The sequence below is a fragment of the Mesorhizobium sp. M1409 genome, from assembly GCF_040317535.1.
Classification (GTDB): Bacteria; Pseudomonadota; Alphaproteobacteria; order Rhizobiales; family Rhizobiaceae; genus Mesorhizobium.
Genome location: NZ_JAMYKV010000052.1, coordinates 1 through 42,301, shown reverse-complemented (window position 1 = coordinate 42,301; position 42,301 = coordinate 1). Strand labels below are relative to the sequence as shown.

Sequence of the window (42,301 nt, the reverse complement as noted above, 5' to 3'; positions counted from 1 at the left end):
GATGGTCACCAGCGAGGTCTCGCCGGCTTGCAGGGCGGCGTCGGCCACCACGATGGTTGCCGTCGGCCGCAGCGTGTCGATGGCGTAATTGTTGGAATCGGTGGTGCCGCTGTTGGTGTTGCCCGCCGCGTCGCTGACGCTGGCGTTGGCCAGCGTGATGAGGTTGGTCGTGTCCTGGATGTTGGCGGTCGGGGTGAAGATCGCCGTCCAGGTGACGCCGCCGTCGCCCGAAGCCACCGCCGACAGCGTGCCGTTCGCGATCGAGAGGTCGCCGTTGTCGAAGCCGCTCACCGCTTCCGAGAAGGTGATGGTCACCAGCGAGGTCTCGCCGGCTTGCAGGGCGGCGTCGGCCACCACGATGGTTGCCGTCGGCCGCAGCGTGTCGATGGCGACTGTATCGGAGCCCGTAGCGCCAGCGTTGCCGGCAGCGTCGGTGTAACCGCCGGCCGTTACCGAAACAGAGCCAAGACCACCAAAACCGTCTGCGGCCGTGAACTTTGCCGTATAATGAGAAGCATCGATCTTCACAAAATCAGTCAGCGTGCCATTCGTTGTCGTAACATCGGCAGAATCGAAGCCTGTCACCGGGCCAATAAAGGTGAACATCACGACCGAGTTGTTGTCACCATCATTTAAGGAAGAGTCGACAATATTTACGGAGACAGGAACATGTCCGTTGCTATCGAGAACGACAACCTGCTCGATCGCGGAAACCTTGAGGTTGATCGTGGTGAATGTGAATTCTGCTTGACCGGCTTGGCCGGTATTCGAGTTCGAGTTCGCACCAATGAAGGCACGAAACTGAGCAATTTCGGCGGTAAATGCCGCCATGAATGACGTATTGGCTAGTTGATCATTGCTTAGATAGATAGCGAGCGTATCGACCTCGGCAGTGCCTTTCGCAGCATTGCCGTTCCCGCCGTCGTAGACGTCGTAGCCGGAAAAGGTTGTTTGGCTGTCAATCTTGTACTGATTTTCCCAGGCTCGATAGATAAGCGTGTCCGCTCCCGATCCGCCCAGGACGGTATCGAAACCACTGCCTCCATCGAGCGTATCGGCGCCTGACCCACCATTAATATAGTCATTGCCGCCTCCGGCGACGATGACGTCGGTCCCGCTCCCGCCGATAAGAGAAGTAGCCATTTTCAACCCCCTTGTTTGTTTAAGAACAGACGCCCCAACATCTGTTTATTAACCGCCCTGAAAGACCAACTGCTCCTGTCGAAGCAGTCATTACGCGATCCGCACACAATTGGGGCGGAGGTGGATTGTCAGCGCATCACCCAAGAAGCCGCCACGCTACGAGCAGCCCGCTTAAACTGGCCGTTCGCAGGCAGGTGGTGGCTCGATGGTGATGGCTGCGACGACATTGGTCGTCGCGCTGCGTCTCCCCCACCCCAATTGCATCGTCTCAACTCGTTGGTTGCCGATCACGAGTTTTAGGTAATTCTTATATTAGGAGATTATTAACTCTAGCAGACCGGAAGCGTCAACGGGAAGTTTGCAAAGCAGTTAATAGTTGAAAATAAAGGAGCCACAGCCATGACAATGGCCTTTCGGTCAACCATATGGTGTGGCAGCCGAGCGGATAAGTTCATAGGCTGAACACCGCACCGCAGTCGCCCTGCACACATGCGCTGGCACAACGTCGACCTACAGCTATCCCTGGATAGTGTCTGCTTTTGGACGGAGGCCAAAATACTCGGAACGACTGAGATGCTGAAGGGTTGCGGGTGCCGTCAGGCGTACGAAAGTCTCTCATGCACGAACCCGCGGGCCGCACGCGGTGAGCTATGGGGATTTGTGTTTCGGGGTGTGCCAGCGCCTGTCGCGAACTTCCGCATAGGGTGCGAGGGACGTGTGGTGGAAGCGGCGTCCGGACCAAGTCGCGGCGCTCGTAGCGTTGATTCCCTGGAGTGCGTGACGACCGGCGCCACGGCAACGTGCACATGACATCCCGTTGATCGGCGCCACAGATCATGTCGCGGCTCGATGGCGCGGTCTCGGTGGCGGATGAGGTGCACGGCTTCAATTACTTCGATGACCGCAACCTGATCGGTTTTGTCGATGGGACCGAAAACCCGGTGGATCAAGACGCCGTCAAGGCCGCGATCGTCGGCAGAAGTATCTCATGGAACGCGCTCCCCATCGAGGAGCAGGAGGGAATTGTCGGCAGAAAGAAACTCTCCGATGTCGAGCTCGACGATGCCGTGAAACCGATCTCGGCGCACAATGCGCTGACCACGATCATCGAGGACGGAGAGCAGTTGCAGATTGTGCGCGACAACATGCCCTTCGGCGACGTCGGCAAGGGTGAGTTCGGCACGTACTTCATAGGCTACGCCCGATCGCCGCTTAGAATAGAGCAAATGCTGGAGAACATGTTCGTTGGCCGACCGCCAGGCAATTACGACCGATTGCTGGATTTTAGCCGCGCCATCACCGGCGCTTTATTCTTCGCGCCGTCGGCGACATTCCTCCAAAATATTGCGACGGAGTAAGTGGTCACCTCGACCACAGGCCCGTGCCCGTCGGGCGGACCTCATTCGGCATCTTCGTCATCTGGCCGGCGAGCTTGGCCTGCGCGAGATGACGGGCAGGGGAAGGTTTCGCGCCTGGGGGGTCGTGTGATCGAACGGACGGCGGGCTTCAGCCGAAAGGTTGGTCAGTCATAGACCTTGATAATCTTGCGAGTGCCCGGATCCACCAGAACTGTCCGGTTGTCGATCACGACATAGCGGTATTTGACGTCGGGCACTTCATGCAGCTCGACTGTCTCGGGCAGCGCTGTGCCGATATTGAGTTCCACGCCGGGAACCTTCACCGATGCCAAAGGCTGCTTCTTCACATACTCATGGATGACCGTATCCTGCTCAGGCGTGATGATCACGTCCTGAGCAGCGACCGCGCCGACACCAGCGAAGAGCGACAACGCCGCAACGGCGCCCGTAAGATGCATTCTCATGATTTTCTCCTCTTGCGGCCGGCGACCACGACATCGTCCAAGCCGACCGCCAAACCGAACTTGGGGCAACGTCAAACGTTCCGGGTTGAGGCTTCGGTCGGGCAGAGGGTAAGACTTAAGTCTGATCGTAAAACGCAATGGTCCTACCCACGATGTGGTGTGGAACAGCTTGCTTCCAAGGTTATTGTTTCTCCGGAAAGTTCGGAGAAATCAGATGGATAGAATGGTTAGCCAGGCTCGCTGGTTGCTCGCACCGCTTTTCGCGACCGCCGTCAGCTTTTTCGTGATCGGAATAGTGCTTGGCTGCCATATTTGCAGATCGGGCGCAGCTAGGTCCCTTCCTGTGCTGATAGGGTTCACGGGCCGCACCGCGGTTAGCGAATCCTCAATTTGGAACGGGCGCAAGGCCTGCCTTTTCCGGCCGCGCGCCTTAAGCGTTGGTACCATTAGAGTTGTGTAACACTGGGAGGCTTTCTATGGATCGGCGATCCTTCTTGAGAGCAATGTTTGGCATTGCAGGGGCAGCGGCCTTTGCAAGCGCGGTTCGGCCTATCGACGTAGTGGCAGGTGTTCCAGGGGCCAAAAGCGGCATTCTCGATGAACTCGACGCGCCAGACTCACCGACCTTCGATGACGAAGGTACTCAGGCGGAAGTGGAGCCGGTCTACCATCGGCGCTACCACGACCCTTATTACGACCCAGATTCAGATTACGACCCAGATTACGACCCAGATTACGGCCACTATCGCCGCCGCCACCACCGCCGGCGGGGCTGGAGAAGGGTCTGCCGTAGTTACTGGCGACATGGTCGCCGGCGCGTCCGGTGCTACCGCAGGCGGGCCGGGATCGTGTTTCGGTTCTAGTAGTCTACCCCGTGGATTCTGGCGATTGGGGCTCGACCCGACGGCATCTTCTCGAGGCTGCCGACCAGAGCTAGTTCCCAGGGGCGGGGCAGGGAACCGTCGTTTCGCAAATGGGGCGGCGGGCCTTCCATCGCAGGGTATGAACATTAGCATCTCTGAAAGTTTCTCGCTTGCGGCAGGGGATGCTCACCCATCTCTGCCGAACATCGGGATACGCACACCTGATCGGCGCGCGTTCTCCGCCAGAGGCGTGGGCTTTTGCGTGGTGGCTACCCTTCATCATAAGGCACGGGAGGGCCACGGCCCTTGGAGGCAATAGCCGCTGGCGCCGGCTACTTCCGCACGATCCACTCCAGCAACTCGGGATCAATGACGCTGCTGCCCGTAAAGTCGCGGATCAAAAGAGCGGCTTGTGTCCGCCATTGGTCTTCGGGAATGTTCGCTCGATGACGGATTTTACGAAGGTGCTACGCAGGATATCACAGTCAAAAGCAGATACCTGATTACCTGGCTGGTCCATGATGCCAACTCCCATCAAAGGGCGGGAGCACGACGAACTCTCAATCACCGTTGCCCACAACCTCAGTCGGTGACGGTAACGATTCATATCCCTATTGGTCTAGGGTTCAACGGGACTCGACTGTACGTTTTTAACCAAGGCGCAAGCAGCGGTTGTCAGCCTATTGCCGGGCTCTAGCTCTCGCAGGCGCCAATCCTCAAAGAGCCGCAATGGTCGGCGCGATTTTAGGCAATACTTTCACCGGCAACCGCGCTGGCCATTTGTTTCAAATATCTGCCTAGACCGAACGGCCGGCGCGCATCAGGGCCCGCGCAATTGCGAGGTGCGTTTCCGTCCTGGCATTCTCTTTCTGGGTCAATTGTCGGCGGCAATGAGCCGCTTCAGCGCCCGCAAGGTCTCGCTCCGCGTCCAGCCTACTTCCAACATGCAGTCGACCATCGCCTGAAAGCCTAGCAGTGGACCGGGTCAAGCCGGAAACGGCTTGGCTGGTTGGCCCAGGCCGTACAGATGGCTTCGTAGGGTGTAAGACCGCGAAGGTCTCTCGCCGCCTGGCCAAGTTGTAGCCGTCGAGAAAGGCGGCAGGTGATTTTCGAGGTGACGGTGGGTCTCGTAGTGATATCGCCGGACGGTTGCCTCCTTCAGCGTTCGGTTCATCCATTCGACCTGACCGTTGGTCCAGGGGTTGTTAGGCTTGGTGACGCAGTGCTCGATGCCATAAGCGCCGCATGCCCGATCGAAAGGATGGCCGCGCGCCAGCTTGCGGTTGGGCCGTCCCGGTTCTTGGGCAGTCGGCGAACTGGATGCCATTGTCGGTAAGCACGGTGTGGATCTTGTTGGGGACGGCTTCGACCAACTCCTCGAGGAAAGTCCTGGCGGTGACGTTGTCGCCTTCTGCATTAGCCGAGCGAAGGCGAACTTCGAGGTCCGGTCCACCGCCCCGAAGAGGTGGAGCTTGCCCTCCTCTGTTCGGACCTCGGCGATGTCGATGTGGAAGTAGCCGATCGGGTAACACTTGAAGGGCCGCTTGGCGGCGACCTCGGGCAGGCGGCTGACCCCGTGGCGCTGAAAGCAATGGGGCAAGGACGACCGCGTCAGGTGCGTCGCCTGCAGCGCATAGAGACAATCATCCAGAGGCAACAGCGTATGCTTGCGAAAGGGCGACGACCATCGCCTCTTCCTCGGCCGTCAGTACGGTCGAGCGCACGGTCTTCCCTGCCCAACAATGCAGCGTCGATTTCGCGCCACTACACCCTTTGATTAACCCGCTGCCGGAGCGGCAATCGCTGCTCGCTGAAACGATGTGTTGCTCTCAGGAACGGTGCCTGCGGATGACTGAAATGGGGCCGGTAAGCAGAAAGTCAACTTCTGGGAATACCGGGCTAGAACGCTGAACTTTGGCCCGCGGGCTTGCTCGAGGCGCGGATCTGACTCTCAGTGATCGATGTGCCGCGTTATCCGCTCGGCTTGCGCTTGGCCCTTCGATCAAGGATCTGATTTCGGAAGCAGTTCTGCATTTCTTTGAAAGACCTGAAGCCAAGGCGCGGAGCGAGGCGAGATAAAGTTGTTGTCGACACGTTGCACCTGCGAGCGATGCAGGCAGAATTCTCGAAGGCGACGTAATCCGGCTCTGCAAACATCACGCGGGCAACAGTTTCTAGCTTCGCCGAAAGGATGAGTTCCCTCTTGGCAATCAGCGTTTTGATTTCATCGAGCGTTGGCGCCTTTGTGTTGCGGACTACGACTTGTCTGACACCCGCTCGTGAGGGATCGGGTCCCCCCGCACGCATGGTTATCACCTTTTGGCTGCTTGCATGAAGCTATCGAAGTCAGCGTCCCCAATCGGAACTGTGTGCTCGTAACCGGGGTACCGCCCGGAATCGACGTCGGCTTTGTATTCCCTGAAAGCCGCCACGCGCTCGTCCTGGATCTTCTGCAGCTCAGGGCCGAGGTTCCGGTAAACCTTTCCGTGCCGCGGCTTATGGTTCTTGCCATAGCCGCAGACATCCTCTGTGAAGAGGTATTGCGCATCTGCATGCTCGCCGGCGCCCATGCCAAGCATGACCAGCGACGAGTTTTCGGTCAGGAATTTCGCCACCCGGTCGGGCACGACTTCCAGTTCCGCCCCGAAGACACCGATCTCCTCGAGTTTCTGGGTGTGCCGCCAGAGGCGTATCGCTTCTTCCGCGCTCTTTCCAACTGCGCGCCAACCGGTCCAGGTGATGTACGAAGGGATCAGGCCGATATGCCCGACGACAGGGAGGTGGTTGTCGCAGAGCGCCTTCTGGATGTCGTAGGACGCGGAGCAGTAGAAGGCGTCGCCACCAATGCCAGCAAAGTGGAAAGCCGCACGCAGATAGTCCTCTGCCGTAGCCAGCGGACGGCCAGCAAAGCTGCCCCAGCCGCCGTAAGGCAGACCGACCTGAACGAAACAGTCGCCGGCTGCCTGTCGCATTTCCTGGTCAAAGTATCGGCCCTCGATGGAGAGCATGTGAATGCCTGCCGCGGCAGCGGCGGCTGCCTCGTCGGGCGTGCTGACGAAGAGCATGGATATCTTCTGTCCATTCCTCTTCATCTTTCGGATATCCTCGACATGAGGACGGTTGTGATACATGGCCATAATTAGCCTCCACTGCAGGTCAGATGAACTTGAAAGGAATCTGCGAGCAGCGCTCGATCGGAAAGCATGGTCGGACAGGGCCGCCCTTGATTATGACGCCCGCCCCGCATCGCGCCAATGAGCATCCCCGCATGGCTCACACCGTAAAAGCCCGCCGGAAAGCGACCAGCGCTGCCTCCGGATCGTTTTGGGCAAAGGCTTCCAGACCCACCGGCCCGGCGATACCCCATGTCGAACAGAGCTCTCGCGATGTAGGGCCAGTTCATCTCGCCTGTTCCCGGCTCGCAACGACCCGGATTGTCGGCCACCTGCACCTCGCCGATGAAGGGCAGGCATTTCTGACACCAGCGCACGATATCGCCCTCGCCGATCTGAGTGTGATAAAGGTCGAGATTGATCCGCAGTTGGGTGTCTATTGATCGATGACACCAATGCCAGCACCGCTGCCGTCGAGCCGAAGGGGCAGCCCGGGTGGTCAAGCAGGTTCAGGTTTTCAAGCGTGAAGACGACATCTTCGGCCTCGGCCATGTCGCAGATGCGGTTCAAGGTGTCCCGCGCCTTCAGCCACATGGGGCCGGTCTCGACTTCGGACTTCACAATAGGAATACCGCCGTCGCCGAGCCCGGTGCCGTGCAGGTTGAGCCTGGCAATCCCGAGGCGCGTTCCGACTCTTGCGGTCTCCAGGGCGGACTTCAAGAGCATGTCGGCGCCCTCGTCGTCGGCGAGCCTTCCTTCGAGGTAGCCGTTCATGATCGTGAAAGTCGCCCCCGACTTCTCGAGCGCTGCGAGGTCATGGTCCGGCCAATTCCACAATCCGACGCCGAAACCCATCTCATGCAGACGTGCGACGCGCCAAGCCATCGGACGATCAAGCCAAAGCATCTCGGCGCAGGCGGCCAACTGGAGGGGTTCGCTCATGACGGCTCAAACCTCGACCATGACGCGGCCGTTCTCGACCTTCGTCTTGTAAGTCTTGAGGTTCTCGCAAGCCGGGGGCGTCTCTACTTCGCCGGTCGTGAAGTCGAAAACGGAAGCGTGCTTGGGGCACTCAACCGTATTACCCATGACGAGACCGTCCGCCAGGTGGATCTTCTCATGCGTGCACAGCCCGTCTGTACAATAGTATTCATCCGCGTCGTTGCGGAAGATCGCGAAGGTACGGCCGCCATTCTCGAAGCGCTTGGCTTCCTCGGCTTCGATTTCGTCAGCGGCACAAGCGTCAACCCAGGGCATTGAGTCTCTCCTCAGATATCTTGCGGTTTGAAGTCTGCGGAAGCTGACGGCATCACGCTCTGGAGGAGCGCGACGGATTTTTCGAGCCCCTCCAGCGAGTTCAGAAGTACGTCCTCGTGCTCGATGGAAAGCCAGCCGTCGTAGCCAGCCATCTTGAGCCGATAACAGAATTGCCGCCACCACTCCTCACCATGGCCGAACCCAAGAGTGATGTAGCTCCACGAGCGGGCCGGAATATCCATCAGGTTGCCATTCTCAAGCAGCGAGGTCGTTGCCTGGACTGGCGGGTTCAGCATCGTGTCCTTGGCATGGACATGATAAATGGCCGCCCCCAGCGCTTCGGCGGCAACGAGCGGGTCAGCGCCCATCCAGAACAGGTGCGAGGGATCCAGATTGGCGCCCACGACAGGTCCTACCGCGTCTCGCAGCTTCAGCAGCGAAGGCACGTTGTAGACGCACTGATTGCCATGCAGCTCGAGCGCAATGCGCTCGACGCCGTTTTCCTTCGCCAGCGCCACGATCTCGGTCCAGAACGGGATCAGCTTTTCTTCCCATTGATATTTAAGGATGGTCTGCGTTTCCGGCGGCCAGGACGAGACGACCCAGTTCGGCATGCTGTCGCCAGCGCTGCCAGCCGGCAGACCGCTCATGGTGCAGACGGTGCGAATGCCCATCTCGCCGGCGACGCGGATCGTGTCTTTCAACCCTTGGCCTTGGGCCGGATCGGTTGGGTGCAGCGGATTGCCGTTGGCGTTGAGGCTTATGATCTCCAGGCCGCGTTCCACGAAAGCTGCAGCAATCCGCTTCTGCGCTTCCCTGTTACCCAGCATGGACGAAAGCCGGAAATGCGGGGCGGTCGACCAGCCGCAGGTGTTCACCTCGATGCCGGATACCCCCATGCGCTGGGCATGAATAAGCACCGCCTCGAACGGCAGATTGCCGAGACTGTCTGAAACGAAACCCAGCTTCACGCGTAGAACTCCGGCTTTGCAATCATCTGGACAGGCGTACGACGGGCTTCCTTCAGCGCTACCACGCCGGCCTCGGCAACGACGGCGGCGCAGTAGCCGTCCCAGCAATCCGAGGCGGTCGCGGGGAACTCACCGGTCATGACAAAGCGAAGGAAGTCGCGGTTCTGGCGGCGATAGGCATCGTAGTACCGGGTCCGCCAGTCGGCGTCGTAGCTTGTGCTTTGGGCAAGCGCCGACTCCCTGCGGGTGTAGGCAATGTTCTTCGTCGCCACCGCTCCGCGCTCGCCGATCAGTTCGGCGCGGACGTCATAGCCGTAGGCGGCGTTGTTGTTGATCTCGATATTGACGAGCTGCCCGTCGACGGTTTCCAACACCATGACGACAGGTGCCACACGCGCGTCCGAGCGGCTTGGCTGGAATGCAGAGATGGCAGCATATTCGGTGCCGAGCACATATCGCACCACATCGAATTCGTGCGGGGCCGAATTGGTGATAGCCATCGCGCCGGTAAAGTCGGCCGCAGGCGTTTCAACATTGCGGTGAAAATTGTGCATCATCAGCGCCCGGCCGAGATGACCATTATCGAGCGCTTGCTTCATTTCCTGATAGGATCGGTCGTAACGCCGCATGAAGCCGAGCTGGACGAATTTCGCCCCCGCTTTCCGTTCGGCTTCCATCACCGCGATGCAGTCAGCTGATGCTTGTGACAGCGGTTTTTCGCATAGGACGCGCTTGCCGGCGGCAATGCAGGCCATCGAAAGCGGCGCATGCGTGAAATCGGGACTCGCAATAATCACGGCGTCCACGTCTTGTCGCGCGATGGCGCCCTTGGGGTCGGTGGCAATGTCGAAGGCACCACTTTCATCGGCGACCAGACGAGCGCGCTGCTCATCCATGTCGCAGACCAATTGGAGCTTTGCGCCGGGAAGCTCCTCGGCAACTATCTTGGCATGGTCCGCGCCCATCAAGCCGGCGCCGATCACCGCAATGCGGATTGTCATCTCAGTCCTATTCTTTGTGTTTCGAATTTACGGGCAGCGGCGCGCCGTGATGCGCAGCCGACTTGCTGGGCCTCCAGGGAAGCGTCTACTGAGCGGCTGGGCCCCCCACCACCTGGAGGGACGGCGGATGCCCCTCATGCGTTTCCATGTAACCCTCGACCTGGGCTTCGAGGTCGGCCATGGTCTCGCCGCCAGCCATCAGATCTGTGATCTCCTCGCGTGACTTGTCGCCCTTGTGGAAATCCGCGGCGATGGCACCGCGGATCAGCACCGCGAAATGATCGCCGACGGCCATTGCGTGCATGACCTGGTGGGTAATGAAGACGACGGCCAGGCCGCGCCTCTTCGCCTCATTGACGATACGCAGCACATGCGAAGCCTGCTTGACGCCGAGCGCCGCGGTCGGCTCGTCCAGGATCAGCAAGCGCGCTCCAAAATACACAGCACGAGCAATGGCGAGCGACTGGCGCTCGCCGCCGGACAGCCCCCCAACCAGGCGGTCACCATCATCGATGCGTGTGATTCCGAAGTCGCGTACCGCTTTCACCGCGATCTCGTTGGCGCGCTTGCGGTCGTACACCTTGAACGGTCCCCAGCCTTTGGTCGGCTCTACGCCGACAAAGAAGGACCGCCCGATGCTCATCAGCGGGAAGGTGCCGCCGAACTGGTGCACTGTGGCGATTCCTTGTGCCTGGGCCTCCCGAGGTCCAGAGAAGGTAACCGGCTGACCGTCCATCAGTATCTGGCCGCTGGTGGGTTTGTGGACTCCGGCGAGCGTTTTGATGAGGGTCGACTTGCCGGCGCCGTTGTCACCGAGCAGACAAAGCACTTCGCCGGCGCGCACCGTCAGCGAAATGTCATGCAGGACGTCGATTGGTCCGAAGGACTTGTTGATGTTTCTCAGTTCGAGAATGGCAGGTTTATCGTTCATGGCGGGCTCATCTCCCATCTGCGATCCGGCTGGCCTGACACTGTTGATAGGCGAGGAAATTGAAGGTCGATGCTCGTTGATCGATGCGAGCCCATTGCTTGGCTGCTGTAGCAGATCATTTTTCATGGGTTTGCTGGCTCCCGCGGCACGCTTCGCTCGCGCCGCGGCCTGAAATACAGAGCCAGGTCGCGGAAGGACTGGTTCATCATCACCGCCACCAGAAGCATCACGCCGATGATCAGGTTCGACCAGTTCCGGTCAATCTGGGTGAAGTAGATGCCCTGGCTGACGATGGCGAAGGTGACGGTGCCGACGAAGATACCAATAACCGAACCGAAACCGCCGGTAAGCAGCACACCGCCCACCACCACGGAGACGATGGCATTGAAGATGAAGCTCATGCCGCCGGAGACCTGGGCGGAATTGAACAGGACCGCCTGACAGATCCCGACGAAGGTGGCGCTGACTGCGGACAACACAAACAGCGCAATGGTCACGCGGTCTGTCGGAATGCCGGCGTTGCGGGCGCTGACGCGGTCGCCGCCCATTGCAAACAGCCAGTTTCCGTAACGGGTCTTGTGCAGAACGAAGCCTGTGACAGCGGCGAATGCGATCCACCAGACGATGATGACCTGGTGGCTACCACCGATCAACTGTCCGAACAGGAATTTCGCCCAGTCCGGCGCCGTTAGGGCAACGCTGGCGTTGCCGGTTAGGAGCACCGAAGCACTGAGCACAACCCCCTGCATAGCGACCAGCGTGGCCAGAGTAATGATGAGCGAGGGCACGGAGGTGCGGATCGTCAGCAGACCGTTGACCAGGCCTACCGCCACGCCGATTGCCAGCGCCCCAGCTATCCCTACCCCTATGGGCAGTCCGTAGTAACCGGTGAGTATGGCGGTTGTCATGGAACCGGCTGGGATCAAAGCGCCGATGGAGATGTCGAGTTCGCCTGAGATCATCAGCAGCCCAACGGGAATGGCGACAATACCGAGATTGGCCGCGAAATTGACCCAACTCGCCGCGCCAACGAGCGTGTCCAGGTTGGCGCCGCCGAATAGAACGAAGAACAGCACCACACCGATAAGACTGAGGATCGAGCCGGCTTCGGGACGACGCAGCACCGATTTGATTGCGTCCATCATGACTGCGGCCCCTTCTTCGGCGAATAGCTGAGTGCCAATTGCCGGAAGGTGTCGTTTGTCAGCACCGCGATCAAAAGAAGCGCGCCGATTATGATGCTGCCGATGTTGGGATCCAGGCTGGTGAAGTAGATGCCCTGGTTCACGATCGAGAAAGTAATCGTGCCAAACACGATGCCAACGATCGAGCCGAAGCCACCCGTGAGCAGAACGCCCCCGATGACCACACACATGATGGAATTGAAGATGAAGGACTGACCAGCCAGAACCTGCGCACTCTGGTAGACCATCACCTCGCTGACCCCGACGAAAGCGGCACTGAAGCCGGATAGCATGAACAGACCGATGGTCAGCCGCTTGGTCGGAATGCCAACGTTGCGCGCACTTTCCTTGTCGCCACCGAGGGCATAGATCCAGTTGCCCAGGGGGGAGATGTGCAACAGCCAGAACAGGCCAATCACGAACAGCACCCACCACAGGATCGTGACCTGGAACATGCCGCCGAGATAGTCGCCGAAGATTGCCTTGGTAAGCGGGCCCGGCACAAGCGAGACGCCGGTGCTGCCAGCGATCTTGACGGTGAGACCTAGCGTCAGGCCCATCGTGAGGAACATGGTGCCGATTGTGATTATGAGTGACGGGATGGTCGTTCTCGTCACGAAGAGCCCGTTGAGGAGGCCGACAGCGAGGCCGAGGCCAAGCGCGGCCGTTATGCCAAGCCAGTCGGGCAGCCCATAGTGACCCGAGATGATGGCAGCGGTAAGCGACGCTGCGGGGATCACGGCGCCGACCGAGATGTCGAGTTCCCCGGCGATCATCAGCAACCCTATCGGCATTGCGATGATCCCAATCTCGGACGCGATGTTCAACCAGCTGGCCGTGCCGGCTGCCGACAGGAAGCCGCTTCCGCCGAACAGGCCAAAGAAAAGCAGAACCGCGACCAGGCCGAGGAACGAGCCCGACTCTGGTCGACGCGCCAGCCGGCCGAGGGCGAGTCCGGACCGCGTGGGGTCCCCCGCCTGGATCGATGTGGAAGTCACGGGATGTGCCATTGGGTAATCCGCGAGCGGGCGGCCAGCCACGATCAGGCCGCCGCAGGGAGATGGAATGGCCGCCCCCGCTCCATGCGAGGGCGGCACTGAACAAAGGGCTATCGCGTCCCGGCTTTCACACCAGCGATGGTAGCATCCACGGAAGCCTTGTCGATGATGCCGGGTCCGGTCAGGATCTCACGAGTGGGCACGGTGAGGCCGTAGTTTACATTGCCGTTCAGGATCGCCACGGCGAGGTAGCCCTGCAGGTAGCCTTGCTGATCAATCGCGCAGGCCTGTTTCCCGTCCTTGATGTTGTTCAGGATGGTCTCGTCGAAGTTGATGCCGCAGAGACGAACCTTATCGCTTTTTCCAGCCTGGGTGAGGCCGTTCATGGCGGAGTTGGCGTCAATATTACCGATGGTGAACACGGCGGTCACGTCCGAGTGCTGCAGCAAATAAGCCTTCACAGCCTGCGCAACAGCTGTAGCTGAACCGAACGACGTGGCGGGCAAGGGCAACACGTCGGCCTCGCCGCCGCCATTCTTCATCCCCTCTTTGAAGCCACCACAATAAGCTTCGATATTGGCTGCACCCGGGAGGGTGTTAATGCAGACGCCTTTCTTGCTGCCGGCTTTGGCCAGGTACTCGCCGCCCGCGACGCCACCCCTGTAGTCGTCAGAGCCGACGTAGTTCAGCGCGCCGAGGCGATCGGCCGCCTTCAACCCGCCGGCATTGTAGATGACCAGCGGAATGCCGGCACCCTTGACGGCCTTGAACGCAGGATCCATTGCTTCTGGCACCCAGTCCGGACCGACAATGGCATCGGCTTTCTGGTCGATTGCCTGCCGGATCAGCTCGGCAGCGTCCACACCCAGATTGTCATAGTTCTGGGGACCGAGCCAGGTGACCTTGCCGCCCTGGGCCTCGACCACCTTGCCGGCGTCTTCGGCACCCCGCTTGACGATCGACCAAAACGGATCGTCCGGCTTGCCGCCGATCACGAAGATGTTGGCGGCGAGCGTCGCGCCGGTGCTGAACGCAGTCAGAACCGTTGCCGATATGAGTGTCTTTAAAAGCTTCACAGTAGTCCTCCCAGGTTTCACCCGCCCTGCAGGTGTTCAAATTAAGTTCTGCTGCCCCGCGCCCGCTCCTCATAGGCGCTGATGCCTTTCCGTCTCTCCGCCGGCATACCCGAGCCTGCGCCACGGGCTTGCTGCTTGGCGCGTAGCTTCTCTTTCTTTTTGAGGAAGCGCGCCTTCATCGCGTCGTCGGCCTCCTTGCTGCCGTCGTGCCAGGTACCGAACAGCTTATCGAGCGGCACGAGACCGTCTCCGCCGTAGTTCACCTCGAAGTACGTGTGGTGCAGGTAGTGCACATAAGAATGGCTATCGAGATTCATCTTGTCGGTCAGTTCGAATGTTTCGAAGCCAAGATGACCGTTGACCGCGCCAAAGCCGGCGCCGTGCAGCGTGAAATAGGCGCAGACCGGGTTGGATGGGATCAGCAGGTGCAGCCACGCCTCGGCGTGATACAGGAAGCCTTCCACTGGGTGCATGGAAAGAGACGACCATGGGCTGGGGTTGATCGAATTGTGGTGAACCGAATGGACCCACTTATAGACAGGTGGCCAGTGGATCGCGCGGTGCAGCAGAAAGAAATAAACCTCGTGAACAAACGGCGCGAGCAACACCAGGAAAGACAAGTAGAGCCAATTGGTCGTCCAGGGCAGCCAGACCGCCCAGCTGTTGGCGTAGACCCACAGCATCACGATTTCGACCACCGTCCACAGCGGAATGGTGACAAAGAAGGACCGGAGGAAATTGTCTAGGTTCTGGCGCTGGAACCAGAAAACGTCGGACGGCACATCAGACGGAAATTTGGCATTGTATTTGAAGCGCGTGCCCTGCCGACGATGAACGTAGAAGCGCAGCTCGAAGAAGCCATAAAACAGGAAAATGCCGGCGGCGTTCAGACCGTAAAGCCAAAAATAGTTGAGCAGCGACAAGCTTGCCAGGCTCTGCCAGTTCGGGATGAGAAAATTCACCCAGAGGAGCGATGTGGCGATGTGGAAAGCATTCCACGGCCAAAAAAAATCAGGGAGCCAGGCGATGACCTTTCTTGCATTGAACGGACGATGCCACAACGGCGCCGGTTCGGCGCGGCGGTGCGGCGCCCAATTGCCGCGCTTGTCGCGTGTCCCATACTGAAGGTCATCCATCGTAACAGCACCTCCGTGCCCGGATCAGTCTTGAGCGTGTGGGTCTAGCCGCCGAGAGCCATCACCAGATCACACCCTAGCTGGCACATTTCATATCGGAGGGTTGATATTTGTATTAGTCGAAAATAATATCAAAATGACATTTGTATCATTTCGGCTCAATCATCATGATACAAACGAAGGTGAGGTTCATGACTCGGCCGACAATTCGCGATCTCGCTACTGCCGCAGGCGTATCCACAGCGACCGTAAACAGAATTCTGAGCGGCTCGGTTTCCGTACGTCCGAAAACCATCCAGCGCGTTCAAAGCGCGGCTGAAGAAATAGGGTTCTACGGCATCGGCGCGATTGATAACCGAGCCCGTCAGATATCGCCGCATTATCGGTTGGGTTTCCTACTCCAGCAGTCCACTCGCGATCTCTACCAGCTGTTCGGCAAGAAAATCGTTGCCGCCTGTCGCGATCGCCGGGACGAGGTGATCGAGCCGGTTATCGACTTTGTGGATCTGCTGACACCGGAGACTATCTCGAGCCGCCTCGTCGCGCTCGGCGAGTCGTGCGACGCTGTCGCTGTGGTCGCCGCAGATCATCCGATCATTGGCCAGGCCATCCGTTCTCTGAAGGAGATCGGGAAACCCGTCATCTCTTACATTACCGACCAATCAGCGCCGGAACGGGCGGCGTATGTAGGCACCGACAACTGGAAGCTGGGGCGCACCGCAGCCTTCCTGATCACCCAGACCACACATGGCCCTGGTCGCATTGCGGTGTTCATAGGGAACCACCGCTATCAATGCCAGGACGTCGCAGACGCCAGCTTCCGGTCCTATTTGCGCGAGCATGCTCCGCGGCTAACAGTGGAGGAAAGTCGTCCGACCCATGAGGAATCGAGTGAGGCGTACCGCATGGTGGCCGAGTTGCTGAAGGCGACTGACGACCTTGTTGGCATTCTGATCGTCGGCGGCGGAATAACCGGCGTCCTCCGTGCGCTAAGGGAGGCAACTCTCGAAAAGCGCTCGGGGATCAAGCTGGTTTGCCGTGATATTGGACCCGAAACCCGAAAGGGACTGTCTGAAGGGTTGATCACTGCAGCTCTCTGTCATCCGCTCGACGCAACCTCGGCCCTTCTTGTCCAAACCATGATTGATGTCATTGGACCACAAGCACCGTTCGCCACCCTTCAGCGGTCAATTCCTTTCGAAATAGTCACGCCGGAAAATATCTGAGGCAAATGTCAGCTAGGGGTCGCCCCTTCGGGCGTTCTACGACCCTTCAGAATGTCCGCTTTCAGTTCACTCACAAGCCGACCTCAACGACCGACATGCTGCGCTTTGCTGCTCGGCAGCCTATGGGGGTTGGCCGGCATCCGTAACCCTACACAGATCGCGTCGATGCATGGGGGCGCCTGAACGTGCGCTTCTCACAGTCCCAAGCCACAAGTCCGCTTCCGGCCAACGTGTTGGCTTGGCGACGGGCCGGCGTCCGAAAGCCTCCAGGGAAAGAACCCGCGGGATGGAGGCTCGGTTTCGGCGCTATGGGGATTTGACGGTTTCGCTTGGTCCGCGGTGGGTGCACTGATGCGCCTGACAGGTGGGACTGCTCAGGTTGACGGGCGCGCGCGGCCGGCCGAGGCGGCGCATGATGCGGTGTGGCGGTTGAAGAGCGGGCGATTTCGGTGCGGTTGGGCGGCGGCGCGCGCGGAGTGCCCGCTCTTGCAAGAAGACGACGCCAGAAACGTCCAAGAGGCGATCCTCGCTTCGGTGGTTCGCTCATCGCTCGACTGCGTGATCGTCACGGACGAAGCCGGATTGGTTGTGGAATTCAACCCGGCGGCCGAGGAGACCTCCGGCTATTCGCGCGCTGAAGCGGTCGGCAGACAGATCTCGGAGCTCATCGTCCCGCCGCATCTGCGCAAGGCGCACGCAGACGGGCTTGCGGCCTATCTTGCGGGTGGCGTCCCGCTCGTTGCTCGGGCGTCGCACAGAGCAGACTGCCATGCGAACACACTCGTGTCGCTGCTCCAGCGCGTCCTCGCGAAATCGAAGCGCTTGAGCAGTGAGCAAGGCATACCGATCGAACCACGGCTAGCGGAAACAACGACCGAACTGTTCCGAACGTCGTCGAGGCTCGTATGGCATACGCATGGAGAGCGAAAGCGGTGAAACCATGAGCGCCGGCAGGCCTGCGTCACGCCCCTTTTCAGCACACCGTTGGTCATGCGATGGCGCCGAGGCTCATTGTTAACACCAGCACGGATAGTTGGTGTTAACAGTGCAGTGATTGCGCTCACTGAACTTCCCGCGTAGGAGCGAGATAGTCAACAAGGAGACCGAACTATGGACGACGCAAGCGAGCAGTCGGGCATCGATCTGTTGGGGCTGACCGCAGACATTGTCGCCGCCTATGTTCAGAACAACGCGACTCCGGTGTCGGGTCTCTCGGATTTGATCCTCAGCGTCAATTCTGCTCTGTCAGGGTTAATAGAGCCCGTCGCCCCACCGCCACCAGTGCTGACTCCAGCGGTAAATCCGAATAAGTCGGTGTTTCCCGACTACATCGTAAGCCTCGAGGATGGGCGCAAGTTCAAATCTATGAAACGCCACCTAGGTTTGCTGGGCATGACACCGGACCAGTACAGAGCTAAGTGGGGTCTTGCGAAAGACTATCCTGTGGTGGCGCCGAGCTACGCGGCCCAGCGATCAGCGCTCGCAAAATCCATGGGCCTTGGCCGCAAGGCAGCTGCGAAAACGCCGCTGAGGAAAGCGTAAAGGCGAAAAGCTTAGGCGTCCCTCGGTATCTGTAACTTCTAGACTTCCGCTCCTAACGGACGCATTCTCCCTCCTGGGAGAGGGCGATGGGCAAAGCAGTTCATCTCAAATGGACAGGACGACGAAGGCCATGGTGGCACTCGCATCGCGCCAGTCACCTCGTAATGGTTCTTGTACTACTTGGGTTTACGTCCGTTGCTTGCGGCGATCAGCGCTAGCTCCCGCGGGTCCATTCGTCCGGCACTTCACCGAGCTATGTCGCGGCGCGGAATATGGGCTGCGACATCAAGGGGAACATTAACGAGCGCGGCGAGCGCATCTATCACATCGCCGGCCAAGCATATTATTCGGCAACGCGCGTGAATCCGGCCCGAGGCGAGCGCTGGTTCTGCTCGCAGTGGCAAGCATGGTGGGCCGGTTGGCGGAAAGCCAAGGTGTGATGGTGGCGACCGCCTTGGACCTGTTCATTGCCCTTGATAGCCGCGAATAGCCCTCATGGCTCTCCCGGCCCGTCTTCACTCCGTGAATCCAGAGAACCGGCCGGGCGCATCCAGATCACGCCGGAAGGATCGGAGAGCGTGCCTTCGCCTGAAACGAGTGACGAGTGGCGACAACAAGATTGAGTGCAATGGCGTTTCGCTGCGGAGCCGATCCGGACGTGTCGTCACGCCAATTCCATCGCGTTGGCCGAAATGCTATCCGGATCGACAAGCACTCGCTTTCACCTCGTTCGATTGAGATTGCCAGGACCGCTGATTTGGGGATGCTCACTCGCGCCACGACCGGCTCTGGCACCGGGACGCCGCGATGGCCCCTTGCGAAGGATTCGGCAATCCGTCGGTCGGTCGTCCAAGACAGGCCGTGCAGGCGATCCCTGCTACACCCACGATAGATCTGAATGACATCGGGTAGCTGATCGTAGAACACGCGATCCTGGCCTTCCAGGAAATCCTCCATCGGCTGATGGAACTGCAGCAGTTCCAGGAGTTCATCCTGCTGATGCCAGGTCGCGTCCGACGTCGGCCAGACGTTGTGGAATACGCCAGAACAACTCGGCTGGAAGATACCATCGTCCAGCATGAACTGAAGCCGGTTGACCGAGTCGAGCCCTCCAAGGATTCGCTTCCACGTCACAGTCAACCTCGATCACAGTAACTCCCGGAGTGAGTGCAAAAGAAAACCAGCGACCTGCCGGTTTGGCAATTTCAGCGAGCGGCACTGCCAGTATGAGAACGTGCCCGGAAGCGCGGCAACAACCAGCAAAAGCGTCGATTGCTGGGGCGAACCGACGCGGTCCCGCGTGTCAGATCCTGTTTTCCCAACCCTGTCAGATTTTTCCAGCACTCTTCCAAATTCAATTTTTCGAGGGTGTCATGGTCCATCAGGCTTCCTCTGGGAACTCACCCACTGGCTGCTGCCCGAAGACAACTTTGGACCGGAAGCGGATGTCGTCTTCTGGCTCTGCAAGGAAGATTGCAGACGATCAACCTACTGGAGATGGGTCGTGGGGCGCTAGCGGCGGCGATGCCCGAGCGCCTGGACCTTGGCTAGGTCTGGTCGATTCGTTTGCCGGCAAGATCGGCGCCTATCTCGTCAAGGATTGGTGGATGGCGCTAGTGTCTCGGTTTGAAATTTTAGACACCTCAGAAGCGACCGTTCAGCTAAGCATCGAGATGTGGTATGATTCGCCTCATGGGGAAGAAGAAGGCAAAGCAGGCGATTGATGCGCCGTTAGAGGGCGGGCTTGAAGCGGAGGCAGCCTACTATGCCCGCAAGGTTGGCATCACTAGAGACGAGGCCGCCAAGATCATCCGGGAAGCGCAGGCACCGAAGCGCTGGATTGTCCACAAGGACGCCGTGACGGGCAGGTAACCGCTTAGCTACCTGCTTTTTGTAAAGGACCGCGCTTGCCCACCTTCGGCGCAACGGCTTCCATCACTGAGGCATACCTGGATGGCGCGCTGGTCGTGGTCGGTCAGCTCATGCGGGATAGTCAGGGCTGACCGGCGAGCAAGACAATCAGGCGAGCCCTCCACGCAGTAGCGCACATCTTGACCGTACAAACGACGACGATTTCGCGCAGGTGCAGAGCTCATCATTTGCACCCTGTCATCTCTACCGCTACGTTTCTCCACCCAGCCCGTTTCCAGCCCGCGTTCATATTCTGAAGGACCCATGACATCCGATAACAAAGCGCGTGAACATTTCGCCATCGATCTCGCGCGACGCGCCGGTGAGTTCGGCCTGAAATATTTCCGCGATCTCGACAGCCTTACCATTGAGAGCAAGGGCCATCAGGATATGGTTTCGCAGGCCGACCGAGAGGTCGAGCTGTTCATCCGCGCGGCGATGAAAGCTGCCTATCCGGACGACGGCATTGTCGGCGAGGAACATGCCTCGGTCGCCGGATCGACCGGGCATGTCTGGGTGATCGACCCGATCGACGGCACTGCGAATTTCGTGCGCGGCATTCCGGCTTGGTGCGTGGTCATCGCCTGCGCCAAGGATGGTGATACCGTGGTCGGCGTCATCCACGAGCCCTCCACCGGCGAGACCTTCCATTGCCGCAAGGGCGGTGGTGCGTTTCTCAACGGCAAGCCGATCAGGACAAGTGCCGTCACCAGCCTGACCGAAGGTTCGGTCGGCATCGGCTTCTCCAACCGCGCCGAGATGCAAAATATCGTTACGCTCATCCGCTCTCTGGTTGCCGAAGGCGGCGTGTTTTTCCGCAACGCTTCGGGTGCGCTCATGCTCGCCTATGTCGCTGCCGGCAGGTTGCTGGGCTATGTCGAGGAGCACATGAACGCTTGGGATTGCCTGGCCGGCATGCTTTTGGTGGAGGAAGCCGGCGGCACAATCGTCAAGCCGGACCCGAGGACCGTTCTGGAGAAAGGCACGCTGGTGATCTGCGCCGGCAACGGTGTGTTCGCCCAGATTCGCGACCTCTGCGTCGAACCCTTCAAGCTTTGATCAGAACCGGGCCGCGCTCCGGAAAGCCGATGCCGACACTGTGGCCCGCCTGAAACGGCTCATCGACGTTGCGCGACAACACGAACACGTCGCCAAGCGCCGTGGCAATGACCAGTTCGAGATGGCTGCCGGCATAGGTGACCTTTACGACCGTACCTGCGATCGTCTGCGGCGCGCCGGCAGGACCGATCTCGATGCGACTTGGACGGACGGCCAGCTTCGCCGGGCCGGCCCGGTGCCCACGCGCCGGCAGTTTCAAGGTAAGCGAACCTAGCCGAACGGCCGCTTCGTCCCCTTGCACTGAGACCACCTCGCAATGCAGTATATTAGCTTCACCGATGAAGTCGGCAACGAAAGCGTCGGCTGGCGCATCGTAGAGTTCGCGTGGCGTGCCGTCCTGTGCGACCACTGCCTTGTTCATGACGATGATGCGGTCCGAAACCGCCAGCGCCTCTTCCTGGTCGTGCGTGACATAGACCACGGTCAGCCCGAGCTTTATCTGGATCTCCCTGATTTCCTCGCGCACGTGCCGGCGCAGTTTGGCGTCGAGGTTGGAGAGAGGCTCGTCGAACAGCAGCACTTGCGGTTCGAGCACCAGCGCGCGCGCCACCGCCACGCGCTGCTGCTGACCACCCGACAGTTCGCTGGGCAGGCGCGCCTCGAAACCGGTCAGGCCGACCAACTCCAGCCCGGCGCGGGCGCGGGACGCGGCCTCCTTCTTGCCATGGCCGGAGAAGCGCAAACCGTAGGAGACGTTTTCCATCACCGTCATGTGCGGGAACAACGCATAGGACTGGAACACCATGGATACGTCGCGGTCGGTGGCCGGCAGCCGAGTCACGTCGTCGCCGCCGATCAGGATACGGCCGCTGGACGGCATTTCCAGGCCGGCTATCATGCGCAGCGTCGTCGTCTTGCCGCAGCCGGAAGGTCCGAGAAGTGTCACCAGCTTTCCGGCTTCGATTGCAAGTGAGATGTCGTTCACCGCCGGCGTACTGGCACCTGGATAAGTCTTGGTGACATGCTCGAAAGTCACCGAGGCTGCATTGCCGCGAATTTCGGCCATCACCCGGCTCCTGCTATTGTCGTCTGGCCGCCTGGCGTTGCGGGCAGGCTGACATTGGTGCGTACGCTCCAGCCGCCGTCGCCCCCCTGGATGCCGCGCCGGCCGATATTGCGGCTGCCGACGACCAGCTGCATCAGGCCGATGACCACCAGCATGACGACGATCAGTACCGTCGAATAGGCGATAGCGATGCCGTACTCATTGTTCTCGACACGTCCGACGATGTAGCTGGTCGAAAGATCGTAGCGCGCACTGACCAGGAAGATGACGGCGCTGATTGCGGTCATCGCACGCACGAAGGAATAGACAAGCGCCGCCAGCATTGCCGATCTCAGCAATGGCAGGATGACGCGTCTGAAGGTCTGCCAGGAGTTGGCGCCAAGTGTGAGCGAGGATTCGTCCAGGCTGCGGTCGATCTGTGACATGGAGGCGACGCCGGCCCGCACGCCTACCGGCATGTTGCGGAAAATGAACGACAGCACGAGGATGATGCCGGTTCCGGTCAGTTCGATCGGCGGTACGTTGAAGGCAATGATGTAGCTGACACCGATGACGGTTCCCGGAATCGCGAACGACAGCATCGTCGCGAATTCGAAGGCATTCTTGCCACGGAAGTTCTGGCGAACGAGAAGGTAGGCGGTCAGAAGTCCTATCCCTGCGGTCAGCGGCGCCGATATCAGTGCTATTTCCATCGTCGTCCAGAACGAACTCCATGCCGAGCCCGACCAATGGATGCCGAATTCATTCCAGCCGATGGAGAATGCCTTCTTGTAGTTCTGCAATGTGAGGCTCTGATCGACGCCCCACAGCTTGACGAAGCTGCCATAGAAGATCACCGCGTAGACCAGCACGGTGAACGCCGTCCATATCCCAGCGATGATATATAGCGCGTGTGTCAGCCCCTCCGGCAAGCGTGGATGGACGCCGGCGTCGCCCTTGCCGGTGACAGTGGTATAGGAGCGCCTGCCGATCCAGAAGCGTTGCGCATAAAAGGCGCCAAGCGTGAAGCCTAGCAGCACCAGTGCCAAGATCGCCGCAAGTGCCGCATCGTTCTGCGCGCCGACAATGGCGAAGAAGATTTCCGTCGACAGGACATCGTAATTGCCGCTCAGCACCAGCGGATTGCCGAAGTCGGCCATGCTTTCGATGAAGCCGAGCAGAAAGGCGTTGGCGAGGCCTGGCCTCATCAGCGGCAAGGATACGGTCCAAAAGGTCTGCCAGCGGCTGGCGCGCAGCGTCTGCGAGGCTTCTTCCATGGACGGGCTGACGCCTTCGACAACGCCGATCAGAACCAGGAAGGCGATCGGGGTGAAGGCGAGAACCTGGGCGATGAGCAGGCCGGGAAGTCCGTATACCCAGCGTGTTGGCTGGATGCCGAAGACGCCGGCGACGCTCTGTGTCACTGCGCCCGACAGTCCGAACAACAGGATGATGGCAAGGCCGATGACAAAGGCCGGCGTGATGATCGGCAACACGGTCAGCGCACGCAGCAGCTTGCCGTGGCGGAAACCCGTGCGTGTCACGACAAGCGCGAACACCAGCCCCAGAAACATGGTCAGCAGACCGACGAGTACAGCGAGCAGCAGCGAGTTCCAGGCAACGCCGCAGCGGCTGCCGCCGGCCAGACAAGCCAGGCTCCAGAGGCGCGAACTGAACAATTTGGCCAGGAACGCGACAAGCGAATAGCCTCCGTCGTCGGTCTGCATGGCGTTGGCCAGCATCATCAGGATCGGCATGAAGATGAAGACGGAAACCACCGCGACGACAAAGCCGATTGAGCTGACGACGAATACGTCGCCGCCGACGGCACCGCGTGCGGCAATACCCAGGGTGAACAGGAACAGAAAGGCGCCACTGACCAGCAGGGCGCCGTAACCCATGCCGAACTGGCGGTCGCCAAGATCGCCGAACAGGCTGGTCAGCCAGCTGAACTGCCAGCCGTGCAATCCGATGGCGAAGCCCTGGAACAGAAGCCAGCCAAATCCAGTAGCGCCGACAATGACGAGCAGCCGGCCGAAAAACGGATCGGATTTGTTGCGACCCCACAGAAGCAGCGGCGCCGCCAGCAGGAAGCCGAGCGGCGCCAACCACAGTTTCCCGCCCTTGAGGGCCAGAACCAGCGCCGGTGCGAATTTGCTTTCGAACGGGTAGCCGTCTAACAGCCAGGAAAGGCCGAAGAACCCGTCCTCGATGCCGTACCAGGGCAGCAAGGCAAACCCCACCCATCCGATCGCCATCCAAAGGACGGCGGTCGGTTCAAGGGGCCAGCGGGTTTGACGAAAGCGCATCTGCTATTGCGGCAGCGACGCGACCTCCTCGTCCCACTTTTTCAGCAGGCGCTTGCGCTCTTCGCTCGACCCATACTTCTTGAAGTCGTAGTCGATCAGCTTGATGGCAGAGAGGTCAGGCGCCTTGTCGGAGGTTTTTGCCGCCTTGTTCGACGGAACCTGGAATGACCCCGCATCCTGCGCCTTAGACTGGACATCGGCCTCGAGCGCCCAGTCGTAGAATTTTTTCGCGGCTTCCATGTTGCGGGCGCCCTTGATGATCGATTCCGAGCCGATCTCGTAGCCGGTTCCCTCGCAAGGGGTGACCGGAACGATCGGGAAGCCGGCAACGACCTGCGACACGGCGTCGTGGATGAAGACGATGCCGATCGTGGTTTCACCAAGCCCGGCGGCCTTGATCGGCGCCGAGCCCGACTTGGTGTATTGGTTGACGTTCTTGTGCAGGGCTTTCAAGTACTCGAAGCCCTTCTCCTCGCCGAACAGCTGGACGATCGTCGCCAGCATGTTGTAGGCTGTACCTGAGGAATTCGGGTTGGCGACCTGAATCTGTCCCTTGTATTCCGGCTTGATCAGATCGGCCCAGCATTTCGGCTCGGGCAGATTGTTCTTGACGAGCAGATCCTTGTTATAGCCGAAGCCCAGTGCGCCGGAGTAGATGCCGACCGTGCGGTGGCCGGATGTTTCCGCCTGCTTGATCGCCCAGGGCTGCAACTGATCGATCAGGGGTGATTTGTACTCCTCGGTCAGACCCTCCTCGGCCGCCTGTAGGTGCGGGTCACCGGTGCCGCCCCACCAGATGTCACCCTTGGGATTGGCCGCCTCGGCGCGCAGCTGCGCGTAGATTTCGCCGGCGCTCTTGCGGGTCATGTCGACGGTGATGCCGGTCTTTTCCTCGAAGGCCCGCGCCGTCTGCTGGCACCAGACCTCGTCGACGCCGCAATACATGGTCAGGCTTTCGGCGGACGCCGATGACGACGCGCTCCACATGCCGGCGGCAAGGATACCGGCGCCGAGAATTGCCCTTTTTATCATGTTGAATTCCTCCCTAAGTTATTTGCCGACTTATGAAACCCAGATAGGCGGAAAATACAAGTTGGAAGCTAGCACCCGCCTGACCGAGTTGCAGCGCTTTCCATAGATGGCGCTGCGCATAACTCACAGTTTCCATCTTACTGAGGCCGCCTGCTCACTGGCGGCTGTAGCGAAACGTGGGATGCAATTCGAGCACCCGGGCGCCAGCAAGCGCCTTGCGCAGCGCAGACATTTGTACCTGCAGGGTATTGTCCCCCACCACCATTCGCTGTCGAAGAGTTCGAGCTTACCGACCACCGATTCCGGCGTTTTCAGCAACGCGCCAAGGATATCGAAGCAACGCGATGGAAGCTCTATCGGCCCGCCCGGGCCGAGCAATTGCCGTTCCGCGCGTTTCATCTGGTAAGGTCCGAAGTGGATGTCCATTCGACAGTTGTCGCGTCCGAGTACTGCAGCTTAGCTGAAGCCACGGCGAAAGCGAACTTCAGTGTTGTTCAGGATTTTTCAGGTTCGCGCCAAGGACCCGTGCGTCAACCTAGGCGATGCTCATGGCTACAGGAGGACGCCATGGCCGATATCGCCACCCACCTAGTCACCCATTCAAGACTGCTCCCCAAACTAGGCATCGGTGCCGCACTGTTTGCGATGACCAAGGTTCTGGGCGGAGCCTTTGAGATGGCGTACGTGGCACCTTACGAGACCATTGCTATTGCGCGTCGACCACCTCTCGCGGACCCATCTGATCTTCAGCGCCGCGATCCGAATCGTAAAGGGCATTAAGGACGAAGGTCTGCTTTCGGGAAGTCGCAAACTGATCTATTGCGGCCGGACATTGGGCGCGAAGCCGACGTTAGCGGCGAATTTGAACCGAATGCCCCGTCATCCCTTGTTCATGATTTGTGCTTCGAAAGTTGCATGAAGAGGCAACGTGGAACGAATCGGGAGGGCGGTTGGTGTGGGGATAATCAGACCTGGCCTATTGCCGATTGTGCCAGCCGACGCGCATTTTCGTGGCGATGGTGGCGGAACATGTTGAATTGGCGTTGTTTGAGCAGTCACTTGGCAACATCGAAGGCCTGCATCGGCCGTTCTGTGATCGTGTGGCTGACGCTGCGGAGAAAACCGCAGGATCGGTTCTTTTCGACGTTCGTGTCGACGGCGATAGCTGCGTTCAGCGGATGGCCGCGATTGGGTATGGCGTCACGGGCACAGCAATAATCGTGATGGCGAAGAACGGACAACTTAAATGCGCATCGGTAAACGGGGACATCGCTGTTTTGGTGGCAGAATTGGCTGCCTGGTATGCGTCTCCGCTGAGTGAGCAAGCGAAGGTTGACCCCCGCGGAGCGGCCATCATCCTGCTAGCCAAGCTTCGGAGCTCCAATCACTTCGCCTGTTTCTAGCTGAGCGCCGCTTCGCCGGCGCGACGGCAAGGAGGCGGTGACGTCTCCGACACCAAGCTGCCTCTGATTAGGTGAATTCGTTGGTGAAGCGTCCGCAGTAGAGTCTCTTCTCACCGAATTGAAAGCCGTGGTAAACGGCGCCCATGGGCATCAGGAACTATCTGATCGAAGGCGGATCCGGCACTGGAAAAACGTCTGTCGCTACCGAGCTGGAACGGCGCGGCTACCACGTCATTCATGGTGACCGGGTCTTGGCCTATGTCGGCGACCCCGAGACAGGCCAGGCACTGGCCGGACCACCTGAAGGCGTCGCGGACCGCATCGCCTGGAGTTACGCGCACTGGATTTGGCCTGTCGACAAGGTCCGATCCTTGGTCGCCGACACCACCCACCGAGTCACCTTCTTCTGCGGCGGCTCCCGTAACTTCCATAAGTTCCTGCACCTATTCGACAAGATTTTCGTGCTCGAAATAGATGTCGAGACGCTGAACCGACGTCTGGATGGACGGCCAGCGGAGCCGGGTTTCGAGCCAGACGAGCGTGCGTTGGTACTCCGCTATCATGGGACCCGCGAATACCTTCCCGTCGGGATCAATATCGACACGGCCGGCACCGTCCCGAGTGTCGTCGACGATATCCTTGTTCGGCTGGCCTAAGGCCTTGAAAGTGTTGCGAATGGGATGGGGCTCGACCATCCACGACAAGCCAGCTTCGAAGCCTGGCATGTCAAGCGCTTCTCGCTGATCGAGATACGCAAGAGCCGGACCGATTGCATCGCTTGGCTCAAGATGCACGACTATCCGCTGCCGCCGAAATCAGCCTGCATGGGATGTCCATGCCATCAAGACCCTCAACCTCAACGTCAAGGCGCGCATCGAGTGCGTCGACTTGGGTGGTGGCCGCTCCGCAACCTGCCGCAAGATTATGTTCGTTCGGCTGGACCAGATCTATGGGCTAGCGGAAGTCCGCGGCGGGGTCGTTCTTTCGCGCTCCTCCATGCGCACGCCGATTAGATGCTGGCCTGCGCCTTGTAGAGGTGGGCATAGGCTCCTTCGGCAACGATGAGAGCTTCATGGGTCCCCTGTTCTGTGATCCCCTGTTCGGTCAGCACCAGGATCCGGTCCGTATTGCGAACGGTCGAAAGCCGATGGGCGATGACGATCGTCGTCCGCCCTTCGGCAAGGTCGAGTAATGCGGCCTGGACGGCCCGCTCACTTTCATTGTCAAGCGCGCTCGTAGCCTCGTCGAAGATCAGGATTGCTGGATCCTTGAGGAACGCGCGGGCGATGGTTAGGCGCTGCTTCTGGCCCCCGGACAGTTTCACACCGCGCTGTCCGATATCCGTGGCGTAGCCATTCGGGAGCGCCATGATGAAATCGTGAGCGTTGGCCGCCTTTGCCGCCGCGATGATTTCGGCTTCCGACGCATCCGGCCGCCCGTAGCGGAGGTTTTCCGCCACCGTACCGGCGAACAGATAGACGTCCTGCTGCACGACACCGATGCTTTGCCGCAGCGACTTCAAGCCGATGTCGCGGATGTCGGCACCGTCGATCAGGATCGCGCCTTCACTCACCTCATAAAAGCGCGGGATCAGCGCGCATAAGGTGCTCTTGCCGACGCCGGAGGCGCCGACGAGGGCCACGAACTCGCCGGGAGCAATATCGAGGGACAGTTCTTTGAGAACATGTGGCCCGTCCTCTTCGTAACGGAAGCCGACATCGCGAAACGCCAGGGCGCCGCGCGGGCGGGAGATGTCGGAGGCAGCCGACCGATCCACGATCTCCGGCTCCACCTCCAAGATCTCCATCGCCCGACTGAAGCCGGTGTAACCCTCCTGCCAGAGCCGCACGAAATTTGCCAGGCGTTTGACGGGATCGACGAGCACCGCGACGCACAGAAGGAAGGTCATCATATCCGCAACGCCGAGCTCGGCATTGACGACCCTGACGGCGCCCATGACGATGACGGCGACCGTGATAAGCTGTGCGAAGGTCGTGTTCCCGACCGAGAAGAAGGCCTCGCTCCTGTAGCCTTCCCTACGGCTCTGAAGAAAACGGGCATTCTCCTCGTCGAAGCGGCGGATCTCGAGGTCCTCATTGGCAAAGGATTGGACAACGCGGATACCGGCAAGCGAATCCTCGATGCGTTCATTGACCGCCGCGATCCGCTCCTTGCTGAGCCTTAGCGCCCGGTTCATGCGGCGGTTGAAATGCAACGCGTAGAACACTGCAAAGGGCGTAGCCCCGAGGATAAGCAAGGTGAGCGGCAGGTCGATATAGGCCAGGAGGAGAATTGCGCCCGCGAATTTGAAAACCGCGATCGCCATATCCTCAGGCCCGTGATGGAAGAGCTCGCCCAACGAAAATGAGTCGTTGGTCATGCGGCTCATCAACTGGCCGACCCGCTGGCGATCGTAAAAGCTGAACGCGAGCTTTTGGCAGTGTTCGAACAGCTCCTTACGCAGCGCGCTCTCGATCTTCGCGCCCATGACGTGGCCCTGATAGTCGACGAACAGGCTGCCGAGCACTTCCACCGCCAGCAGGGCGAGCATGGCCCCGCCCATCAAATAGATCTGATTGAGGGCTTCCGGTGCGCCGGGAAGCTGGACCAGATGTTTGGTGACGTAGCTGGCGCAGAGAGGCAGGAAGAGCGCTGTCACCGAAACCAGCAGCGCGCAGGCGAGATCGGCCGCCAGCAGCGGCAGATGCGGCCTGTAATAGGACAGGAACTTCCTGGCACGCGAATACGGCTTGCTGCGAGTAGGTCGCGTTCTGGGAAGCGGGTTATCAGTTGAATCGATTTCAGCCGTTGGGCCGATATTCGCTGCACTCGGCAGCCAGGGTTTCCGGTCGCTACGGGGCGTGCCTGCTTGCAAGGCGGCGCTGCGGAGTCGTGTTTGCATTACGCTTCATGTCCTGTTTGTGATCAGCTCCATTCTTGTTGGACATGAACGCTCTCATCGTGCTCTCCCCGTTCGGACGCCTGCGACGGGGCGAAATGTGCAATGCGCTCCATCGAAAATCAACCCTTTCCATAACCAAAGCGGTCCGGCATCGGCTGTCCGCGGACGCGGCCACAACGCGAAGGTCAGCTCAAGCTAGCCCCTCGGTGGGTGAATATGGCGAGCTGACAACCTTGGTGGCGACGTGCCGGACATGGAGTAAAGTCGGGCTTGGTCCAGGAGACCCAACCATGAGGGAGGAACATCTTTCCTGGCAGCGGCTTCGAATGTCTTCCGCGCTTGATTGGCATCTCGTAGAAGAGAGCGGCAAGGCGCATCGCGTAGTCCCACTTAGTGGTGGGATTTGGGGCGACGAAAAGATCAGACAGGAATGCCAACTCCTACTCCACGATCTTCCAGTATGAGTCCTTGCGGATCACCTTTCCGTCGCGAAACGTGTAGAAGTCACAACCTTGGACTTCCCTTCTCGTGCCCTCACGGGTGGTGCCGGTGAGGGCCCATTTCGACATGCCGGTGTCGGCAGCCTCGTCCGCAAAATGCTCAGCCTTGCCGTAATAGACATCGGGCAAGCCTTCAAAGCGCGTCGCCAGCGCGTCTCTTACGCTGCGCTTGCCCTCGCAACGAGTTCCCCAGGGCTCGGGTCCCCTCGGCATCTCCAGAACGCAGTCGTCGGCGAAGAACGCCATGATGCGATCAAGATCGTGCGCGTTGAAGGCTTCGCATATCTCCGTCAGTGTCGCTCGAATGTCCATTCGCCAACGCCTCCTCGAATTCGAAGTAGGTCATTGGCGGCGGACCCGGTCAAGTGTCCAAGCTTTCAAGCCCCCCTGGCCACGACCGCGATGAAGCGCAGCTTCCGCCACTCAACCCTTCTTGGCGAACGCCCAGACCATCAGCGGGTATTCCTCGTCGTTGCTGAGATCCCGCCACAGGCCGTAGGCGCGCACGGGCCACCGATATGGTCCTGGTGCAGGCCTTGTTGCCCCAGCCGTGGACCTTGACGTTGCCTTCAGGAAAGCCGCCCTCCGGCGGGCGCACCGGCTACTTTGCCGCGGCTGCACTCTCGATCAGCCTTGCGACGGGTTCGGGGTTCGATACCATCACTACATGCGAGGCACTCTTGACCACGACGGTCTGTCGCGAGTGCGCCCGCGCGGCCATGAATGCGAAAGCCTGCGGGGGGATGTTCCTGTCCTTGTCGCCATAGATGAACCACGTTGGCATTGTCTTCCACGCCGGCGCGGTCTGGGGCTCGTTCAACGCCGCTTCGGTGATGGGCCGCTGCGTCGCGGCCATCAGCTTCGCCTCGGCATCGGAGACATCCGCTGCGAACTGATCGTGGAACTTGTCCTGCTGGATGTAGAGATCCTTGCCGCCGCCTGAAAGCGAAACCGGTGGAGCAAGGGTGGGACCGAGCGTGCTGCCGGGAAACTTGCCGGACAGCCCGGCAGCTGTTTCGCCAGCTTCCGGTGCAAACGCAGCTACATAGACCAGCGCCTTGACGTTGGCATCGCTGTTGGCGGCTTCGCTGATGATCGACCCGCCATAGGAATGCCCCACCAGGACGACGGGTGATCCAATGCCAGAAAGGATATCGGCAACATACTTGGCGTCATTCCTGACGCCCCGCAAGGGATTGGCGACGGCTACGACGGGATAACCATCCTTCTCGAGGATTTCGATGACACGGTTCCAGCTCGAGGTGTCGGCAAAGGCGCCATGAACCAGAACGACGGTGGGCTTCTCGGACTGCGCATGCGCACTGCCGAATATCGTTGCGGCGATCGCCAGCCCTGCAAGTAATTTCTTCATCATACATATCCTTTCGATGATCTTGATTGGTGCGGCTTTATCGTGATTGACGCAGGCGAGGAACGGAGATGTTCCGGAGTCTCCTTGAACTGGACCTGGGCGGCGTTGCCTGTCGGTGGAAAATCCGTGGACGCGCTCAACTCGCGCCATCTCTCAAGCTCCTCCAGCCTCGCGGTGTCGGCCTGCCCGATGATCTTCACAGCATCGCTTCCGAGCGGCAGGCGCACGATCCAACGCGGCGAGAGCCGCAGGATAGCTGTCTGTGCCGCGGCCGGGTCTGTGACGTCGAGTGCGGCCGTTCGGACGGCGTTGCCGTAGCGCTCCGCGCTCGGCCATATGCGCGGGCACGCGTGCGGTCGCCACCAGACGACGCCGGGGGTCAGGACCGCTTCCGACAAGGCACGGCCGATGCCGCGCGAACTTCCAGTGATAAGCCATCTTTGGGACATGGCTGTCTCCTTCCATAGGTTGCCTAACCCCGCAGGGGCGTTCGGGCCGGACTCCAGTGAGCCCGTTAAGGCGCGTACCGCGTAAAGACGTAGTCAAGTCCCTGGACGCGCGCCTCATGACAGGCGAAGCAGGTTCGATGCTGGGTCTCGTCGGCCGGTTTGCCATCGACAAACCTGCCGAATCCCCATCCGCCGGTGGCGGCGTATTTCTTCGAATCCTTGACCATGATCTGGACGGTCGTGGCGGCGCCGGGAACGGAGGCGGATTCGAATTCGGGCGACTGGATATGCTTCCAAGCAAGCTTTGCGAGAACGGTCCCGTCAGGGAACGGCAACGTTCCGTCGCGGTATGCCTTGATCGCCACGACGTTGCCGAGGACCGCTCTAAGCTCGTTCAGGGGCTCTGCTTCCTCGGCCGGCGCGACCAGTTCCCATTGCCGATATCCATCGGGGATCGTGACGCCATAGATCGGCGATGAAGCCCGCGGCTTCGCATCTTCATTTGTAACGGCCACAGCCGCAGATGACGCAAGGATCGCAAACACGCACGGTACGAGGTAGATAGGTTTCATCGGAAAGCTCCGCTTGACTGGCCGTCAGAACTTGTCGACGTCCATGACCGCCTGCGCAAAGGCCTGCGGGGCCTCCTGCGGCAGGTTGTGGCCAATGCCGCCCGAGATCAGCCGATGTTCGTATTTGCCGGAGAACTTCATGGCGTAGGTCGCTGGATTGGGATGCGGCGCGCCGTTCGCGTCGCCTTCCATGGTCACCGTCGGCACCCCGATCTCCGGAAACGCCGCCAGCTTCTTTTCCAAGGCATCATATCTGGGTTCGCCTGCCGCCAGGCCGAGCCGCCAACGATAGTTGTGGATCGAGATGGCGACGTGGTCTGGATTGTCGAATGCATCCGCGGGCCAATCTGCCAAGCCGCCTGATCCGGATGGTGGGCCGGACCGATGATGCCGCCGCCCTCTCAACGCAATTGGCCGGCGCGCGTTTCGTTACGATCGTCGGCGCCGGCGGTGTCGGCAAGACCACCGTTGCCGTGGCGGTGGGTCATGACCTGGTCGAAGCATTCGCGGGCGCCGTGCATTTCATCGATCTCGGGGCGCTGAGCGATCCGAGCCTGATTGCGACGACTATAGCCTCGATGCTAGGGCTTTCTCTCCGATCCGACGACCCGGCGTCCAGTCTGACAGCCTATCTGGCGGACAGTCGGATCCTCCTGATCCTCGATACTTGCGAGCATGTCATCGACGCGGCGGCGGACCTGGCGGGGCGCATCTTCGCCGCTGCGCCGCAAGTCCACCTGCTGGCAACGAGCCGGGAGCCCCTTCAGGTCGAAGGCGAGCACGTCCACAGGCTGGCGCCGCTTGCATGCGCGCCGGACGATCCGGACCTCACCGTGACCCTGGTGAACAGCTACCCGGCGACCCAGCTGTTTCTGGAACGCGCTGCAGCCAGCGGCGCTCGCCTTGAGGTTGAAGACGCGGATGCAGCCATCATTGCCGACATTTGCCGTAAGCTCGACGGTCTGCCGCTCGCGATCGAGCTGGCGGCTGCGCGGGTTGCCAGCTACGGCCTGCAAAAAACCGCCGAACTTCTCGGCGCGCGGCTAACACTATCGTGGCCGGGACAACGGACCGCGCCGCCGAGGCAGAAGACCCTCCAGGCCACCTTGGACTGGAGCTACGGGCTCTTGTCCGAGTTCGAACGCCATCTGCTTCGTCGGCTTGCGGTCTTCGTCGGCCATTTCTCGATCGATGCGGTCCTCGAGGTCGTGACAAGCGCAAACGTCGATGACGATCTCGTGTTTGGCGCCATAGACAGCCTGGTCGCCCGGTCGATGGTAGCGGTCAGGCCTGCCGGGGCAACGATGCGCTATCGCCTGCTCGACACGACCCGGGCTTACGCCCTTCAGCTCAATGCCGACAAGACTGAGCTCGCGACCCTGGCCGCACGTCACGCGACCCATTACCTGCACTGGCTGGAGCAAACGGGAGCCGAGTGGCCGAGCTTGGCAACCGCCACGCAACGGTCGCTTCACCTCGCTGGCCTGGCCAATGTGAGAGTGGCTCTGGATTGGTGTTTCGGACCTGACGGCGATACGCAATTGGGTGTCCGGCTGGCTGCGGCCGCGGCGCCGTTCTTTTTGTCGATGTCCTTGCTCACCGAATGTCATCGCTGGGCGTCGCGGGCGATGCTTGCCCTCGACGATACCACCAGCGGCGGATTGGACGAGATGCATCTTCAGGCAGCGCTCGGCGTTTCGCTGATGTTCACGCGCGGTGGAAGAGATGCGGCGCGCGTGGCTTTGGACAGAAGTCTCGCCATTGCCGATCGGCGTGGCGACGCATTCGACCAGCTTCGGATTCTAGGTCCGATGCAGATGTTCCATATGCGTACGGGAGAATTCAGAACCGCGCTGCACTATGCGGAACGCTGTTCCGTCATCGCCGAAACCCTGGAGGACCATGTCTCCACCACTTTGGCGCATTCCCTGATGGGGATTTCACTTCACCTCAGCGGAGAACTCGATCGGGCCCGGACCGCGCTCGAAACAGCATTGCGGCACGGGCCGCGTTCCAACCAAACCACGACGAATTATCTCGGCTTCGACGGCAGGATTCTCGCCGGTGCGATCCTGGCAAGGACACTCTGGCTGCAAGGCCATCCCGATCGGGCAGTGGCGCGCGCGCTGATGACGATCGGGGAAGCGGAGATTCTAGACCATCCTCTGACGCTCTCCATCGCACTTGTCTGGGCGGTTTCGCTGTTCCTGTGGGTCGGAGACACGAAGAGCGCGGAAGAACACATCGAACGGCTTTTCTCCCGGGCCGAATTTCATTCCCTCGGGCCTTATCTCGCGCTGGGGCGAGGTTTCAGAGGGGAGATTGCCACCCGTCAGGGCAATGCGAGCGACGGTGTCGAAAGTTTTCGATACTCACTCGCCGAGCTCCACGCCGCCCCCTATGAAATGCTCACCACATCGCTCAACACCTCCTTCGCTCAGGGCCTCGCCACGACGGGCCGGTCAGCGGAAGCGCTCTCCCTGATTGAGGAGACGATCAGGCAGGTCGATGCAAACGGCGATCTTTGCTATTTGCCGGAGCTGCTGCGCGTAAAAGGCAACCTTGTTCTTGCAGCTTTGCAACCTGGCGCCGCCGAAGAAGCAGAACTCTGTTATCGGCGGTCACTTCAACTTAGCGATCATCAGGGGGCACGAGCATGGGAGTTGCGAACAGCAGTCGATCTTGCTTCTCTGTGGGCCGCTCGTGGACGACACAAGGACGCTCGGGCCCTTCTCCACCCGATTTTCGAGCAATTCAGGGAGGGCCTGCAGACAGCAGATCTCCAGGCGGCCGCACGCTTGCTGGCAACGCTGAACTAGCACAGCTTGGCTGCCAAGCCGCTTTCAGCGCGACTACACTCCAGCGTGGTCGCCGGGACGTGTCTGCTTTCAGGAAGCACCAAGCTGCAACCAACGGCAGAGAATTGGGCGCAAAGTTGACAGGCCGTTTAGGGGGCAGGAACCGGAATGTCGGGCTTCTAAAGCCGATGGCAGAAGGGGCGCGCGTTCCTGCTCTTGATTATTGGCAGTGAGCAGTGCGCGCAAATCGGGAAGTTGGAAGGGCCGGAGGCAGGAAGCACAGGCCTTAAGGCCGCGGCGCTAATCAAGCGGATCGGCAATGATCGCGAAAAGCAATACGGCCTGCAGCGAAACTAAAGCATTGGTCGCGCGTTGGACGCTGATAACGCTATTTCGTGTCTGAGTATGGCTCAGGTCAGAGTGGTCAAGCCGACGTCGCGTAAGGCAATCAATGGGTCGAGCGCTAGTCAAGCGAAGTCGCCCGCTCGTGACGAGGTCACTTTAGCGCCGCCCGCTTTCCGGCCGTTGCAGCTTGCAACGCTCGTGGACACGGTCCCTGCCGGCGATCGTTGGATCCATGAGATGAAATACGACGGCTATCGTATTCTCGTTGCCGTCGGCGGTGGCGAGGCGCGAGCCTACACTCGATCTGGTCTGGACTGGTCTAGCCGGTTTCCCTCGATCCTCTCCGAGGCTCGCAAGCTGAAGGTACGCTCCGCCCTGATTGACGGCGAGGCAGTGGTTGTCGATGCGGAAGGAAGATCTAACTTCCAGGCGCTTCAGAATGCATTGAAGGGTGCCCCAACGACTATCGACTTTTATGCGTTCGATCTGCTGCAACTCGACGGCGAGGATCTGACAAGGCTTTCTCTTCTTGAGCGCAAGGCGAAGCTGGAGGCGATCTTGCCAGCGAAAAATCCGGTCCTTCGTTACTCCGACCATATCGTCGGCCGCGGAGAAGAGCTGCTCGATCGCTTCTGCGCAGCCGGTCTTGAGGGCGTCATCTCAAAGCTTGCGGATTCGAGTTATGTGGCGTCCCGGGGCGCAAGCTGGCTGAAGATCAAATGCGTCAGGCGGCAGGAATTTGTGATTGTCGGCTGGACGCCGTCGGACAAGGTCCGAGCGTTTCGGTCCTTGATCCTTGGCGTTCATGACGGCGGCAAGCTGCGTTACGCCGGCAAAGTCGGCACCGGCTTCGATACCGCTGAACTTCTTCGTCTCTTGAAGATCATGGCGCCGCTTGAGCAGAAGGCAGCGACCGTCGACGCACCACGCGCCGAAGTGCGCGGCGCACACTGGCTCCGTCCGAAGCTGGTCGCTGAGATTGCCTTCACCGAAATGACAAATGAAGGGACGTTACGACATCCGAGCTACCTTGGTCTCCGCGAAGACAAGAAGCCGGAGGCGGTCGTGCTAGCATGATCGCCGCGACCGCTGCGTAATGGTCGGCGAGCTGTCCCTTGGTGATGTTGGACTCCGGATAGATGACGCGTTCACGGTTACTTATCGCGATGGCGGTTATCGCAGACGCGGCGAGATCGGCTGCATGACGTTCCGTCTCAAGGCATCGAACCAGACTGATCGGCCGGCTGCCGACCCAAGGAAGCGCCCGCTGGAACATCCTCGCGCAGCTTCTCAAGGCTTGGGTGCGTGCCGGTATGGTAAAGCTTGGTCACGATGTCTGCGATCGCGTCGCCGATCCCCGGGATCTTGGTGAGGGCGCCGGCGGCGATGATCCGATCAAGCGGCCGTCATCGCGCCACTCACCCCTGACGCCGAGTGGCCAGAGGTGAAGGACTTCGCGTCTCGCCTGGCGCAAGCGGTTGCCCAGAGCGATCCCGCGCATTTCACAGCCGTGTTGTCAAAGGCGCGCCGCAAGGGTCGCATCTTTGTGGACTATCTACGCAATCAGCGCGGGGCGACCGCGATCATGCCCTACAGCGCAAGATCACGTCCGGGCGCTCCTGTCGCGGCACCGATCACGTGGGCGGAGATGAAGACAATAGATGCGCCCTCTCATTTCCATGTGGGCGATGCCCCTGAATTAAAGAAACGCGCAGCCTCCAAAGCTCTGGCGGGATGGGGTCGCGCTGACCAATCCTTGCCCGATCTGTAGCATCCGACACGGGAAGAGGCAGTAAAGCCAGGGTTTCAAAGGGCAACGCGGCGCTCATGGCCTTGCCTGATTGGAACCTGCGGAGATCGGCCTCGTTTGGCTGAAGCCATGGCAAAAATCGATGCGAGGACCGTCGCATCATATAAATTCGCGATTGTCCTCATGTTGCGGGAGGCAATGCGATGGATAGTGACATACCAAACGGCAAGAGGCATCCTTGCATCGAAGTGGTCGAAGCCTGTGGCGAATGGTTCGTCCGGGTGGTCGGGGAAGACCAGGAACTAACCCGGTCATTCGAACTGGAATCGCTCGCCCTAGCCTTCGCGGAAGGGCAGCGAATACGCCTGCAGCTCGACGAGTTCGTCCGGCTGTAGGGCGTGACCGACCAGCGCATGACGGCGGGCGATTCCGCAGACAGCTCGTCGGCTAGGCCCGGCGCCTTGTTGGCATTCCCTCTGTCAAAAGGGTGTCGGGCCGCATGGCCGGGGAGGAGTTCTCGGGCACTTTGTCCCGGCAATCTGAGACCAGATGGGCCGCGCTAATTTACCACTAGCTAAGCAGGTCAGTTGAGATCATAGTGCCGGCGCGAATGAATTGGCAGGCTACCGCCCACCCCGCCCAACTGCCTGCCACTTGCCGGCGACGCCTTCCCTAAGACGACGTCCGCCGGCTTTTCCCTGCCGTGCCCATCAGCCTGCCAAGCCGTCGGCGCGATGCTGCCGCGATGCTGCATGGCATCAAAAAATGACCTCGAGCACGCTCAAGACTTCTTCGTTGATTTCGTCGGCGGGAATCCCTTCTCTGTCGGCCGCCTTTATCGCCTCGTCTGCAAGGTCGCTGATGGCCACAGGATCGTCGGTGATGGCGTTTGGAAGATGTTCTGCCATCCATTTGTCCAGAAAGTTGACCCGGCGCGTGCTCATCGAAAGATGGCCCACCAGATCGCGAACGCAGCCGATGCAAGCAACAAGGCAGCGGCCAGCATCAATACGCCCTTGCGGTACTGTTTCGAAACCATGCCCTCGAGACCCATCTTCTCGGCCGCCTCGAAGAACTCCGCACCGCCGCCCTCGACATGCTGGCTGTATTGGATAATGCCGTCAGCCGGCTTGATCAGATCCCACAGGATCGCTTTGCGCTCGATCGCCGGCCGCGGGCGCAAATCCTCGCCCTCCTCGGGCGCGATCATCTCGCCGTCGAGGATCAGTGATTTCGCCTTGAGCTTTTCCAGCGCCGTGACGATCGGCCAATAGCGCTTGGACCAATCGTGCCCCATCTTGGTAAAAGCGCGACCGCCGGCCCAATCGAGCACCATCTGGGTGCGAAAGCCGTCATACTTGATTTTGTGGATCCAGTCGTCGCTGACCGGCGGCTTCCCATGTCCAACCTCCCGATGATGAGCAGCCGCCACTAGGCGTGCTACAAGGACGGGCGCTCATCAACCGACGATGAAGGGACAGATGTTCGCCGGCAGCCCCGTAATGAGTGACCGAGCCAAATGTTTCGCGCTTGGGACCTTTGCCGTTCAGCACAGGACTTAAGTCTCGCAATCTCACCGAAGGCATGGCTACCTCCCAACGCGATAGAGGCCATAAAACTCGGAGTTGCCGTTCCATTAGCAGTTGATGAAATTCTATCGGAACCTTCGGTCCGTCACGCTGTTCTGCGGGAAGTCAGTAGCGAGAAGGGTCGTTTTGCAAATCCTCACAGCAGAGCAGTCGCGAGCAGCACGAGCCCTCTTGAACTGGTCCCGTGTGCGACTAGGCGGCAGGTCCGATGTGAGCGCAGACACCATCCGCGAGTTTGAGAATGGCAACAGAGTTCCGCGCGCCGGCAACCTCACTCGCATGCGACGAGCATTGGAAGCCGCAGGTGTGGTCTTTACCTCTGAAGGGCCGTCGCTCGCCAATCTCTCTGAAGATGATGTCCGGCGTGATCGGCTCAACGAGGTAGGCCGCATTTGGCAGAAGCCTGTCGATCGCAACTAATTTCTCGAGTCAGTGATAGGGACAGCGGTCGCATGTCCGCATACCAGTACGCCGACCTGATCTATCGACCTTCGACGCCGCCGGGAATTTCTCGGTCGCTTCGCTGAGATCGAATTTGGATGGCAGGTGGACGAACTTCTTTCTTCTGTCTGGGTACCGCCGGGGGCGGCGCGGGCTTCGCCTGAGCGGGGATTCCGACTTGCAGCGAATAAACTCGGACCGGATCGGCGAGGTTCTTGAGTTGCACCGCACCGCGATCTGGAATTGGGAGAAGTTTCCACGAACCGGAACCAAAGGCGGACCTGACGACCTGGTTGTTGCCAGCTCTCGGTGATATCGATAACATATCGAACTCGATCCGATTCTAAGAGGTGGCTCATGAACGCGGCAGGACGCCAGATAAACCTCGTAACTGAGTGTCTGGCGCTTGCCTCGGTCAGATCGACGCGGCCGGCCGGTGGAGAGCGCTGATGGCCAAGGCAGCCTCATCGAGACCGGGCGAGAGCTACGCCCCGACGATGGTCGACGTGGCGCTGCGGGCGGGCGTGTCGACCATGACGGTCTCGCGGGCCCTGAAGGAAGGGGGTCGCGTTTCCAAGGCGACGCGGGAAAAGATCATGGTCGCGGTCAACGACCTCGGCTATGTGCTTGATCAGTCAGCCGGCAGCCTTTCCTCGCGCAAGACTGGATTTGTCGCCGCGATGGTTCCGTCACTCAACAATTCCAACTTCGCCGATACGGCGCGCGGCATTACAGATGAACTCGAGAGCACGGGGCTCCAGCTTCTGCTCGGCTACACCGACTATACGGTCGAGAAGGAGGAAAAGCTAATCGAAGCGATGCTCCGTCGGCGGCCGGAAGGCATCATTCTGACTGGCGGCGCCCATACGGAGCGCGCCCGTCGGCTTCTTAAAAACGCTGGCGTCCCTGTAGTCGAAACCTGGGAGCTGCCCGCGAAGCCCATCGATCAGGTGGTCGGATTCTCCAACGAAGAGGCCATGGGCCTTCTCGTCAAGACGCTCGCCAAGAAGGGTTATCATAAATTCGGTTACATCGGTGGCACGACCTCGCGCGACACACGCGGCAGTCAGCGGCGCGAAGGCTTCATTCGAGCTATCGAAGAACTCGGCCTGCCGACCGGCCGCCTCGTTTCCTTTGGCGTGCCACCGATCTCCATCGAACAAGGCGGCCAGGCGGTTGTCAGCATGCTGGAACGCTGGCCGGACACCGAAGCAGTGCTATGCGTTTCGGATCTCTCGGCGTTTGGTGCGCTGATGGAATGCAAGCGTCGTGGAATGCGGGTCCCGCAGGACATCGCCATTGCCGGCTTTGGCGACTATGAGGTTGCCGCCTTCTGCCATCCCGGCATCACCACCGTGAACGTGGACTGCTATGGCATCGGGCGACAGGCTGCCCGCAGGCTTATCCAGATCATCCGCGGCGGCGAGAAGCAGCACCAACAGGAAATCGTCCTCACAGGCTATCGCGTCGTCGAGCGCGAAAGCACCTGAGCCCTGCATCAAAATCTGAGACGGCGAAGGCGGCTCCAATGGTGATGTTTCGAGAGACCATCAGTCTCACATATGACGGCGCCTTGAAAGCCGTCGCTGCCGGAGCCACGCGCGCCGTCACGATGGGCGTGCCGCAATGTCTTGTGGTCGTCGATGCGAGCGGTGAGACCCTCGCCAGCCTGCGTATGGACGGCGCACGTTTCTTGAGCCTGCGCACGGCGCAGGCAAAGGCGCGCACGGCGGCGTCAATCAATGCTGCCACCGGCGGCATGGCGTTCGAGGCGGCGCTCTCGGCCGCGATCGCCTCACAGGGCGGTGTGACCAATTTGCCTGGCGGCTTGCCGATCCGCTTCGGCGGACGCCTGGCGGGTGGCATCGGTGTCGGCTCGGGAACCGGCGAGCAGGATTCCGACGTGGCACGCGCCGCGCTGGCGGCGATCGGCGCCGACGTCATTTAAGGCAATCTGCCGATGCGCCTCCGGTGCAACCAAAGGATCTTCAGAACGCGATCTGGACCTTGATGGATTTGCTGCGGTCTCCAGCGATCTCGAAAGCCGCAACCGCTTGGTCGAGGGGGTAGACGCCGGTCAGCAGCGGTTTGACATCTACCCGACGGCTGTTGATCAGGTCGACGGCGAGCGCGAACTCCTCGTGAAAGCGGAAGCTCCCGCGCATCTCTATCTCCTTGGCGACGATGAGGTTTTGCGGCAGGGACACGTCGCCGCCGAGGCCGAGCTGCACCAGCACACCGCGCGGCTTCAAAACATCGAGGCCGGCCCGCACGGCGCGCTCGTTGCCGGAGGCCTCGAACATCACGTCGAAGGTACCTTTATCGACATTATAGGCGGCGAGCTTTTCGCTGTTCGTTGCGACATTGATCGCGCGGTCGGCGCCGATCTCAAGCGCCTTCGCCAGCACGCCGTCCATGACATCGGTGGCGACGATCTCGCGCCCGCCCGGGGCGCGCGCGGGGGGAATTCAAAACGCCCCCCTAGGCCCGCCACCCGGGACCCCGGCCCCCGTGCCGACCCGCGCGCCCGCGCGGTTGAGGGCCAGCCCCCTCACCGCCGA

Annotated in this window: 38 protein-coding genes and 7 pseudogenes; 18 read left to right on the top strand and 27 right to left on the bottom strand. The window is 60.2% G+C overall.

Annotation, left to right across the window (positions count from 1 at the left end):
• Positions 1-1,143 (bottom strand): Ig-like domain-containing protein (locus NKG99_RS29175; RefSeq protein WP_352872596.1); only part of this gene is annotated, 1,143 nt, incomplete at its 3' end.
• Between the two features lie 824 nt (positions 1,144-1,967).
• Between NKG99_RS29175 and NKG99_RS29170 the strand changes: the two are divergent.
• Both NKG99_RS29170 and NKG99_RS29165 read left to right on the top strand, forming a co-directional pair.
• Positions 1,968-2,501, top strand: a pseudogene (locus tag NKG99_RS29170) (Dyp-type peroxidase); the annotation flags it as partial.
• Complete coding sequence (locus tag NKG99_RS29165; protein ID WP_352872594.1) at positions 2,389-2,631, top strand: helix-turn-helix domain-containing protein; 243 nt, start codon at positions 2,389-2,391, stop codon at positions 2,629-2,631. The pseudogene NKG99_RS29170 and the gene NKG99_RS29165, both read left to right, overlap by 113 nt.
• 34 nt (positions 2,632-2,665) lie before the next feature.
• Here NKG99_RS29165 and NKG99_RS29160 read toward each other — a convergent pair whose 3' ends face one another.
• From NKG99_RS29160 to NKG99_RS29105, 12 genes and pseudogenes are all read right to left on the bottom strand, one after another.
• Positions 2,666-2,965, bottom strand: a complete 300-nt coding sequence (locus NKG99_RS29160; RefSeq protein ID WP_352872592.1) for a DUF1236 domain-containing protein — start codon at positions 2,963-2,965, stop codon at positions 2,666-2,668.
• 1,832 nt (positions 2,966-4,797) lie between these two features.
• Positions 4,798-5,558: pseudogene (locus NKG99_RS29155) on the bottom strand (DDE-type integrase/transposase/recombinase); the annotation flags it as partial.
• A 582-nt stretch (positions 5,559-6,140) separates the two neighbouring features.
• Positions 6,141-6,965: a 3-methyl-2-oxobutanoate hydroxymethyltransferase gene (locus tag NKG99_RS29150; protein ID WP_352872591.1), complete on the bottom strand. Its 825-nt coding sequence runs from the start codon at positions 6,963-6,965 to the stop codon at positions 6,141-6,143.
• A 136-nt stretch (positions 6,966-7,101) separates the two neighbouring features.
• Positions 7,102-7,883 (bottom strand): annotated as a pseudogene (locus NKG99_RS29145) (TIM barrel protein).
• Between the two features lie 6 nt (positions 7,884-7,889).
• Complete coding sequence (locus NKG99_RS29140) at positions 7,890-8,198, bottom strand: MocE family 2Fe-2S type ferredoxin (protein ID WP_192180180.1); 309 nt, start codon at positions 8,196-8,198, stop codon at positions 7,890-7,892.
• Between the two features lie 11 nt (positions 8,199-8,209).
• Positions 8,210-9,169, bottom strand: coding sequence for a sugar phosphate isomerase/epimerase family protein (locus NKG99_RS29135; protein ID WP_352872590.1), 960 nt, complete (start codon positions 9,167-9,169; stop codon positions 8,210-8,212).
• Entirely contained in the window at positions 9,166-10,170 is a 1,005-nt protein-coding gene (locus tag NKG99_RS29130) for a Gfo/Idh/MocA family oxidoreductase (protein WP_352872589.1), read from the bottom strand. Before NKG99_RS29130 ends, NKG99_RS29135 begins: the two co-directional genes overlap by 4 nt.
• A gap of 85 nt (positions 10,171-10,255) precedes the next feature.
• Positions 10,256-11,101 (bottom strand): ATP-binding cassette domain-containing protein, encoded by an 846-nt coding sequence (locus NKG99_RS29125; protein WP_352872588.1) that lies wholly within the window; start codon positions 11,099-11,101, stop codon positions 10,256-10,258.
• Positions 11,102-11,223: 122 nt separating this feature from the next.
• On the bottom strand, positions 11,224-12,243 hold the full coding sequence (locus tag NKG99_RS29120) for an ABC transporter permease (protein ID WP_352872600.1): 1,020 nt from the start codon (positions 12,241-12,243) through the stop codon (positions 11,224-11,226).
• Positions 12,243-13,295, bottom strand: a complete 1,053-nt coding sequence (locus tag NKG99_RS29115) for an ABC transporter permease (RefSeq protein WP_352872586.1) — start codon at positions 13,293-13,295, stop codon at positions 12,243-12,245. The genes NKG99_RS29120 and NKG99_RS29115 overlap by 1 nt, the downstream gene beginning before the upstream one ends.
• A gap of 98 nt (positions 13,296-13,393) precedes the next feature.
• A complete protein-coding gene (locus tag NKG99_RS29110; RefSeq protein ID WP_352872599.1) occupies positions 13,394-14,338 on the bottom strand; it encodes a sugar ABC transporter substrate-binding protein in 945 nt (314 codons plus the stop codon).
• Between the two features lie 62 nt (positions 14,339-14,400).
• Complete coding sequence (locus NKG99_RS29105; RefSeq protein ID WP_352872584.1) at positions 14,401-15,495, bottom strand: sterol desaturase family protein; 1,095 nt, start codon at positions 15,493-15,495, stop codon at positions 14,401-14,403.
• Between the two features lie 191 nt (positions 15,496-15,686).
• Between NKG99_RS29105 and NKG99_RS29100 the strand changes: the two genes are divergently transcribed.
• The 4 genes from NKG99_RS29100 to NKG99_RS36045 all read left to right on the top strand — a co-directional run bounded on the left by NKG99_RS29100 (position 15,687) and on the right by NKG99_RS36045 (position 18,703).
• The gene (locus NKG99_RS29100; protein ID WP_352872582.1) at positions 15,687-16,721 is read left to right on the top strand and encodes a LacI family DNA-binding transcriptional regulator; all 1,035 of its coding nucleotides are present in this window, start codon (positions 15,687-15,689) and stop codon (positions 16,719-16,721) included.
• Positions 16,722-17,207: 486 nt separating this feature from the next.
• A complete protein-coding gene (locus NKG99_RS29095; protein WP_352872580.1) occupies positions 17,208-17,657 on the top strand; it encodes a PAS domain S-box protein in 450 nt (149 codons plus the stop codon).
• Positions 17,658-17,831: 174 nt separating this feature from the next.
• Positions 17,832-18,263 carry a Ros/MucR family transcriptional regulator gene (locus tag NKG99_RS29090; RefSeq protein WP_352872577.1) on the top strand — a complete coding sequence of 144 codons (432 nt, stop codon included), beginning with the start codon at positions 17,832-17,834 and terminating at the stop codon, positions 18,261-18,263.
• A gap of 272 nt (positions 18,264-18,535) precedes the next feature.
• Positions 18,536-18,703 carry a sunset domain-containing protein gene (locus NKG99_RS36045; protein WP_502911050.1) on the top strand — a complete coding sequence of 56 codons (168 nt, stop codon included), beginning with the start codon at positions 18,536-18,538 and terminating at the stop codon, positions 18,701-18,703.
• Positions 18,704-18,818: 115 nt separating this feature from the next.
• On the opposite strand, the gene NKG99_RS29085 is transcribed toward NKG99_RS36045, so the two are convergent.
• Positions 18,819-19,343 carry a hypothetical protein gene (locus tag NKG99_RS29085; RefSeq protein ID WP_352872575.1) on the bottom strand — a complete coding sequence of 175 codons (525 nt, stop codon included), beginning with the start codon at positions 19,341-19,343 and terminating at the stop codon, positions 18,819-18,821.
• Between the two features lie 612 nt (positions 19,344-19,955).
• Between NKG99_RS29085 and NKG99_RS29080 the strand changes: the two genes are divergently transcribed.
• Both NKG99_RS29080 and NKG99_RS29075 read left to right on the top strand, forming a co-directional pair.
• Positions 19,956-20,135 carry a hypothetical protein gene (locus NKG99_RS29080; protein WP_352872573.1) on the top strand — a complete coding sequence of 60 codons (180 nt, stop codon included), beginning with the start codon at positions 19,956-19,958 and terminating at the stop codon, positions 20,133-20,135.
• Between the two features lie 303 nt (positions 20,136-20,438).
• On the top strand, positions 20,439-21,233 hold the full coding sequence (locus NKG99_RS29075; RefSeq protein ID WP_352872571.1) for an inositol monophosphatase family protein: 795 nt from the start codon (positions 20,439-20,441) through the stop codon (positions 21,231-21,233).
• Here NKG99_RS29075 and NKG99_RS29070 read toward each other — a convergent pair.
• From NKG99_RS29070 to NKG99_RS29060, 3 genes are read right to left on the bottom strand one after another with little or no spacing between them, the layout of a single operon-like run.
• Positions 21,223-22,299, bottom strand: coding sequence for an ABC transporter ATP-binding protein (locus NKG99_RS29070; RefSeq protein WP_352872570.1), 1,077 nt, complete (start codon positions 22,297-22,299; stop codon positions 21,223-21,225). The two genes, NKG99_RS29075 and NKG99_RS29070, sit on opposite strands and share 11 nt — an antisense overlap.
• Entirely contained in the window at positions 22,299-24,536 is a 2,238-nt protein-coding gene (locus tag NKG99_RS29065) for an ABC transporter permease (protein WP_352872569.1), read from the bottom strand. The genes NKG99_RS29070 and NKG99_RS29065 overlap by 1 nt, the downstream gene beginning before the upstream one ends.
• A 54-nt stretch (positions 24,537-24,590) precedes the next feature.
• Positions 24,591-25,619 (bottom strand): ABC transporter substrate-binding protein, encoded by a 1,029-nt coding sequence (locus NKG99_RS29060; protein WP_352872567.1) that lies wholly within the window; start codon positions 25,617-25,619, stop codon positions 24,591-24,593.
• Positions 25,620-26,186: 567 nt separating this feature from the next.
• Between NKG99_RS29060 and NKG99_RS29055 the strand changes: the two genes are divergently transcribed.
• The 3 genes from NKG99_RS29055 to NKG99_RS29045 all read left to right on the top strand — a co-directional run bounded on the left by NKG99_RS29055 (position 26,187) and on the right by NKG99_RS29045 (position 27,678).
• Positions 26,187-26,399, top strand: coding sequence for a hypothetical protein (locus NKG99_RS29055; protein ID WP_352872566.1), 213 nt, complete (start codon positions 26,187-26,189; stop codon positions 26,397-26,399).
• Positions 26,400-26,635: 236 nt separating this feature from the next.
• Positions 26,636-27,022: a hypothetical protein gene (locus NKG99_RS29050; RefSeq protein WP_352872597.1), complete on the top strand. Its 387-nt coding sequence runs from the start codon at positions 26,636-26,638 to the stop codon at positions 27,020-27,022.
• A 143-nt stretch (positions 27,023-27,165) separates the two neighbouring features.
• A complete protein-coding gene (locus tag NKG99_RS29045) occupies positions 27,166-27,678 on the top strand; it encodes a DEAD/DEAH box helicase family protein (RefSeq protein ID WP_352872564.1) in 513 nt (170 codons plus the stop codon).
• A 353-nt stretch (positions 27,679-28,031) separates the two neighbouring features.
• On the opposite strand, the gene NKG99_RS29040 is transcribed toward NKG99_RS29045, so the two are convergent.
• From NKG99_RS29040 to NKG99_RS29015, 7 genes and pseudogenes are all read right to left on the bottom strand, one after another.
• Positions 28,032-29,924 carry an ABC transporter ATP-binding protein gene (locus NKG99_RS29040; RefSeq protein WP_352872563.1) on the bottom strand — a complete coding sequence of 631 codons (1,893 nt, stop codon included), beginning with the start codon at positions 29,922-29,924 and terminating at the stop codon, positions 28,032-28,034.
• Positions 29,925-30,364: 440 nt separating this feature from the next.
• On the bottom strand, positions 30,365-30,736 hold the full coding sequence (locus tag NKG99_RS29035) for a nuclear transport factor 2 family protein (protein WP_352872561.1): 372 nt from the start codon (positions 30,734-30,736) through the stop codon (positions 30,365-30,367).
• 111 nt (positions 30,737-30,847) lie between these two features.
• Positions 30,848-31,010 (bottom strand): annotated as a pseudogene (locus tag NKG99_RS29030) (SAM-dependent methyltransferase); the annotation flags it as partial.
• 15 nt (positions 31,011-31,025) lie between these two features.
• Positions 31,026-31,799: an alpha/beta fold hydrolase gene (locus NKG99_RS29025; RefSeq protein WP_352872560.1), complete on the bottom strand. Its 774-nt coding sequence runs from the start codon at positions 31,797-31,799 to the stop codon at positions 31,026-31,028.
• A gap of 248 nt (positions 31,800-32,047) precedes the next feature.
• Positions 32,048-32,245 (bottom strand): annotated as a pseudogene (locus NKG99_RS36040) (SDR family NAD(P)-dependent oxidoreductase); the annotation flags it as partial.
• 65 nt (positions 32,246-32,310) lie between these two features.
• The gene (locus NKG99_RS29020; protein ID WP_352872559.1) at positions 32,311-32,817 is read right to left on the bottom strand and encodes a cytochrome P460 family protein; all 507 of its coding nucleotides are present in this window, start codon (positions 32,815-32,817) and stop codon (positions 32,311-32,313) included.
• 24 nt (positions 32,818-32,841) lie between these two features.
• Positions 32,842-33,156 (bottom strand): annotated as a pseudogene (locus NKG99_RS29015) (alpha/beta hydrolase); the annotation flags it as partial.
• Between NKG99_RS29015 and NKG99_RS29010 the strand changes: the two are divergent.
• The 4 genes from NKG99_RS29010 (at position 33,147) to NKG99_RS28995 (ending at position 38,105) form a co-directional block, all read left to right on the top strand.
• On the top strand, positions 33,147-35,636 hold the full coding sequence (locus NKG99_RS29010) for an ATP-binding protein (protein WP_352872557.1): 2,490 nt from the start codon (positions 33,147-33,149) through the stop codon (positions 35,634-35,636). The pseudogene NKG99_RS29015 and the gene NKG99_RS29010 overlap by 10 nt on opposite strands.
• 384 nt (positions 35,637-36,020) lie before the next feature.
• Positions 36,021-37,037 (top strand): non-homologous end-joining DNA ligase, encoded by a 1,017-nt coding sequence (gene ligD / locus NKG99_RS29005; RefSeq protein WP_352872555.1) that lies wholly within the window; start codon positions 36,021-36,023, stop codon positions 37,035-37,037.
• A gap of 367 nt (positions 37,038-37,404) precedes the next feature.
• Positions 37,405-37,731 carry a non-homologous end-joining DNA ligase LigD gene (gene ligD / locus NKG99_RS29000; RefSeq protein ID WP_352872554.1) on the top strand — a complete coding sequence of 109 codons (327 nt, stop codon included), beginning with the start codon at positions 37,405-37,407 and terminating at the stop codon, positions 37,729-37,731.
• A gap of 182 nt (positions 37,732-37,913) precedes the next feature.
• Positions 37,914-38,105 (top strand): hypothetical protein, encoded by a 192-nt coding sequence (locus NKG99_RS28995; protein ID WP_352872553.1) that lies wholly within the window; start codon positions 37,914-37,916, stop codon positions 38,103-38,105.
• A gap of 363 nt (positions 38,106-38,468) precedes the next feature.
• On the opposite strand, the gene NKG99_RS28990 is transcribed toward NKG99_RS28995, so the two are convergent.
• Positions 38,469-38,618: a hypothetical protein gene (locus NKG99_RS28990; protein ID WP_352872552.1), complete on the bottom strand. Its 150-nt coding sequence runs from the start codon at positions 38,616-38,618 to the stop codon at positions 38,469-38,471.
• A gap of 32 nt (positions 38,619-38,650) precedes the next feature.
• The gene (locus NKG99_RS28985; protein ID WP_352872551.1) at positions 38,651-39,142 is read right to left on the bottom strand and encodes an ATP-dependent DNA ligase; all 492 of its coding nucleotides are present in this window, start codon (positions 39,140-39,142) and stop codon (positions 38,651-38,653) included.
• Between the two features lie 214 nt (positions 39,143-39,356).
• Between NKG99_RS28985 and NKG99_RS28980 the strand changes: the two genes are divergently transcribed.
• The 3 genes from NKG99_RS28980 to NKG99_RS28970 all read left to right on the top strand — a co-directional run bounded on the left by NKG99_RS28980 (position 39,357) and on the right by NKG99_RS28970 (position 41,688).
• Complete coding sequence (locus NKG99_RS28980) at positions 39,357-39,719, top strand: helix-turn-helix domain-containing protein (RefSeq protein ID WP_352872550.1); 363 nt, start codon at positions 39,357-39,359, stop codon at positions 39,717-39,719.
• Positions 39,720-40,189: 470 nt separating this feature from the next.
• The gene (locus NKG99_RS28975) at positions 40,190-41,230 is read left to right on the top strand and encodes a LacI family DNA-binding transcriptional regulator (protein ID WP_352872549.1); all 1,041 of its coding nucleotides are present in this window, start codon (positions 40,190-40,192) and stop codon (positions 41,228-41,230) included.
• A 38-nt stretch (positions 41,231-41,268) separates the two neighbouring features.
• Positions 41,269-41,688 carry a GlcG/HbpS family heme-binding protein gene (locus tag NKG99_RS28970; RefSeq protein WP_352872548.1) on the top strand — a complete coding sequence of 140 codons (420 nt, stop codon included), beginning with the start codon at positions 41,269-41,271 and terminating at the stop codon, positions 41,686-41,688.
• 40 nt (positions 41,689-41,728) lie between these two features.
• On the opposite strand, the pseudogene NKG99_RS28965 reads toward NKG99_RS28970, so the two are convergent.
• Positions 41,729-42,301 (bottom strand): annotated as a pseudogene (locus NKG99_RS28965) (zinc-binding dehydrogenase); the annotation flags it as partial.

Bases quoted from the DNA above. Each gene is read 5' to 3' on its own strand.
- NKG99_RS29160 (WP_352872592.1), bottom strand. From the start codon at position 2,965: ATGAGAATGCATCTTACGGGCGCCGTTGCGGCGTTGTCGCTCTTCGCT.
- NKG99_RS29150 (WP_352872591.1), bottom strand. From the start codon at position 6,965: ATGGCCATGTATCACAACCGTCCTCATGTCGAGGATATCCGAAAGATG.
- NKG99_RS29140 (WP_192180180.1), bottom strand. From the start codon at position 8,198: ATGCCCTGGGTTGACGCTTGTGCCGCTGACGAAATCGAAGCCGAGGAA.
- NKG99_RS29130 (WP_352872589.1), bottom strand. From the start codon at position 10,170: ATGACAATCCGCATTGCGGTGATCGGCGCCGGCTTGATGGGCGCGGAC.
- NKG99_RS29125 (WP_352872588.1), bottom strand. From the start codon at position 11,101: ATGAACGATAAACCTGCCATTCTCGAACTGAGAAACATCAACAAGTCC.
- NKG99_RS29120 (WP_352872600.1), bottom strand. From the start codon at position 12,243: ATGGACGCAATCAAATCGGTGCTGCGTCGTCCCGAAGCCGGCTCGATC.
- NKG99_RS29115 (WP_352872586.1), bottom strand. From the start codon at position 13,295: ATGGCACATCCCGTGACTTCCACATCGATCCAGGCGGGGGACCCCACG.
- NKG99_RS29105 (WP_352872584.1), bottom strand. From the start codon at position 15,495: ATGGATGACCTTCAGTATGGGACACGCGACAAGCGCGGCAATTGGGCG.
- NKG99_RS29100 (WP_352872582.1), top strand. From the start codon at position 15,687: ATGACTCGGCCGACAATTCGCGATCTCGCTACTGCCGCAGGCGTATCC.
- NKG99_RS29090 (WP_352872577.1), top strand. From the start codon at position 17,832: ATGGACGACGCAAGCGAGCAGTCGGGCATCGATCTGTTGGGGCTGACC.
- NKG99_RS36045 (WP_502911050.1), top strand. From the start codon at position 18,536: ATGGGCTGCGACATCAAGGGGAACATTAACGAGCGCGGCGAGCGCATC.
- NKG99_RS29085 (WP_352872575.1), bottom strand. From the start codon at position 19,343: ATGCTGGACGATGGTATCTTCCAGCCGAGTTGTTCTGGCGTATTCCAC.
- NKG99_RS29080 (WP_352872573.1), top strand. From the start codon at position 19,956: ATGGGGAAGAAGAAGGCAAAGCAGGCGATTGATGCGCCGTTAGAGGGC.
- NKG99_RS29075 (WP_352872571.1), top strand. From the start codon at position 20,439: ATGACATCCGATAACAAAGCGCGTGAACATTTCGCCATCGATCTCGCG.
- NKG99_RS29070 (WP_352872570.1), bottom strand. From the start codon at position 22,299: ATGGCCGAAATTCGCGGCAATGCAGCCTCGGTGACTTTCGAGCATGTC.
- NKG99_RS29065 (WP_352872569.1), bottom strand. From the start codon at position 24,536: ATGGCGATCGGATGGGTGGGGTTTGCCTTGCTGCCCTGGTACGGCATC.
- NKG99_RS29060 (WP_352872567.1), bottom strand. From the start codon at position 25,619: ATGATAAAAAGGGCAATTCTCGGCGCCGGTATCCTTGCCGCCGGCATG.
- NKG99_RS29055 (WP_352872566.1), top strand. From the start codon at position 26,187: ATGGCCGATATCGCCACCCACCTAGTCACCCATTCAAGACTGCTCCCC.
- NKG99_RS29050 (WP_352872597.1), top strand. From the start codon at position 26,636: ATGGTGGCGGAACATGTTGAATTGGCGTTGTTTGAGCAGTCACTTGGC.
- NKG99_RS29045 (WP_352872564.1), top strand. From the start codon at position 27,166: ATGGGCATCAGGAACTATCTGATCGAAGGCGGATCCGGCACTGGAAAA.
- NKG99_RS29040 (WP_352872563.1), bottom strand. From the start codon at position 29,924: ATGCAAACACGACTCCGCAGCGCCGCCTTGCAAGCAGGCACGCCCCGT.
- NKG99_RS29035 (WP_352872561.1), bottom strand. From the start codon at position 30,736: ATGGACATTCGAGCGACACTGACGGAGATATGCGAAGCCTTCAACGCG.
- NKG99_RS29025 (WP_352872560.1), bottom strand. From the start codon at position 31,799: ATGATGAAGAAATTACTTGCAGGGCTGGCGATCGCCGCAACGATATTC.
- NKG99_RS29020 (WP_352872559.1), bottom strand. From the start codon at position 32,817: ATGAAACCTATCTACCTCGTACCGTGCGTGTTTGCGATCCTTGCGTCA.
- NKG99_RS29010 (WP_352872557.1), top strand. From the start codon at position 33,147: ATGCATCCGCGGGCCAATCTGCCAAGCCGCCTGATCCGGATGGTGGGC.
- ligD (WP_352872555.1), top strand. From the start codon at position 36,021: ATGGCTCAGGTCAGAGTGGTCAAGCCGACGTCGCGTAAGGCAATCAAT.
- NKG99_RS28995 (WP_352872553.1), top strand. From the start codon at position 37,914: ATGGATAGTGACATACCAAACGGCAAGAGGCATCCTTGCATCGAAGTG.
- NKG99_RS28990 (WP_352872552.1), bottom strand. From the start codon at position 38,618: ATGGCAGAACATCTTCCAAACGCCATCACCGACGATCCTGTGGCCATC.
- NKG99_RS28980 (WP_352872550.1), top strand. From the start codon at position 39,357: ATGAAATTCTATCGGAACCTTCGGTCCGTCACGCTGTTCTGCGGGAAG.
- NKG99_RS28975 (WP_352872549.1), top strand. From the start codon at position 40,190: ATGGCCAAGGCAGCCTCATCGAGACCGGGCGAGAGCTACGCCCCGACG.
- NKG99_RS28970 (WP_352872548.1), top strand. From the start codon at position 41,269: ATGGTGATGTTTCGAGAGACCATCAGTCTCACATATGACGGCGCCTTG.